56 protein-coding genes, 1 tRNA gene and 2 pseudogenes (2 of these 59 only partly in view) are annotated in these 57083 nt (G+C 64.7%); 42 read left to right on the top strand and 17 right to left on the bottom strand.

All coding sequences use genetic code 11. The features are described from left to right. Window positions 1-784 carry the 5' portion of a hypothetical protein gene (locus B4383_RS15935; RefSeq protein ID WP_078291823.1) on the bottom strand. The gene continues 227 nt to the left of window position 1, outside the view, so only the first 784 of its 1011 coding nucleotides appear in the window; its start codon is at window positions 782-784; its stop codon lies off the left edge, out of view. A 298-nt stretch (window positions 785-1082) separates the two neighbouring features. Here B4383_RS15935 and B4383_RS15930 point away from each other — a divergent pair, with 298 nt between their 5' ends. The 9 genes and pseudogenes from B4383_RS15930 (at window position 1083) to B4383_RS15890 (ending at window position 9736) form a co-directional block, all read left to right on the top strand. Then, window positions 1083-1952, top strand: coding sequence for a TauD/TfdA family dioxygenase (locus tag B4383_RS15930; protein WP_078291822.1), 870 nt, complete (start codon window positions 1083-1085; stop codon window positions 1950-1952). After that, the gene (locus B4383_RS15925) at window positions 1949-2503 is read left to right on the top strand and encodes an FcoT family thioesterase (RefSeq protein WP_078291820.1); all 555 of its coding nucleotides are present in this window, start codon (window positions 1949-1951) and stop codon (window positions 2501-2503) included. The genes B4383_RS15930 and B4383_RS15925 overlap by 4 nt, the downstream gene beginning before the upstream one ends. Window positions 2504-2532: 29 nt before the next feature. Further along, a complete protein-coding gene (locus B4383_RS15920; protein WP_078291818.1) occupies window positions 2533-4047 on the top strand; it encodes an AMP-binding protein in 1515 nt (504 codons plus the stop codon). Next, entirely contained in the window at window positions 4040-4291 is a 252-nt protein-coding gene (locus B4383_RS15915) for an acyl carrier protein (RefSeq protein WP_078291816.1), read from the top strand. Before B4383_RS15920 ends, B4383_RS15915 begins: the two co-directional genes overlap by 8 nt. Then, window positions 4288-8457: an AMP-binding protein gene (locus B4383_RS15910; protein ID WP_078291814.1), complete on the top strand. Its 4170-nt coding sequence runs from the start codon at window positions 4288-4290 to the stop codon at window positions 8455-8457. The genes B4383_RS15915 and B4383_RS15910 overlap by 4 nt, the downstream gene beginning before the upstream one ends. A gap of 31 nt (window positions 8458-8488) precedes the next feature. Then, on the top strand, window positions 8489-8797 hold the full coding sequence (locus B4383_RS15905) for a PE family protein (protein ID WP_078291812.1): 309 nt from the start codon (window positions 8489-8491) through the stop codon (window positions 8795-8797). 39 nt (window positions 8798-8836) lie between these two features. Beyond that, window positions 8837-9131, top strand: a pseudogene (locus B4383_RS15900) (type VII secretion protein EsxS). Window positions 9132-9152: 21 nt separating this feature from the next. Next, window positions 9153-9443, top strand: a complete 291-nt coding sequence (locus B4383_RS15895; protein WP_078291808.1) for a WXG100 family type VII secretion target — start codon at window positions 9153-9155, stop codon at window positions 9441-9443. 68 nt (window positions 9444-9511) lie between these two features. After that, window positions 9512-9736, top strand: coding sequence for a heavy-metal-associated domain-containing protein (locus B4383_RS15890; RefSeq protein ID WP_078291806.1), 225 nt, complete (start codon window positions 9512-9514; stop codon window positions 9734-9736). A gap of 27 nt (window positions 9737-9763) precedes the next feature. Here B4383_RS15890 and B4383_RS15885 read toward each other — a convergent pair whose 3' ends face one another. Further along, a complete protein-coding gene (locus tag B4383_RS15885; protein ID WP_078291805.1) occupies window positions 9764-10570 on the bottom strand; it encodes a class I SAM-dependent methyltransferase in 807 nt (268 codons plus the stop codon). 167 nt (window positions 10571-10737) lie between these two features. On the opposite strand from B4383_RS15885, the gene B4383_RS15880 reads away from it, so the two are divergent. The 5 genes from B4383_RS15880 to B4383_RS15860 all read left to right on the top strand — a co-directional run bounded on the left by B4383_RS15880 (window position 10738) and on the right by B4383_RS15860 (window position 14277). Then, window positions 10738-12147 carry a PPE domain-containing protein gene (locus tag B4383_RS15880; RefSeq protein ID WP_078291803.1) on the top strand — a complete coding sequence of 470 codons (1410 nt, stop codon included), beginning with the start codon at window positions 10738-10740 and terminating at the stop codon, window positions 12145-12147. A 152-nt stretch (window positions 12148-12299) separates the two neighbouring features. After that, entirely contained in the window at window positions 12300-13337 is a 1038-nt protein-coding gene (locus B4383_RS15875) for a pyridine nucleotide-disulfide oxidoreductase (protein ID WP_078291923.1), read from the top strand. Continuing rightward, a complete protein-coding gene (locus B4383_RS15870; protein WP_078291802.1) occupies window positions 13316-13681 on the top strand; it encodes a DUF202 domain-containing protein in 366 nt (121 codons plus the stop codon). Before B4383_RS15875 ends, B4383_RS15870 begins: the two co-directional genes overlap by 22 nt. A 74-nt stretch (window positions 13682-13755) precedes the next feature. After that, a tRNA-Thr gene (locus tag B4383_RS15865) sits at window positions 13756-13827 on the top strand. Window positions 13828-13878: 51 nt separating this feature from the next. Next, window positions 13879-14277, top strand: coding sequence for an HNH endonuclease (locus tag B4383_RS15860; RefSeq protein ID WP_176126675.1), 399 nt, complete (start codon window positions 13879-13881; stop codon window positions 14275-14277). Between the two features lie 8 nt (window positions 14278-14285). Here B4383_RS15860 and B4383_RS15855 read toward each other — a convergent pair whose 3' ends face one another. Then, window positions 14286-15035 (bottom strand): hypothetical protein, encoded by a 750-nt coding sequence (locus B4383_RS15855; RefSeq protein WP_078291799.1) that lies wholly within the window; start codon window positions 15033-15035, stop codon window positions 14286-14288. Between the two features lie 116 nt (window positions 15036-15151). On the opposite strand from B4383_RS15855, the gene B4383_RS15850 reads away from it, so the two are divergent. Both B4383_RS15850 and B4383_RS15845 read left to right on the top strand, forming a co-directional pair. After that, window positions 15152-15892, top strand: a complete 741-nt coding sequence (locus B4383_RS15850) for a response regulator transcription factor (protein ID WP_099051502.1) — start codon at window positions 15152-15154, stop codon at window positions 15890-15892. Continuing rightward, window positions 15858-17435 (top strand): HAMP domain-containing sensor histidine kinase, encoded by a 1578-nt coding sequence (locus B4383_RS15845; RefSeq protein WP_078291797.1) that lies wholly within the window; start codon window positions 15858-15860, stop codon window positions 17433-17435. Before B4383_RS15850 ends, B4383_RS15845 begins: the two co-directional genes overlap by 35 nt. Here B4383_RS15845 and B4383_RS15840 read toward each other — a convergent pair. Both B4383_RS15840 and B4383_RS15835 read right to left on the bottom strand, forming a co-directional pair. Then, a complete protein-coding gene (locus B4383_RS15840) occupies window positions 17407-17811 on the bottom strand; it encodes an HIT family protein (RefSeq protein WP_078291795.1) in 405 nt (134 codons plus the stop codon). The genes B4383_RS15845 and B4383_RS15840 overlap by 29 nt on opposite strands. 9 nt (window positions 17812-17820) lie before the next feature. Further along, entirely contained in the window at window positions 17821-18780 is a 960-nt protein-coding gene (locus tag B4383_RS15835) for an EamA family transporter (protein ID WP_078291793.1), read from the bottom strand. A 72-nt stretch (window positions 18781-18852) separates the two neighbouring features. On the opposite strand from B4383_RS15835, the gene B4383_RS15830 reads away from it, so the two are divergent. Further along, entirely contained in the window at window positions 18853-19746 is an 894-nt protein-coding gene (locus B4383_RS15830) for a LysR family transcriptional regulator (RefSeq protein ID WP_078291791.1), read from the top strand. Between the two features lie 3 nt (window positions 19747-19749). Here the strand turns inward: B4383_RS15830 and B4383_RS15825 are convergent, their stop codons facing one another. Then, entirely contained in the window at window positions 19750-20604 is an 855-nt protein-coding gene (locus tag B4383_RS15825; protein ID WP_078291789.1) for an alpha/beta fold hydrolase, read from the bottom strand. Then, window positions 20601-22412, bottom strand: coding sequence for a hypothetical protein (locus B4383_RS15820; protein WP_078291787.1), 1812 nt, complete (start codon window positions 22410-22412; stop codon window positions 20601-20603). Before B4383_RS15820 ends, B4383_RS15825 begins: the two co-directional genes overlap by 4 nt. A 108-nt stretch (window positions 22413-22520) precedes the next feature. Between B4383_RS15820 and B4383_RS15815 the strand changes: the two genes are divergently transcribed. From B4383_RS15815 to B4383_RS15805, 3 genes are read left to right on the top strand one after another with little or no spacing between them, the layout of a single operon-like run. Next, window positions 22521-23117, top strand: a complete 597-nt coding sequence (locus B4383_RS15815) for a TetR/AcrR family transcriptional regulator (protein WP_078291785.1) — start codon at window positions 22521-22523, stop codon at window positions 23115-23117. A gap of 32 nt (window positions 23118-23149) precedes the next feature. Further along, on the top strand, window positions 23150-24409 hold the full coding sequence (purD, locus tag B4383_RS15810) for a phosphoribosylamine--glycine ligase (protein WP_078291783.1): 1260 nt from the start codon (window positions 23150-23152) through the stop codon (window positions 24407-24409). 10 nt (window positions 24410-24419) lie between these two features. Beyond that, window positions 24420-25040 carry a hypothetical protein gene (locus B4383_RS15805; protein ID WP_078291781.1) on the top strand — a complete coding sequence of 207 codons (621 nt, stop codon included), beginning with the start codon at window positions 24420-24422 and terminating at the stop codon, window positions 25038-25040. On the opposite strand, the gene B4383_RS15800 is transcribed toward B4383_RS15805, so the two are convergent. Together B4383_RS15800 and B4383_RS15795 are read right to left on the bottom strand one after the other, a co-directional pair. Further along, the gene (locus tag B4383_RS15800; protein ID WP_078291779.1) at window positions 25037-25846 is read right to left on the bottom strand and encodes an alpha/beta hydrolase; all 810 of its coding nucleotides are present in this window, start codon (window positions 25844-25846) and stop codon (window positions 25037-25039) included. The genes B4383_RS15805 and B4383_RS15800 overlap by 4 nt on opposite strands. 120 nt (window positions 25847-25966) lie before the next feature. Further along, complete coding sequence (locus tag B4383_RS15795) at window positions 25967-26782, bottom strand: twin-arginine translocation signal domain-containing protein (RefSeq protein WP_139360816.1); 816 nt, start codon at window positions 26780-26782, stop codon at window positions 25967-25969. Between B4383_RS15795 and B4383_RS15790 the strand changes: the two genes are divergently transcribed. From B4383_RS15790 to purB, 3 genes are all read left to right on the top strand, one after another. Further along, window positions 26781-27998: a pyridoxal phosphate-dependent aminotransferase gene (locus B4383_RS15790; protein WP_078291777.1), complete on the top strand. Its 1218-nt coding sequence runs from the start codon at window positions 26781-26783 to the stop codon at window positions 27996-27998. The two genes, B4383_RS15795 and B4383_RS15790, sit on opposite strands and share 2 nt — an antisense overlap. 70 nt (window positions 27999-28068) lie before the next feature. Beyond that, complete coding sequence (locus B4383_RS15785) at window positions 28069-28752, top strand: TetR family transcriptional regulator (protein ID WP_109556288.1); 684 nt, start codon at window positions 28069-28071, stop codon at window positions 28750-28752. Window positions 28753-28761: 9 nt separating this feature from the next. Beyond that, window positions 28762-30180, top strand: coding sequence for an adenylosuccinate lyase (gene purB / locus B4383_RS15780; protein WP_078291775.1), 1419 nt, complete (start codon window positions 28762-28764; stop codon window positions 30178-30180). Window positions 30181-30332: 152 nt separating this feature from the next. Here purB and B4383_RS15775 read toward each other — a convergent pair whose 3' ends face one another. Further along, a complete protein-coding gene (locus B4383_RS15775; protein WP_078291773.1) occupies window positions 30333-30959 on the bottom strand; it encodes a hypothetical protein in 627 nt (208 codons plus the stop codon). Window positions 30960-30977: 18 nt separating this feature from the next. Here B4383_RS15775 and B4383_RS15770 point away from each other — a divergent pair, with 18 nt between their 5' ends. From B4383_RS15770 to B4383_RS15760, 3 genes are read left to right on the top strand one after another with little or no spacing between them, the layout of a single operon-like run. Then, on the top strand, window positions 30978-31871 hold the full coding sequence (locus B4383_RS15770) for a phosphoribosylaminoimidazolesuccinocarboxamide synthase (protein WP_078291772.1): 894 nt from the start codon (window positions 30978-30980) through the stop codon (window positions 31869-31871). Beyond that, window positions 31868-34009, top strand: coding sequence for a S9 family peptidase (locus tag B4383_RS15765; RefSeq protein ID WP_078291771.1), 2142 nt, complete (start codon window positions 31868-31870; stop codon window positions 34007-34009). Before B4383_RS15770 ends, B4383_RS15765 begins: the two co-directional genes overlap by 4 nt. After that, window positions 34002-34823 (top strand): SDR family oxidoreductase, encoded by an 822-nt coding sequence (locus tag B4383_RS15760; protein ID WP_078291769.1) that lies wholly within the window; start codon window positions 34002-34004, stop codon window positions 34821-34823. The genes B4383_RS15765 and B4383_RS15760 overlap by 8 nt, the downstream gene beginning before the upstream one ends. Here the strand turns inward: B4383_RS15760 and B4383_RS15755 are convergent. Continuing rightward, on the bottom strand, window positions 34816-36219 hold the full coding sequence (locus B4383_RS15755) for a sugar porter family MFS transporter (protein WP_078291768.1): 1404 nt from the start codon (window positions 36217-36219) through the stop codon (window positions 34816-34818). The genes B4383_RS15760 and B4383_RS15755 overlap by 8 nt on opposite strands. A 67-nt stretch (window positions 36220-36286) precedes the next feature. Between B4383_RS15755 and B4383_RS15750 the strand changes: the two genes are divergently transcribed. The 5 genes from B4383_RS15750 (at window position 36287) to B4383_RS15730 (ending at window position 40428) form a co-directional block, all read left to right on the top strand. After that, window positions 36287-36787 (top strand): glutathione peroxidase, encoded by a 501-nt coding sequence (locus tag B4383_RS15750; RefSeq protein ID WP_078291917.1) that lies wholly within the window; start codon window positions 36287-36289, stop codon window positions 36785-36787. Between the two features lie 98 nt (window positions 36788-36885). Beyond that, window positions 36886-37590, top strand: coding sequence for a DUF2334 domain-containing protein (locus B4383_RS15745; RefSeq protein ID WP_078291767.1), 705 nt, complete (start codon window positions 36886-36888; stop codon window positions 37588-37590). A 65-nt stretch (window positions 37591-37655) separates the two neighbouring features. Further along, complete coding sequence (locus B4383_RS15740; RefSeq protein ID WP_078291765.1) at window positions 37656-38141, top strand: hypothetical protein; 486 nt, start codon at window positions 37656-37658, stop codon at window positions 38139-38141. Between the two features lie 188 nt (window positions 38142-38329). Further along, window positions 38330-38740: a hypothetical protein gene (locus B4383_RS15735; RefSeq protein ID WP_078291764.1), complete on the top strand. Its 411-nt coding sequence runs from the start codon at window positions 38330-38332 to the stop codon at window positions 38738-38740. Between the two features lie 29 nt (window positions 38741-38769). Further along, window positions 38770-40428: an FAD-binding dehydrogenase gene (locus tag B4383_RS15730; protein ID WP_078291762.1), complete on the top strand. Its 1659-nt coding sequence runs from the start codon at window positions 38770-38772 to the stop codon at window positions 40426-40428. A gap of 72 nt (window positions 40429-40500) precedes the next feature. Here B4383_RS15730 and B4383_RS15725 read toward each other — a convergent pair whose 3' ends face one another. Beyond that, entirely contained in the window at window positions 40501-41139 is a 639-nt protein-coding gene (locus tag B4383_RS15725; RefSeq protein ID WP_078291761.1) for an MBL fold metallo-hydrolase, read from the bottom strand. A 50-nt stretch (window positions 41140-41189) separates the two neighbouring features. Here B4383_RS15725 and purS point away from each other — a divergent pair, with 50 nt between their 5' ends. From purS to B4383_RS15710, 3 genes are all read left to right on the top strand, one after another. After that, on the top strand, window positions 41190-41429 hold the full coding sequence (gene purS / locus B4383_RS15720; protein ID WP_078291759.1) for a phosphoribosylformylglycinamidine synthase subunit PurS: 240 nt from the start codon (window positions 41190-41192) through the stop codon (window positions 41427-41429). Continuing rightward, entirely contained in the window at window positions 41426-42100 is a 675-nt protein-coding gene (gene purQ / locus B4383_RS15715; RefSeq protein ID WP_078291758.1) for a phosphoribosylformylglycinamidine synthase subunit PurQ, read from the top strand. Before purS ends, purQ begins: the two co-directional genes overlap by 4 nt. Before the next feature lie 220 nt (window positions 42101-42320). Next, window positions 42321-42956 (top strand): hypothetical protein, encoded by a 636-nt coding sequence (locus B4383_RS15710; RefSeq protein ID WP_139360814.1) that lies wholly within the window; start codon window positions 42321-42323, stop codon window positions 42954-42956. A gap of 95 nt (window positions 42957-43051) precedes the next feature. Here B4383_RS15710 and B4383_RS15705 read toward each other — a convergent pair whose 3' ends face one another. Together B4383_RS15705 and B4383_RS15700 are read right to left on the bottom strand one after the other, a co-directional pair. Next, window positions 43052-43849 (bottom strand): family 1 encapsulin nanocompartment shell protein, encoded by a 798-nt coding sequence (locus B4383_RS15705; RefSeq protein ID WP_078291755.1) that lies wholly within the window; start codon window positions 43847-43849, stop codon window positions 43052-43054. Beyond that, window positions 43846-44853: a Dyp-type peroxidase gene (locus B4383_RS15700; protein WP_078291753.1), complete on the bottom strand. Its 1008-nt coding sequence runs from the start codon at window positions 44851-44853 to the stop codon at window positions 43846-43848. Before B4383_RS15700 ends, B4383_RS15705 begins: the two co-directional genes overlap by 4 nt. Window positions 44854-44895: 42 nt before the next feature. On the opposite strand from B4383_RS15700, the gene B4383_RS15695 reads away from it, so the two are divergent. After that, window positions 44896-46164: a M18 family aminopeptidase gene (locus B4383_RS15695; RefSeq protein WP_078291915.1), complete on the top strand. Its 1269-nt coding sequence runs from the start codon at window positions 44896-44898 to the stop codon at window positions 46162-46164. On the opposite strand, the gene B4383_RS15690 is transcribed toward B4383_RS15695, so the two are convergent. Both B4383_RS15690 and B4383_RS15685 read right to left on the bottom strand, forming a co-directional pair. Further along, a complete protein-coding gene (locus tag B4383_RS15690) occupies window positions 46154-46972 on the bottom strand; it encodes a maleylpyruvate isomerase family mycothiol-dependent enzyme (RefSeq protein ID WP_078291751.1) in 819 nt (272 codons plus the stop codon). The genes B4383_RS15695 and B4383_RS15690 overlap by 11 nt on opposite strands. Before the next feature lie 18 nt (window positions 46973-46990). Further along, window positions 46991-48004 (bottom strand): hypothetical protein, encoded by a 1014-nt coding sequence (locus B4383_RS15685; protein ID WP_078291912.1) that lies wholly within the window; start codon window positions 48002-48004, stop codon window positions 46991-46993. Window positions 48005-48090: 86 nt separating this feature from the next. On the opposite strand from B4383_RS15685, the gene B4383_RS15680 reads away from it, so the two are divergent. Beyond that, a complete protein-coding gene (locus B4383_RS15680) occupies window positions 48091-48519 on the top strand; it encodes a DoxX family protein (RefSeq protein ID WP_064407784.1) in 429 nt (142 codons plus the stop codon). On the opposite strand, the pseudogene B4383_RS15675 reads toward B4383_RS15680, so the two are convergent. Further along, window positions 48516-49565 (bottom strand): annotated as a pseudogene (locus B4383_RS15675) (hypothetical protein); the annotation flags it as partial. The gene B4383_RS15680 and the pseudogene B4383_RS15675 sit on opposite strands and share 4 nt — an antisense overlap. Window positions 49566-49681: 116 nt before the next feature. Between B4383_RS15675 and purL the strand changes: the two are divergent. From purL to purF, 6 genes are all read left to right on the top strand, one after another. Continuing rightward, window positions 49682-51979 (top strand): phosphoribosylformylglycinamidine synthase subunit PurL, encoded by a 2298-nt coding sequence (gene purL / locus B4383_RS15670; protein ID WP_078291749.1) that lies wholly within the window; start codon window positions 49682-49684, stop codon window positions 51977-51979. Beyond that, window positions 51976-53778 carry an alpha/beta-hydrolase family protein gene (locus B4383_RS15665; RefSeq protein WP_078291747.1) on the top strand — a complete coding sequence of 601 codons (1803 nt, stop codon included), beginning with the start codon at window positions 51976-51978 and terminating at the stop codon, window positions 53776-53778. The genes purL and B4383_RS15665 overlap by 4 nt, the downstream gene beginning before the upstream one ends. After that, window positions 53778-54401, top strand: a complete 624-nt coding sequence (locus tag B4383_RS15660; RefSeq protein WP_078291907.1) for a CPBP family intramembrane glutamic endopeptidase — start codon at window positions 53778-53780, stop codon at window positions 54399-54401. The genes B4383_RS15665 and B4383_RS15660 overlap by 1 nt, the downstream gene beginning before the upstream one ends. A 67-nt stretch (window positions 54402-54468) precedes the next feature. Beyond that, the gene (locus B4383_RS15655) at window positions 54469-55071 is read left to right on the top strand and encodes a hypothetical protein (protein ID WP_078291745.1); all 603 of its coding nucleotides are present in this window, start codon (window positions 54469-54471) and stop codon (window positions 55069-55071) included. A 44-nt stretch (window positions 55072-55115) separates the two neighbouring features. Then, entirely contained in the window at window positions 55116-55502 is a 387-nt protein-coding gene (locus B4383_RS15650) for a sterol carrier family protein (protein ID WP_078291743.1), read from the top strand. A 168-nt stretch (window positions 55503-55670) separates the two neighbouring features. Beyond that, a protein-coding gene (gene purF, locus B4383_RS15645; RefSeq protein ID WP_078291741.1) for an amidophosphoribosyltransferase crosses the window boundary here: on the top strand, window positions 55671-57083 show its 5' portion. It continues 102 nt past the right edge of the window; 1413 of the gene's 1515 nt are visible here — the first part of the coding sequence; the start codon lies at window positions 55671-55673; its stop codon lies off the right edge, out of view.

Genomic DNA, 57083 nt, shown 5'->3' with positions numbered 1-57083 from the left:
CCACGGGGCTCAGACCGCGATCGACGGTGAAGAACACCGCGTACTGCGCGAAGAAGGCAAAGACAAGGCCCGGAATAATGAGCAGGACGAACCCGATCACTGTGCCGAGCGCGACCAGCAGTGCGGTACCGATAAAGGCACCGAAACTCCGGGCACGGAAAAACGAGCCAAAAGTCACGGGCCTACCGTCGGCAACGTCGAGATTCGCCGTCGTGATGGATGCGGCCATGTAAAGCCCTACCGCGGCAAGTGCGATTCCGATGATGACCAACAACACGGTTGTTCCCGCGCCGAGGCTCGAGGAGCTCTCATACGAGTACGACATGGAGTCTTCGTCGTAGGTGCCGGAACCGGTGGTCGCCACCATGGCGGCTATGAAGACGAAGTACACGATGGCGAATGGCACCGCGATGGCCAGGAACCAGACGATGTACGGGGGGACAAAGGTTCCGAAGCGCTTGGTGACGTGGGCCCACGCCCAGTTCCACGACTCACCGGCATTGAACGGTCCCTGTGGCGGCCATGGCGCCTGCTGCGGATAGCCGTATCCGGCCGGCGGGTATCCCGGGGGCGGCGGCGGGAACTGCCCGCCCGGGTACTGGGGGGCTCCCGGGGGAGGGCCGGATTGGTATCCAGGCTGATATCCGGGTGCCGGGGGCGGCTGGTAACCCGCGGGTGGCTGAGTCGGGTAGCCGGGAGGTGGCTGGTAGCCCGGAGGTGGCTGATGCGGGTCGTGCGCTGACGGATCGCCCGATGCGGGCGGCTCCTGAGGTGGGTAAGTCACCGACTCAGGCTAGCAACGAACGTATTTGCTGAGCGCGATATGGGCAGGATGGCCGAAGGCGTGTTCTGGTACTGGGTTTAAACCGAGTCGGTCTGGTTCTGCCGGCTGGCATCGTGTGGTAACCGGCCATCGGAGACGCGACAAGCGTGATGTCGGCCACTAATTCCGTTGTTTTCCAACGATTTACCCATCGGTTGGCAATGACTCCGCAAGGCTCGGGAACTTTTCGTGTGCCCGGTTCGACTGCTCCATTAGTCGCGCATCAGGTGGCCAGATCAGCGAGAAGAGTAGGGAGTCGATGACGCTCAACGTGAAGGGCGAGGGCCTGGGGACACAGGTCACGGGGATTGACCCCGGAAACCTGGACGGAATCACCACGCAGGAGATCCGCGAACTCGTCTACCGGAACAAGCTCGTCATCCTCAAGGATGTGCACCCCTCACCGGAGGAGTTCATCCGGCTTGGGAGGTTGATCGGGGAGATAGTTCCCTACTACGAGCCCGTGTATCACCACGAGAACCACCCGGAGATCTTCGTCTCGTCTACCGAAGAGGGACAAGGGGTTCCACGGACCGGCGCGTTCTGGCACGTCGACTACATGTTCATGCCGAAACCTTTTGCGTTCTCCATGGTGGTGCCGCTGGCAGTTCCCGGGCGTGATCGCGGGACCTATTTCATCGATCTCAACAAGGTGTGGGAGTCGCTGTCTAGCACGATAAAGGATTCTGTGCGTGGGACATTCAGCACGCATACGCCGCGGCGTTACATCAAGATCCGGCCGACTGATGTCTACCGGCCCATTGGGGAGATCCTGGCCGAGATCGAGAGGGTCACGCCCCCACAGAAATGGCCCACGGTGATCAAACACCCAAAGACCGGCGAAGAGATCCTGTACATCTGTGAGGCGGGTACCGAAACGATCGAGGACGAGGATGGAACGCTCCTCGACGCTGCGCTGCTTCAGCAGCTGCTCGACGAGTCGGGGCAGCTCGACCCCGACTACGCCTCGCCATTTATCCACGCCCAGCACTACGAGGTGGGGGATATCGTGCTGTGGGACAATCGTTCTCTGGTCCATCGTGCGAAGCATGGAACGGCGTCGGGCACACTGACAACACACCGCCTGACCATGTTGGACGGTCTCGAGACGCCCGGATTCGCGGCGTGAGCGCGGTCGCCGCAACTCTGTCGGTACAGACCGGGCTGCCTTCCACCGGAATGGCCCCGATCGCCGAGGGTCTGCTCGGCAGAGTGCTGGAACCATATTCGTACAAGGGCTGCCGCTACCTGGCCGATGCCGAGTATGGAATCACCTCCGACGCGGTGCACGCGCAGGGCAACTTCGCGATCAACGAGTCCGCCTATATCCGGAGCACAGGACACTTCAACGCAGTGGAATTGGTGCTGTGCTTTAACCAGCTCGCGTACTGCGCCTTCGCTCAAGGTGTTGTCAACGAAGACATCTGGGCATTTCGAGGCTGGTCGATCGATGACTACTGCCAGAACCAACTTGCCGGGATGCTGATCAAGAGCACCTCGTCGCGGTTCCGGCGGCTGGTCAACGCGCAGCAGTTCTCCGCCCGCCTGCAGGCCCGTGATTTCCATATCGTCGACCGGTCATGGCGCTACCTCCAGTTCCACAGCACCATCGAATTCTGGGATCAGGATGGAGGATCCGCGGTCGGTGAGTTCGAGATCGCGGTCCTGAACATCCCGTAGCCCACGACAGGAAGCGCATCCTCACCGCCATGTCTCAGTCACCGCCCACTGTGTTGGAACGGATCCTCGAACAGGCCCGCCTGCGGCCCGGGCTCATCGCATTGCGCCGCAGTGACGGTACTGGTGCCATGACGTACGGCGAACTCGCCGCCGAAGTCGGCAAGCTGGCCGCGACCCTCCGTGCCGCGTCGGTCACCCGAGGGTCCCGTGTTGTAGTTCTTTCGGACAACAGTCCTCAGACGTACCTTTCGGTGCTCGCGTGTGCGCGGCTCGGGGCTATTGCCGTCATGGTGGACAACGCCCTGCCCCCGGCAGCCATCGCGCGGTTCTGCGAGATAACGGACCCTGCCGCGATCCTTCCGAATATAGCCGACGAGGACGACGTGGATCATCCATCGAGCCTCGAAACAGATTGGCTGGCAGCACAAACTGAAGGCCATGCGGACGACCCGTTCGCCATGATCTTCACCAGTGGCACCACGGGAGAACCGAAGGCCGTACTGCTGGCCAACCGCACGTTTTTCGCAGTCCCTGACATCCTGCTCGCCGAGGAACTGAGCTGGATCGACTGGGTGGCAGGGGAGACGACCTACTCGCCGCTGCCCGCAACTCATATCGGTGGGCTCTGGTGGATTCTCAACGGGCTAATGCACGGCGCGTCGTGTGTCACCGGCGGCGAGAGTGGGGCATCGCTGAGGGAGTTGCTCGCCGGGAACGAGGTGGCCACCGCCTGCCTGGTACCCACCCTCATGACCAGATTGGTGTCCGAGCTCCAGCTCACCGGAGCCGCCGTTCCCTCGTTGCGATTCATCGCGTACGGCGGTTCGCGAGCGATCCCGGCCGATGTGCAGTTCATCGAAGCGTCCGGGGTGCGAACGGCGCAGGTGTACGGACTGAGTGAAACAGGTTGTACCGCACTGTGTCTTCCGACCGATGACGAGTCGATCGCCAAGATCGAGGAGGGTGCGGTCGGGCGCCCATACCCAGGGGTGCAGACCTTCTTATCGGATGGTGAGACCGGCGGGCCGACGCACGGGGGCGTGTCCGCGTCGTACGGCACGCTGTGGATCAAGTCGCCGGCTAACATGCTGGGGTATTGGGGAAATCTGGATCGCACCCGCGAGGTACTGGCCGACGGATGGGTGAACACCGGAGACCTGGTGGAGCGTCGTGACGATGGCTTCTTCTACATCAGGGGCCGTTCCTCGGAGATGATCATCTCTGGAGGGGTCAATGTGGTGCCCGACGAGGTCGACCGGATTGCCGAAAACGTTGCGGGCGTTGGCGAAGCGGCGTGCTACGAGATACCGGACGAGGAGTTCGGCGCGCTTGTCGGGTTGGCGGTGGTACCCACCACACAGCTAGACGGGCAAGGCGCGGCGGAGCTCAAGCAGCGGATTGCGGCGACGTATCGGCGCCAGTCGGAATCGATGGCCAGGCCGTCGGTCATCGCTGTTGTCGACGACATCCCCCGGACGAAGTCCGGCAAGGTCATGCGATCGTCCTTGGCCGCCGAGCTGACCGGGGCGCCGCCGCGTGCCTGAAGCCACGAGGGACCGGATTCTGACGGCAGTCTGTGAGGTGCTGTACATCTCGGAGGTGGAGCTCTTCGACGGCGACGCCACCGATCTGCGAGAGCTGGGACTCGACTCGGTGCGTTTCGTGCTGCTGATGAAGCAGCTGGGTGTGACTCGCGGTTCGGAGCTGCAGAAGCGTTTGGTGGCAGATCTTTCCATCGCCGGCTGGGCGCAGGCACTGGAACAGGCACAGCCGGAGGGCGCCACATGACGGTGGCGGTCGAACCGCGCGTGGACCGCGTGCCGTTGAGCAGGTCGCAGCAGAACATGTACAACGGCGCGTTGCACGCCGGTGATCCCGGGTTGTATCTCATTGGGAAGAGTTATCGGTTTCATCCGATCGACGCGCCGATATTCCTGTCCGCGCTGGAGGGAGCCGTATCGGCCAACCCACTGCAGCTGTGCGTCCTCGAACCGGTGCGAGAAGGTGCGCACTATCCAGAGCTGATGCGAGGGTTGCAGTTCAGTGACATCGTGACGGTGGTCTCGGACGGGGCGGAGCCGGCAACGAGGGCCGCTGGCGAGCTTGTGCATATGTGGTCGACAGACCTCGCCGCCTCGCCGCTCGTCCGGTATACCGTCCGCACGGGTGCGGACGGACGGGTGGTGGGGCTCGAGATTCATGCGCACCACCTGCTGCTCGATGGCGGCGCTATCGGCGTGATAGAGACCGATCTGGGCCGTCGTCTGGCCGGTCCTGACGAACCCGAAAATGTCTGTGCAAGTGCAGCACTGGCGAAAATTGCGGCGGCGCACGATCTCGAGGCCGTCAAAGCCGAGGAATCGCTGCAACGTTTCGGTGTGGCAATCCAGCGCGAACTCGCTGAGGCGTCCCGACATGGAGGGCACGGGCTCAGCCTCGGCGAGGGGACGGCGGGCGCGGCCAGAGGGGTACTGCAGGAATCGGTAACGCTATCGGGCAAGGCATTCGACGCGATCGAGGCGCTGTCCGAGGCCAAGCAGGTGCCGTTGAACATTCTGGTGGCGGCAGCTTCGATTGCGGTGGACGCGAGTCTGCGGCAGAGTACCTCGACGCTGCTGCTCCACGCCGTGGATAACAGGTTTGGGGAGCCCGACCTGAACGTCGCAACCTGTCTGGTCAACTCGATCGCACATCCGGTCCGTTTCCCCGCATTTGCCTCTGTGTGTGATGTCGTGCAGGCACTGGATCGCGACTATGTCAGAGCCTCACGGCGCCGGTGGCTTCGTGAGGAGCAGTACCGCCGAATGTATCTGGCAATCAACAAGACATCGCATGTCGAGGCGCTGACCTTCAACTTCATTCGCGAAACTTGCGCACCTGCCCTCCGCTCTTTTCTCTCGGCCACACCCCATGCGACCGATATCGGTCCCGTGGAGGGAATGACCGTGTCGTGCGTCATGGACGAGGATCGGCGCACCCTCATGCTGTCCATCTGGGGTCGCGTGGACCAGGGCGACGCGAGCACGCATCCGTGGATCGCGGAGCGGATCGTGGCGGCGCTCGAGTCGATGGAAACCATGTGGGACTTTCCGATTGCCATGACCGTGAACGAGTGGTTCGGGATCGGTGCCGACGGTGCCCGCCGCCGGGGCGATGATTGTGCGCGGACCGAGCCTGCTGCGGTGGCCGCCTGGTTCATGGACACCGCCGGCGGTGTGCAGCGGTTCCTGCAGCGGCGACGATTCGTTGAGTCCTGGATCGCCTGGCTGGTCATCGCTGGCGTCGCACCGGGCGACATCGTGGTGTGCGTCGACGATGACACGGACAAGACTGTAGATCTTCTGATCGCCTGCCATCTCGCCGGCTGTGGATACACCGTGTGTGACAGTGCGAAAGATACGTCCCTGCGGTCTGATTCGATTGCCGAGCACAGCGACGCTGCGGTACATGTGGTCGATACCAAGGCTCCGATCCCGCGAGACGTGGCCGGCCCATTGCGTGCTCTCGTCGACCAGCGCATCGAGGAGGTATCGCGGGACGTTGCCTTAGCCTTGAGGACGGCGTACATCATGGCGACCTCGGGGTCGACCGGTGAGCCCAAACTCGTCCCCGTGACGCACGGCGCCCTGGCGTCGTTCGCCCGCGCTGCCGGACATGCCTATGGCTGGGGTGCGCAGGACAGCATTCTCCAATGTGCGCCGTTGACCTCGGATATCAGCGTTGAAGAGATCTTCGGCGGGGCGGTCCGCGGCTCACGACTGCTCCGTTCCCCGGCGATGAAATCCGGAGATCTCGTCACCCTGGTGCGGGACATCCGGGAACTGAGGCCCACCCTGATCGACCTGCCGACCGCCGTGTGGCATCTGCTGTGCGAGGACGCCGAGGCTCTGACGGTGATCGGTGCTTCCGATCTGCGCCAGGTGGTCGTCGGTGGTGAAGGCATTCGGTCCGGGGCAGTCGACACGTGGATAGAGTCCGTTGGGACACAGTCTGTCTCACTCATCTCGAGCTATGGGCCGACCGAAGCCACGGTTGTCGTGACGTACTTGCCCATCGACAGGGAGCCGCACGGTGGTGGTTCCGAGCGGCTTCGGGTGGGTCTGCCGGTCATACCCAACACGGTCTATGTCGCGTTCGGTGAGATCGTCGTCGCCGGAAACACCGTTTCGGCGGGCTACCTCGGGACACCGGGGGAAAGCTTCGGTGTGGTCAATACCATCGGTGGCGCGCCCAGGCGAGCATTCGCCACCGCCGACCGCGTGGTGTTCGACGAGGACGGATTTCCCACCTTCGCCGGACGCCGCGATGCGATCGTGAAGATCGCCGGCAAGCGGATCGACACCGCTTCGGTGATCCGTCGCGTATCCGAGGACCCCGCGATCGCCGATGCCGGTGTGGGGTTGCACCGTGGCGCGTTGGTGGTCTGGTATCAGGCCCGTAAAGATCTGGACGACAACAAGATAGCGGCGAGGATCAGACGCCTTCTGGTGGACTTCGGGGTCTCCTCGTTCTTGGTATTGGGTGTGCCGAGCATCCCCCGTAAGCCGAACGGCAAGATTGACCTCGAGGGTCTGCTGACCATGCCGCAGTTTGTGAACGCGGTGCCGGACGAGACACACACCGTGGAAACTGCCGCTGGTCTTGCCCGCGTCTGGAGTCGGTGTCTCGGGCGGGAGATCGGCGCGGAATCCTCGCTCCTTGCCGAGGGGGTTGGCTCGCTCGATCTGATTAGAATGCTGCCGGACACTCGGCGGTATCTCGGCCGCCAACTCTCCGTGCTGGACCTGATCAGCGCCGATAGCGCCGCGTGCCTTGCCGCTGCCGGCCCGGCGGCCGCCGACCTCGGTGCCGCAGATACCGCAGTCGACATTGGCACGGACCTCGAGCGGTTGACGACTCCCCGCCGCGTCACGACGTTGCACGGCAACAACTCACAGGCCAGTGCCGACGGGCCGATCATCGTGTTGGGTGCGTCGGGGATCGTCGGTACCGGATTCGGCCGTGCCACGCTCGATCTGAAACGCCACGGTGCGCTGCGCCCTGATGTCGTGTTGGTGACGAGATCGGAGCTCCCCGATTCTGGCCCGTGGTCCGCTCTCCGGGCCGTTGACGGCGTCAGGATCCGACATGCCGGGCCAGGATTCGGCCCCGAAGCGCTGGATACACTGCTGCACGAGACCGGGGCCAGCACCCTGATCAACTGCATCGGGAACACCAACATGCTGGCTCCCTACCGAGATATCCGGCATGCCAACGTGGACTGGGTATCCGCGGCCGTGGACGGGTGTGCCGCACGCGGCATCCGGTTGATCCACATGTCGACGTTCGTCGTCAACGCCGAGCCGGCCGCCGCGCACGTCACCGATCCGCGTGAAGCCCTCTACCCGTACGCGGCATCCAAGGCACTGGCCGAACTGGTGGTCGCGGCATCACCGCTCGGGCTTGACTTCACGCTCGCGCGGCTGCCCCGGGTACTCGGAGAGGCCGATCAATTGGTCGGCGGCACCGACGTGCTGGTGTCGATCGTTGACGCATGTCTTGCACTGCAAGCGTTTCCCTCTGTCAGGCTGACCGAAGAGGTCACCACGGGGGCCGTCGCGGCCTCGTCCATTCTTGGTATGGCGGCAGAAGCGCCGACGCTCGGCCGGGGAGTCAGCGTGGTGCGCGGCAGAGCTGTTTCCTATGCCGAGTTCCTTGGTGGGTATGGCTTGGACGAACTCGAGCTGCGCGCATGGAAACGCCTGCTGGACGGCAGCGATTGGGCCAAGCGAAACCCGCGGAGATGGTCGGTGATCGACGCCTGGGCGGGACTCGGGATGCGCTTGGGCGCACAGACCTACGCGGATCATCTCGCCGGATATCCCACTATCTCCCTTGAGTCCGCATCAGTGGCCGAGCTTCCGGCGGTACCGGAGTCGATCCGAGATCTACTCGCGCAGGGCCGTTCTCAATGACCGGAATACATCCAGAGGAGGAGTACTCGCCATGATCCTGAACGTCGTTCCCGAGGGACTGGCCGCAGCCAGCGCCGCGGTGGAGGCCTTGACCGCGCGGCTTGCCGCCGTGCATACCGCTGCCGCACCGGTGATCGGCGCGGTGGTACCGCCGGCGGCCGACCCGGTGTCCATCCAGATTGCGGCGGCATTCAGCGCCCACGGAATCGAGCGCAACGCTGCGGCGGCTGGCGCCGCCTATGAGCTGGGCCGGGCCGGTATGGGAGTCACCGAGGCCGCTACGAGTTACACCGTCGGCGATATGCAGGCCGCCGCAACGTATATGCCGGGAATCGCGTAGTTCCCGGAACAATCCACACGATCACAGAGAGGTAGTTTCATGAGTTTGCTTGATGCACATATTCCGGCTTTGGTGGCCGCTGAGGGCACTTTCGGTGCCAAGACCGCGTTGATGCGTTCGACGATTTCGCAGGCCGAGCAGGCCGCGATGTCGGCGCAGGCCTTCCATGTCGGTGAGTCCTCGGTGGCCTTCCAGGCCGCACACGCCCGGATTCGTGGAGGTCGCCGCCAAGGTCAACGCGCTGCTCGATATCGCCCAGATCAACCTCGGTGATGCCGCCGCCACCTACGTGGCCGAGGACGCCGCCGCCGCCAGCCGCTACACCGGCGTCTAAGACCAAGGGAGAAATAAACAAATGTCGCAGATCACCTTCAACTACCCCGCGATGCTGGCCCATGCCGGCGAGATGAACACCTACTCCGGTGTGCTGACCGCCCTGGGCGCCGACCTGGCCGCCCAGCAGGCCTCCCTGCAGGCCGTCTGGCACGGTGATACCTCCATGAGCCAAGCCGCCTGGCAGGCCCAATGGAACACCGCCATGGAAGAACTCATCCGCGCCTACCGCGCCATGGGCACCACCCACGAAACCAACACCCTCTCGATGAACGCCCGCGACATGGCCGAAGGAGCCAAATGGGGCGCATAAACGCCCTGCCTCGGAGGCCTCGCGCCTTCACATCTGTTGTGAATAAACATTTCAGGAGGAAACACGATATGTCCGAGCAAATCTTTGCCATCAGCGGGATGCACTGCAACTCGTGTGTCATGGGAGTGACGGAGGCGCTGACCGCACTCGATCCGGTGCGCGAGGTGTCCGTAGATCTGGATCCCAAGGGTGCTTCGACAGTACGGGTTCTGTCCGACAGCGTGCTGTCAGTGGAGGAAGTTCACGACACGCTTGTGCGTGCTGGCGGTGATTTCGCCGTCGCCGCCGGATAGCGTCTACCGGACGAAAGCGGCAGTATTTCAGCCGAACTCGATCACCGTGTGAGGTGCGCGCAGCCGGTCGAGACCGGGCAGTGCGTACAGCATCGGGCCAGCCCAGCGCAGTACCTTGCCACGCCCGGCGGGCATCGGCAGCGCGCGCACGCTGCGGATGCCGGGGATGGCGCGGAGTTCTCCGTACTGATTTGCGGTGAACGAGAAGGGCATTGGTGGAACGGTGTACTGCTCACTGAGTCTCATGCCGCGCTGGGAGTGCGTGCTCAGGAACTTAGGCACAGAATCGAAAACCAGCCTTCCACCAGGAAAATGCTTGGCGCACTCGGTGATCAGATCGAACACCGGCTCACGCTCTAGGTACTGGAAGAGGCCCTCGGCAGTGATCAGCACACCACCGGAGCCGTCGACCCGGTCCATCCATGAATAGTCGAGCGCGGATTGGGCGCAGTAGTGCAACCGGTCCGATCGCGGGAGCAGCTGCTGACGTAACCGCACGATGGGCTCCAGATCCACCGACATCCAGGTGAGCTCGCCGTTGTCGACGCGCCAGAAGCTCGTCTGCAATCCCTCGGCCAAGGCCACCACACTCGCGCGCGGATGCCCCGTCAGATATTCCCGCGTGGCCTTGTCGAATATCAAGGCGCGCAAGGCCGTAGCTTGGTGTGTGCGCCCGAAATACTGGAAATCGTAATCAAGGCTGGCGTGTAGCGCGATGGCCATGGGGTCGTCAATAATGCCGTCCGGCCGGGCCGCTTCGGTCGCCCGTTGATGCAGCGTGAGCAGTGCGGTCTCAGACACGCCGTCGAGGTGTCGAGCATCGATGACTGGCATGAGCCCGACTGTACGGGACGGTTACGGTACGTGGGAATTCCTGGCGCGCAACGATACATGTGATTTCGGACGCTGATTCTGATTGTGCGGGAACTTTCTGACGCAGGGTCCGACTACTCACATTGAGACGCGAAACCGTTCGCGTCCATTCAGCAGGGAGGCGGCGTGTGACGGCACCGATATGGATGGCGGAGCCGCCGGAGGTGCATTCGGCGCTGTTGAGTGCGGGACCCGGTCCGGGCGCGGTGCTCGCCGCCGCCCTGCAGTGGCAAGAGATCTCGGACAACTATGCGCGCACGGCGGTCGAGTTGACCCAGGTCTTGACCGGAGTTCAGGCAAGCAGTTGGCAGGGGCCCAGCGCGTCGGAGTACGTGGCGGCTCACGGGCCGTACCTGGCCTGGCTCGAACAGTCCGCTGTCGAGAGCGCTGTCATTGCCGCCCAACATGAAACAACCGCGGCGGCCTACGGTGGCGCGCTGTCGGCCATGCCCACCCTGGCCGAACTCGCCGTCAACCACCTCACGCACGGAGTGCTGGTTGGCACGAACTTCTTTGGAATCAATACCATCCCGATCGCGCTCAACGAAGCCGACTATGTCCGCATGTGGGTGCAAGCGGCGGCCACCATGAGCGTCTATCAGGCGACAGCCGAGGCCATGACGTCGGCGATACCGCCGACCCAGCCGGCCCCCCCGATTCTCGGGCCCGGCGGTGAGGCCCGCAGTGACCAATCGGATGTCCCGGGTTCTCCGGACCAGATCATGAAGATGTTGCAGGGCTTTCAGCAGTGGTTCGAGAAGATGGGCTTCAACCCGGCGACCTCGGCCGTGCTCGCCGTGATCATGCTTTTCCTCTACGACTTGCTCTGGTACCCGTATTACGCCTCGTACCTGCTGCCGTTTCTCATTCCCGCTCTCAGTGGGCTCAGCGGTTTGGCGGCACTGGTACACCTTCGGCCCACTCCGGCAGCGGTTCCGGCTCCGGCGACAGCGCCCTCTGCGGACAGGCCAGCATTCCAGGCCGTGCACCGTCCAGAGGCGGGGATGACGGCTGTGCCCCTGCCGACGATGTCCGCGTCCCCTTCAGGAGGCTCGGCTCCGGCCACTCCCACGCAGGGCGCTACCGCCCCGGCTTCCTCCGCCGCTCCGGCATCAATGAGCGGGATCACTTATGCCATACCCGGTTTGGTGCCGCCCGGGGTGAGCTTTGGCCCCAAGGGTACGGCGAAATCGTCGGAATCTGCCGTCGAGACCATCGATGCTGCCGCGGCGGCAAGTGTTACGGCGATGGCTCCGGCCCGGCGCAGACAGCGCGGCAAGAGCAAGGCCCGCATCGGCGGCCAACGCTACGAATACCTGGAAGAGACAGCCGGTATGGGCCCAACGGCCGGGTATTCGACCGAGGCTGGCGAGCACGCTGCGATCAACAGAGGTGCCGGCAAGCTGGGATTCGCAGGCACGGCGCCCGCCGCGACCAGTGCACACACCGCCAGGACGGTCCGATTCGGATCTGATGACACCCGGCAGGTGGTTCCCATGCTCCCGAGTACCTGGGAAACGGACAACACGGAACAGTGATAGCCGTTCTAGCTGTGTTTATAAGTAAATCTTTGGGGCTGTTCACGGATTAGTCACTACTCACGGGCTTCTTCGCGCAGAACAATCGAAGACAGTCACCGGAAGCATCGGCGGTGGCGTTCCTGGATTTTCACGCAGAGAAGGGCAGAAGAGTGAGTGAGTACGGTTGGACAGTGGTCGGCGCGGGCCCCGCGGGCATTGCGGCGGTGGGGAAGCTCCTCGATCACGGAGTGCCGCCCGGCTCGATCGCCTGGATCGACCCGGAGTTCGCCGCAGGCGACTTTGGTACGAAATGGCGTGCCGTGCCGAGTAATACGGCGGTCAAGCTGTTCATCAACTACCTGACGGGCGCGCAATCCTTCCGGTTCGCCCATGCACCGCATTTCGCGCTGAACGACCTGGCGCCCACGGATACCTGTCTGCTTGGCGATGTGGCGGATCCGCTGGTGTGGATTACCGGGCAGCTCTGTGAGCAAGTGAGTGCCCTGCGCACGACGGCGACGGGTCTGGCACTGCAGGACGGCCGGTGGACCGTGCGGACCGAAACGGGCGATATCACGTCGAAGAACGTGATCCTCGCGGTTGGTTCGGTTCCCAAGACGCTCGACTACCCGTGGTTGAACGAGATCCCGATCGAGGCGGCGCTCAATCCCGAGAAGCTCGCTGCGCTGCCGCTCGAGGGGGCCACCGTTGCCGTCTTCGGCGCGTCGCACTCGAGCATGATCGCCTTGCCCAACCTGCTGGCCGGACCGGCGGCCAAGGTCATCAACTTCTATCGCGGACCGCTGCGTTATGCGGTCGACATGGGGGACTGGACGCTGTTCGACGACACTGGTTTGAAGGGGGAGGCCGCACGCTGGGCGCGGGAGAACATCGACGGAGTGCTGCCCGACCGGCTGCAGCGCTGCCTGGTCGACAGCCCTGAATTCTCCGAGCTGCTCCAGAGCTGCGATTACGCCGTCTACACCGTCGGATTCAGCCCGAGGCCAATACCCGCTGCGCCGCAGTGGGGGCACCTGGAGTGCAATGCCGCCAATGGGATCATCGCTCCCGGTCTGTTTGGGGCCGGCATTGCGTTCCCCGAGTATCGGATTGACCCGATGGGCTTCGGTGAACACCGCGTGGGACTGCAGAAGTTCATGGATCGCCTCAACAAGGTGCTTCCGTTATGGCTGAAGTACGGTTCGTGAGCGTCGGCGAATCCGTTGGCGCCGAACCCGATTACCGCTTCACGCTCGCCAACGAGCGGACATATCTGGCCTGGGTGCGTACCTCGCTGGCGCTCATCGCCAGCGGGGTAGCCCTCATGCAATTCGTTCCGGAGTTCTGGATTCCGGGTGCCCGGCATGTGGCAAGCATCCTGCTGGTCATCACCGGCGGCGTGCTGGCGATGGCGGCCGCGCGCCGGCGGCGCCGGGTGCAGGACGCCATGCGCCGCGATGCCGACCTGCCGCCGAGCCGTATGCCGACGTTCCTCAGCGTCCTGCTGCTGGGGATGGTCGTGCTGCTGGTGGCGCTGCTGCTCAACGGCTAGCGATGTACTCGGCTGCGTCGATGGGCTCCAAACATGTCATCGACGAAGCCCGCTAAACTGTACGACGTTCCATTGCCTCCTTAGCTCAGTGGTAGAGCACCGCTCTTGTAAAGCGAAGGTCGTCAGTTCAATCCTGACAGGGGGCTCAACGCGCTATCGGGTGTGTCAGTGCCGTCACGTAATTTCAGCCCATGAGACTGTGCCTTGCTTGCGGCGCACCACTTTCCACGCGAAGCCAGAAGATCTATTGCGGCAATGCTTGTCAGGCGGCAGCCCGACGCGACGCCAGTACCAGGCTGTGGCTCGAGTCCGGTGAGGCCCGGGTGCGCAGCGAGCAGAGCCACTTCATTCGGCTCTTTCTCGCCGAGGCTCAATCGGGCCGTTGTGCGATCTGCAGCGGAGCGAGCATCTGGCAAGACTCCCCGCTTGTACTGGCTCTGTACCGTATCGACGGAAAACCGGCCAACAATTGTCGAGAGAATCTCCGGCTCGTCTGCCCGAACTGCGACTCGCAACTGCCGGCCTACAAGAGCCGCAATCGCGGCAATGGCCGCAGTTTTCGCCGGCAGCGCTATGCCGACGGCAAGTCGTACTAGCCCGCTCGCTACATCTCACCTTCGATAACCCGCTCGGACCGTATCGGCCGCGGTGAGCTGGATGGTCGCGACGGCCGACGGCGCGGCAGGAAACCGCCCAGCGGGCCGACCACGGAGCTGAGTGCCGAGACGGTATCGGTCAGCAGCTCGATGGTGGGGGTCAGCGCGTCGATATTGGGCGCCACCTTGGCGGCCGTCTCCGAGAGGTTGGCCAGCTGCTGCAGCGGACCGTCCTTCGCGGTGAATTTGTCCAGGACGCCCTCTTCGCGCATCAGCCGTTCGAGAATCCCATCCTCGGCGAGCAGCTGGTCGACCAGCCCACCCGGTGCCAGCGCCCGGTCCAGGGCGCCGTCCTGTGAGGTGAGTCGATCGACGGGCCCGTCTTTGGCGAAGAGCCGGTCCAGGACGCCACCGGGCTCGGTGAGCCGATCAGCAAGCCCGCCGGGTGCCATGACGCGCTCTACCGGTCCACCTGGTCGCAGCGCCCTGCCAAGGGGTTTGTCCTCTTCCATGAGCTCGGCGACCTTCATCGCCGAGCTGAGCGGACTCTTGCGTCCGGCCAGCCCCAGCAGGGATTCGACGGTGCCGACCAGGCCCGTCCCGGGGGCGTCAGGTTGGCCGTCGTGGGGCTGTCCGTCGGGAAGTTCAGCGAGAATTTCGCGCCCGGCATCGATCGCCTTGGCGGCCACCGCCAAGCCGGTATCGGCAACGGCCAGCGAAATCTTGAGCGGCGCGGTGATCAGCGACACCAGCTTCATGGCACAACTCTAGGGCGACTTTGCGCGGTTGGCTGACAATCTCCTGTGAAGAACTCACAGGAACCTCACAGCGAAGATCCAGCGCACCGTAAATTTTGAGGGGAAGATTGTCGGAGGTGAGCATCACGACTGAGACACACCAAGGAACGTTTCCCGCCAACGGCACCACCCCCGCCAAGGTGCTGGTGGTCGACGATGAGTCGAACATTGTCGAACTGCTCTCGGTCAGTCTGAAATTCCAGGGGTTTGACGTCTATACCGCAGACAGCGGCGCCGCCGCCCTGGATCTGGCCCGCACGGTTCGCCCCGATGCGGTGATTCTCGACGTGATGATGCCCGGAATGGACGGATTCGGGGTGCTGCGCCGCCTGCGCGCCGACGGGATCGATGCGCCGACGCTGTTCCTGACCGCCCGTGATGGTCTGCAGGACAAGATCGCCGGGCTGACGCTGGGTGCCGATGACTACGTGACCAAGCCGTTCAGCCTGGAAGAAGTGGTCGCCCGGTTGCGGGTGATCCTGCGTCGCTCCGGGATGGGCTCGGAGCCGGCTCGCAAGTCGCGACTTAGCTTCGCCGATATCGAGCTCGACGAGGACACCCACGAGGTGTGGAAGACCGGCGAGCCGGTTGCGCTCTCGCCCACCGAATTCACGCTGCTGCGGTATTTCATGATCAACGCGGGCACCGTGCTCAGTAAGCCCAAGATCCTCGACCATGTGTGGCGTTATGACTTCGGAGGCGATGTGAACGTCGTCGAGTCCTACGTCTCGTATTTGCGGCGCAAGATCGACAACGGCGAGAAGCGGTTGTTGCATACGCTTCGTGGCGTGGGATACGTATTGCGCGAGCCGCGCTGATGAGCGCTGGCGCGAAGAAGATCAGGCGGTGAGCACCCGCCCCGGCGTTCGTCGGGGTGTACCGCTGCGGGTGAGCCTCGTAGTCGGAACCTTGGTTCTGGTTGCGCTGGGGTTGGTGGCATCTGGCATTGCGGTGACTACCACCATGCAGCGCACCATGATGAACCGCGCCGATCGCGAGCTGATCGACGCCGCGAATGGGTGGGCGAACCGGCCACCGCCACCCCCGCCTGCCTTCGACACCAACCGGCATCGGCCCCCGTCCTTGTTCTTCATCCGCACCACCGATGACCGTGGGCGGGTGGTCATCATGCTCAACGATCGCGCCCGCGCCGATCCGGACCTGCCGTTCGACAACGATGTGGGCGGCCGTCCCGTGACGGTGCGCTCGGCCGACGGCACCACGGAGTGGCGTGCGGTGTCCCGCCACGACGCGATGGGCGGGTACACCACCGTTGCTCGCGACATCACCGATGTGCGCACCACCGCCCGCGACCTGCTGTGGTTGCAGGTGGCGATAGGGATCGCGGTGCTGACTGTGCTTGGTATTGCCGGATATTGGTTGGTGCACCGCAGCCTGCGACCGCTGGCCGAAGTAGAGGCGACAGCAGCCGATATCGCTGCGGGTCATCTCGATCGACGGGTACCGGAACGCGACCCGCGCACCGAGGTGGGCCGATTATCACTGGCGCTCAATGGAATGCTTGCGCAGATTCAGCGTGCGATGGCCGATTCGGAAAAATCGGCCGCAACCGCTCGAACTTCGGAGGAGCGCATGCGCCGGTTCATCACCGATGCCAGTCATGAATTGCGCACACCCCTGACCACCATCCGTGGCTACGCCGAGCTCTATCGCCAGGGTGCGGCCACCGACATCGAGCTGGTGCTGGGCCGTATCGAAGGGGAGTCGACCCGCATGGGTCAGCTCGTGGAGGACCTGCTGCTGTTGGCGCGACTGGACGCGCATCGGCCCATGGAGCAGCGGCTCGTCGACCTGCTGGTGCTGGCCACTGATGCCGTCCATGATGCGAAAGCCACTGCGCCCGAACGCGATGTGGAACTGGAAGTCTTTGATGGCCCCGGCACCCCGGAGGTCATCGGCGACGAGCTGAGGTTGCGCCAGGTGCTGGGCAACCTGGTGAGCAATGCGCTCGGGCACACCACCGCGGCCGTCCGGGTCCGGGTGGGCACCGAGGGAGATGACGCCGTCCTGGAGGTCATCGACGCGGGACCGGGAATGACGAAGACTGATGCAGAACGTGTCTTTGAGCGGTTCTATCGCGCGGACACGTCGCGCACCCGCAGTAGCGGTGGTACGGGGCTGGGTCTGTCGATCGTGGACGCCCTCACCGCCGCACATGACGGCACCGTCACCGTGCACACGGCGCCCGGTGCGGGCTGCCGATTCGAGGTGCGGCTGCCGCGCGCCGATATGACCGACGAGGAAGCGGAGTTCGAGGACGTAGATACTGAGGTGTCGGAGGCTGAGGGTCCTGCGCCAAAGATCGTGCGGACTAGCCGATCTCAGCCAGCGCAGCCTTGATCTTCGCCTGCGCCTCGTCGAGGGACTCCGTCGAAGCGTTGGGATCGGCGTTCTCAAAGCTGAAATCGGTCAACGTGAACCCGGGGAACACGTGGATGTGCAGGTGCGGCACCTCCATCCCCGCGATGATGTAACCGGCACGCGGTGCGTCGAAGGCCTTGCGGATGGCGCGGCCGACGCGCTGTGCGACGAGATTGACCTTCGCGAAGACGTCCGCGTCGATGTCCTGCCACTGGTCGATTTCCGCGCGCGGCACCACCAGGGTGTGGCCCTGGGTGATCGGCGCGATGGTCAGAAACGCGACGACGTCGTCGTCCTCGTAGACGAACCGACCGGGCAGTTCCCCGTTGATGATCTTCGTGAAGACGCTGGACATGTCCCTAGGTTAGTGGCCCGTCGTCGGGGCGCAGGCCGCGGACAGCTGGCGGGGCACCAGCGGGTCCGCGTCGCCGCGGGGTGCGCGCGCGGTCATACCGATCAGGCAGCCGGTGATCACCACCGCGGCTCCGGCGAGTTCCAGCACGGTCGGCTGTTCGCCGAGAATCAGCCAGGACGCGGTGATACCCACGACCGGAACGAGGAGAGAGAACGGTGCCACCCGGCTTGCCGGGTACAGGCCCATCAGGTAGGTCCACAGGCCCAGGCCCGCGACGGTGGCCAGTAGCACGATGTACACCAGGCCGCCGAGGGCGATCAGTCCGCTGCGCTCACCGATCGAGGCCACCGCGTGCCACCCTGCCGACGGTCCCTCGGTGACTGCCGACAGCGCGAACAGCGGGATAGGCGGCACCACCGACATCCACAGGGTGAGGCGCAGCGGTGTGCGCGGATCGGTGTTGCCGGCCATGGCCTTTCGGCTCCCGATGTTGCCGAAGGCCCAACCCAGTGCGCCGAGCAGCGTGAGGATTACCGGGACCAGCGCGGCGGACGCGCCGTGTGCCGCGCGATCAGCCGCGATGAGTGCCATACCGCCAACGGCGAGAGCGATACCCGCGATCTGACGGCCCGACATCCGCTCGTCGAGCAGCAGCACGCCCAGGATCGCGGTGAAGGGGGCCGAGGCCTGTAGCACCAGGGAGGCAAGGCCTGTCGGCATCCCGTTCGCCATGGCAAGAAACAGGAACGCGAACTGTACGGTGCCGAACCCGACTCCGTACAACAGGAACCACCGCATCGGAATCCGTGGCCACGGCACGAACAGGATGACCGGAATCGCCAGCACCGCGAACCGTAGCCCGGCGAAGAAGACCGGCGGGAAATGGTCCAGCCCAGTGTGGATGGCCAGGAAATTGATTCCCCACAGCACTGCGACGGTCAGTCCGAGGAGACGGTGCCGGGTTGTCATGCCGTCGATCCTGCGTACCGAATTGATTCAGCACAATCTAATTAATGTGCACTATTAATGTAGATTTCCTTCATGGACGTGCGTCGCCTGCGGATTCTGCGTGAGTTTGCCGATCGCGGCTCCGTCGGCGAAGTCGCCGATGCGATGAGGCTCACCCCTTCGGCGGTATCGCAGCAGCTGAAGGTCTTGGCCCGCGAGGCGGGCGTGCCGTTGTTGCGGCAGGACGGGCGGGGCATTGCGCTGACGGAGGCTGGCCGCGCGCTGGTGCTGCGCGCCGACGAGGTGATTGCCGCCGTCGACCGGGCGGCGGAGGAGATGGTGGCCTACCGGGAGGGGACACAACCGGTCGTGCGGATCGCATCGTTCCCCTCCGGTGGGAGTCTGCTGCTGCCCAGGCTCGTCGCCGCCGTCGAGGGTGTGGTGGATGTGCGGCCGGGCGACGAGGACGTGACGTACAGCGAGGCCCCCGGGCTGCTGACCGAGTACGACATCGTTGTCACGCACCGGGACGAGCGGGCTGCCGCCCTGCGGTCCGCGCGGGTGTGGTCGATGACGCTCATGCGAGAGCCGATCGATCTCCTGGTGCACAACGATCACCCGTTGGCGGGGCGTGGCTCGGTGACGCCGGGTGAGCTGGCGGACGAGACCTGGATCAGTGTCCCCGAGGGGTTCCCGGTGGACGATGTTCTGGTTTCACTCGGGGTATCGGCGGGCATTCGGCCCCGAGTCCGGTTCCGGTTCAAGGATTTCCAGATTGTCGAAGACATGGTGGCCCACGGACATGGCATCGCATTGATGCCGCGATACGTGAGCCGGAGCCCGCGGGTGGCGCGACTGGTTATCCGTGAGGTCCGAGCGGGGCGGCTGTACGAGGTGCTGGCCCGTCCCGGTGCCCAGCACCGACCGGCGATTGCCGCGGCCATCCGGGGGTTGCAGGATGCTGCAGCGGTACTGGAATCCCAGTAGCCGCTAGGACGAGTGCTCGGCGATGTGTTCGAGGACCAGGGCCGCCGTTTCGTTGGGCCGCTCCTCGGCGATCCAATGGGACACGCCTTCGAAGACCTCGAAACGGTAGGGCGCCTTAACGTATTTCTGGTTGAGGTTGGCGGCCGCACGAGTCACCGCGGAGTCCTCGTCGCTCCAGATGAACAGGGTGGGCACCCGTACGGACCGCGCCGGTGACCGCAGCGAATACCGCATCGCCCGATACCAATTCACCGTTGCGGTGGTGGCTCCGGGTTCGCTGAACAGCTCCCTGATGCGCTCGGCGAGCCGGTCGGAGACCTTCATCCACTTCTGGCCGAACTTTTGGAACGCTTCCTTGTCGTTGAAGCTGAACAGCCATTCGGGAAGTCGTGGAATCTGGAACAGCAGCATGTACCAGGAATGCAGGATCTGGCCGCGAGGCATGGCATCCCGGAAAGCGCGCGGGTGTGGGACGGACAGCACGGACGCGGTGTGCACTCGCTCGCCGTGATTTCCTGCCAGCTGCCAGGCCACCGCGGCACCCCAGTCATGGGCCAGCACATGGAATGTGGAAACTCCGGCCTGGTCGGCGAGCGCCAGGATGTCGCCCGAGAGCTTGTCCAGGGCGTAGTTGTGGACGCCGATCGGGCGGGCGCCGGGGGAGTAGCCCCGCTGATCGGGTGCCAGCACCCGAAATCCGGCGTCCGTCAGCTTCGGAATGATCTCCGACCACATGGTCGCCCGCTCGGGAAAACCATGCAACGCAACGATCACCGGTCCGGCGATGGGACCTTCGTCGATGACGTCGAAGGTCAGGCCGTCATGGGTGAACGTGGACAGACGTGTCGCGGCGCTCATCGGACCGCGAGTTTCTCACCGGCCTTCAGGTACCGACCGGTCTGCAGGTCGTGCCCGTAGCCCTCGATGAACTCACCGAGACGGAACACCACCTTGCCGCCGACCGCGGTGGCCACGACGGTCTCGTCATTGCGGTTCACCATGCGCGACAGGTTGTCGAAGAACGGCGCCTGCGCCTCGTTGTAGGCGTCGACGGTGCCGTCCAGCTTCTCCGGATCGATGATGACGAAATCGGCGCGGTCGCCCTCACGCAGGTACCCGGCGTCGAGCCCGAACCAGGTGGCCAGCTCACCGGTCAGCCGGTGCACCGCCTGGCCCAGGGGCATCACCGGTTTCCCGGCCTTCTGGGCATCGTTCATGCGCTTGAGGAAGCGCAACGAGAAGTTGTAGAACGCCATATTGCGCAGGTGCGCACCGGCATCAGAGAAGCCCATTTGGAAGTTGGGGTCCTTGGCCATCTCGTCGAGCACCTTGGGGCGATGATTCCCGACCGTGGTCGTCCAGCGGACGTTCTTCTCACCGTTCTCCACCAGCACGTCCAGGAAGGCGTCCAGCGACGCAATGCCGCGCTCGTCGCCGATCTGGCCGAAGGTCTTGCCGATCAGCGAGGCATCGGGGCATTCGACGATGACGGCATCATGGAAGTCCTTGTGCCACAGGCCCGGCATGTGCTTCTTCATGGCGAACTCGCGCCGGAACTTGCGGCGGTAGTCCTTGTCGGCCATCAGCTTATTGCGATCCAGTTGCTCGCGAATGTGCAGCGCTGCGGTGCCTGCGCCGAACTCTTCGAACACCGGAAGGTCGATGCCATCGGAGTACAGCGTGAACGGCAGCGGCATGTGCTGGAACTTGACGTTGGACTTGAAGACCTTGTTACCGATCCGGGCAGCGGCGCTGAAGAACACGTTTGCGCCCTTGATGCTCTTGGAGTCGGCTGCCACCAGCAGGCTGACGGGAACAGCCTTGCGGCGCTTGAAGAAACGGGTTCCCGAGGATAGGAAGAACAACACCGCGGTGAGCGGGTTATTGATATTCGGGGCGCTCTGTAAAATGCGGTCGCGCTTGCGCAGCACGTTGATGAGGCGCCAGCGCTCGTGCCACCAGGCATACGTCGACGGCAGCGCCCGCGAGCGGTAGCGGTCACCGTCGAGCTTGTCGATGGGGGCGTCCATGCCGGACATGCCGAGCATGCCCGCATCCAGTGCCTTGTCGAGCATGTCGGCCATCCGGTCGAGTTCCTTGCGGGTGGGGAACGACCAGTTGTTGGTGGCCCGACCCAGGCCCATGACGGCGGCGCGTAGATCCGAATGCCCAAGGAAGGATGTCACATTGGGGCCGAGAGGCAAGGCGTCGATCTTCTTGACGTAGCTCTCCGGATCGGTCCAGTCCTGGAATTCGTTCAGCGCGCCGATCACGTGCTTGCGCGGTACTGCCTCCACGCGACTGAACAGGTCGGCGGCGTCCTCGGGCTTGGCGTAGACGGTCGACATGGAACAGCAGCCCAGCACGATGGTGGTGACGCCGTGGCGCACCGATTCATCGAGCCCGGGGTTGAGCAGTATCTCGGCGTCGTAGTGGGTGTGGATATCGACGAATCCGGGCAGCACCCACTTGCCGCCGGCATTGATCACCTCGGGGCAGCCGGTCTCGTCCAGCGCGGTGGTGGAGACGGTGGCAACCCGCCCCTCTTTGATTCCGAGGTTGGCCTTACGGGGTTCGGAATTGGTGCCGCTGAACCAGAGGCCATCGCGAATGATGAGGTCGTAGTCGCTCGAGGATGAGCCGCTTGCGCGAAGACTGTCGTCCATGGGGCTGCCCTTCGTTGGGTGTTACGGCGAGTCTAAAAAAAGATGGCAACCAATCACAATGTTAGTGATGGGCGCCACATTGGTGTCGCGTTCCTCTAGTGTGCACCCGTGAGTCCCACCCAGGCCGAGCGCCGTGAATCGACGATCGCCCGGTTGCTCGATTCCGGTATTGACACCATCGCTGAGCTGGGCTATTCGCGCGCCTCCGTGCAGCGGATCGCGAAGCGGGCGGGGCTCTCCTACGGGGCGCTGTTCCGCCATTTCCCGGCCGTCGGCGATTTCATGGCTGCGGTGGCGCGTGAGACCCTGCGCCGCCAGCTGGCCACCGTGCGCGCACAGTTCGATGAGGCGGGCGATCGACTCACCGAATTCGAGGATGTGATGGCGGTGATGCGCTCCCTCAAGGAGGAGCCCATCAACGCCGTGCTCTACGAACTCATGGTGGCCGCGCGCACCGATTCCCAGTTGCGGGAGACCTTGCAGGTCGCAGTGGCCGAATACGGCGCTCAGATGGTCGCGCTGGCGCGATCGGTGCCGGGAACCGACCGGTTATCCGATGCGGACCTCGTCACGTTGGTCTTCATGATCACCGACATGTTCGATGGGGAGGCACTGGTGAAGACGCTGCGTCCGTACCCGGAGCTCGTCGCGGGCAGAGACGAGCTACTTGCCAAGCTGCTGCGGGGATACCGCCCGGATGCATAGCCGGACGCACCCAGACCGATAGGGTCTGGGGCATGCGCGTCCTTGTCATTGGGTCCGGTGGCCGTGAACACGCTCTGTTGATCGCCCTCAAGCGTGACCCGAACGTCGACTATCTGGCGGTAGCCCCGGGCAATGCGGGCACCGCAACTGTGGCCGAACAGCATGCCGTTGACATCAGCTCCGGAGCAGAGGTAGTGGCGTTGGCCGCCAAGCTGGACATAGACCTCGTCGTCATCGGCCCCGAAGTGCCGTTGGTGCTGGGTGTGGGTGACGCTGTCCGGGCGGCAGGTATCGCGTGCTTCGGCCCGTCGGCGGACGCCGCGCGCATCGAGGGTTCCAAGGCGTTCGCCAAGGACGTCATGACGGCCGCGGGCGTGCGCACCGCGCGCAGTGAGATCGTCGACAACCCAGCGCATCTGGATGCCGCGCTAGACCGCTTCGCGAGCGAGCCGGCCTGGGTGGTCAAGGATGACGGGCTGGCCGCGGGCAAGGGCGTGGTGGTCACCGATGATCGCGCCGCGGCTCGTGCCCACGCCGCGAGCCTGCTCGACGACGGGCATCCGGTGCTGCTGGAGTCTTTCCTGGACGGGCCCGAGGTCTCGTTGCTGTGCATTGTCGACGGTGAGACGGTGGTGCCGCTGCTGCCTGCCCAGGACCACAAGCGGGTCGGTGACGGCGACACCGGCCCGAACACCGGTGGCATGGGCGCCTACAGCCCGCTGCCTTGGCTGCCCGATGAGACCGTCACCGAGATCGTTGACACCATCGTCAAACCCGTTGCCGCTGAGCTTGTTAAGCGCGGCAACACGTTTACGGGAGTCCTATATGCGGGGCTGGCGATCACCTCGACCGGCCCCTCCGTCGTCGAATTCAATTGCCGCTTCGGCGATCCCGAGACGCAGGCGGTGCTGGCGCTGCTGGAATCACCACTGGGGCAGTTGTTGAATGCCGCCGCGACCGGCACCCTCGAAGACTTCGGTCCGCTGCGCTGGCAGAACGGCAGTGCCGTCACTGTGGTGCTGGCCGCCGAGAACTATCCGTTGCGTCCGCGCACCGGCGACGTGATCACCGGCTCCGAGGCGGAGGGTGTGCTGCACGCCGGGACGGCCCGTCGGGAGGATGGTGCCGTCGTGTCCTCGGGTGGCCGCGTGCTGTCCGTCGTGGGTACCGGCACCGACCTGCAGGCCGCACGGGCCGACGCCTACGCGAAGATCGAGGCAGTTCGCCTGCCGGGCAGCCACTTCCGTAGCGACATCGGCCTGGCTGCGGCCGAGGGGCGCATCAGCGTCTAGGGGTCGGCAGATGCGCTACCGGTGGGTGATCACGGGAGTGACCGTGGTGGTTGTCGCAGTGGTGCTGTTGGCGGTGAGCTGGAAGTCGAACAAGTCACAAGCCGTGCCGGCGCCTGATGTCCATGAACTGTCTTTGTGTACCGCCTTTCTCGCCGTCAGTGAGCGTGCCGCACCCGAATACGACGACTTCTCGATACTGACAAGGGGTCGCACATCGTCGTGGCAGGACGAGCGGATCGGATCCACCGCCTCGGCACTCAACCAAGCCTTGCGGCGTGAGGCGGAATCATTGTGGGTGTTGATGCCAGATGGCCATGCCGACCATGGAGTGACGTTGGAGGCGGACATCCGTGGAATGGCGCAGGACGATGTTGTGCTCGCCAACAAGCTGGCTCGGCGTGACGGCCTGCTCGTGATCGACGCACTGGTCCTCCGTTACGAGTTCGCTCATCAAGCGGCGGCGCGTTCCTGTGAAACGGCCCGTGAGTTTGATGGCGTCGGGCAGGAACAAGTGCGTCAGTGCGAGGACCGACGGTCGGGTTCGATTGCCAACTGGTGGACGGTCCGTTGTGTGCAGGCGCCCAAGGAACCCTCGATGACCTTCGAGATCCCCCCGAACCCGGGACTCTAGGCGGCCAGGATCGGCGCGATCCAGCCCAGTGCCTGCGGGACCTGCGATAACCAGTACCCGCCCTCGTGTGCGCCCGGACCGAACTCGCCGGCAGGCGGTGCCGCCAGCTGCTCGGCGAAAACCCTACTAGCGGTGTAGAACCTGTCGTCATAGCCGGACGACACCCACACCGGCATCCCGTTGAGCTGGGGTCGCCCGAAAACCGAGTTCTCTTCCCAGTTTTCCTCGTTGTCGAAGGCGTCTGCGGTGGCCTCGGGATAGGACAGCCAGATCGACGGGCTCACCGCGGCCACGGCGGCCGTCCGGGGCCCGCCCAAGCGGGCACCGTTGAGCAGCGCGCCGTAGCCACCCGCGGACCATCCCATGAAGGCGACGCGGGAGACGTCGAGCCCCTCCTGGTCGGCGAGCATCGGCAGGAACTCGTCGATGATCATCGCGCCGGGGTCGTCGCCGTTCTGGTGTGGATGCCAGTAGCTGTTGCCACCGTCGATCGCGGCGACCGCGAAGGGCGGGGCCCCCGCGGCGACCAAATCCCCGAGCATCCGCTCATAACCCCAGTAAATTGTCCGCTCGGCGTTCTCGTCGCGGCCGTGCAACATGATTACCGGGCGCACCGGCCAGTCGACTCCGGGCGGTCTGGCTACCTTCCACCCGGTGGGAATGCCTCCGCGGGCTTCCGAGACAAAGGACCCGCTGGTGACATCGGCGGCGGCCCGTGCGGGTGCCGCCAGCGCCGGAAGAAGCGCAGCACCAGCCCCGAGTGTGGCACCCATCTGCAACAGGCGACGTCGGCTGATTTCGGTCACGGCGCCATAATGCCAGCGGATGGCAAACCCGTCGAGGTCCAGCCAGCCGTCGAGTCTGCGCTTGGCTACGGTTTTCGCCCTGAAACCGTCGTGAAACTCAGACTCGGCCGCAGTGCGGCATCACGCGGTGAGCAGGGGCGACATCCATGCCAGCTCCGCGCCGATTTGCGAGCTCCAAAAGGAGCCATCGTGGCCGCCGGGACTGAACCCGCCCGCGGGCGGCGTCGGAAGCTGGGCGATGAACTGCTTGGTGGCGCTGTAGAACGGATCGCTGTCACCGCAGTCGATGCGCAGCGGGATGGAGTTCAGCGCGGCCGGCCCCCATACCGAGTTGGCGGCGTAGTCCTCGGCGCCGTCGAAGGCACCCGGCGCCGCAGCACCCGAGGATGTCCACAGCGCCGGACTGACCGCGGTGATGGCGGCGGTGCGTCCCGCGCCCAGGCGTGAACCCAGGAGCATTGCGCCGTAGCCGCCCATGGACCAGCCCAGAAATGCCACGCGCGAGGTGTCCAGCCCCTGCTCGGCCAGTAGCGGGATGAATTCGCTGAGCACCATGGCGCCGGAATCCTCGCCCGAGGCCCGCTTGTGCCAGTAGCCGCCGCCACCATCAACGCTCACCAGGGCAAACGGCTTGGCGCCCGCGGCCACGGCCTGCGCCAGCATGTTCTCTACGCCGCCTTCCATGACTCCGGCGGCTGTCTGGCCCTTGCCGTGCAGCGCGATGATGGGCCGGATAGGACCGGTGACACCGGGTGGCCGTGCGATACGCCATTCGGTGCGGACCCCTCCGCGCGCCGCGGAGACAAACGAGCCCGCGGTGATGGCGCCGTCGGCATGGGCCGGGAAGGCCCCCATACCGGGGAGAGTGGCGAGCGCAGCGCCGGCACCGGTTGCCGCGCCGAGCTTGAGTAGGGAGCGTCGGGACAGATCGCGCATGTCGACCATCATGCCGGTTCCGTCCAGATCCGAGAGATTCGATAGCGTCGCAGCCGTGGTAGCTCTCTCGCGGCGCTCTGATGTTCCGCCGTTCTACGTCATGGACGTGCTGACGGCGGCCGCTGCGCGCCAGCGTACGCACGGGGACGTGATCTCCCTGGCCGCCGGGCAGCCGTCGACGGGTGCTCCCGCGGTGGTTCTCGACGCGGTGCGCCAGGCGCTCGGCACGCACGTCCTCGGATACACCGAGACACTCGGACTGCCGGAGCTGCGTGACGCGATCGCTGAGTACCACCGTGAGCGTTCGGGCGTCGAGGTCCAGGCGGACGATGTCGTCGTCACCACGGGATCCTCGGGCGGATTCACGCTGCTGTTCCTCGCGGCCTTCGACGTCGGCGATACCGTCGTGATGACGCGGCCCGGATACCCCGCGTACCGTAATTGCCTTGCCGCACTGGGCTGCCGGGTTGTCGAGATCGACTGCGGTCCGCAGACGCGATACCAGCCCACGGTCGCGATGTTGGAGGCCGTCTTACAGGAGGAAGGACGGCCACCGGCAGGTCTCGTCGTCGCCAGCCCTGCCAACCCCACCGGCACCATCATCGACGCAACCGAGCTGGAGGCGCTCGCGCTGTGGTGTGAGGCCAATGGCACCCTGCTGATATCCGATGAGATCTATCACGGACTGTCTTACTGCGACCAAAAGACCTCCAGTGCATGGGAGTTCAGCCGGGAAGCGGTGGTGATGGGCTCGGTGTCGAAGTACTTCTCAATGACGGGCTGGCGGCTGGGCTGGATGCTGGTGCCGCGCCGGTTCCTGCGGGCCGTCGATCGGCTGTCCTCCAACTTCACCATCTGTCCGCCGGCCGTATCTCAGTACGGAGCGTTGGCGGCGTTCAGCCCCGAGGCGCGTGTCGAGCTCGACGGGCATGTGCGCCGGTACGCGGCCAACCGGACCCTGCTCATCGACGGTCTTGCCGCAGCGGGAATCTCCAAGATCGCGCCCCCCGACGGCGCGTTCTATGCATATGCCGATATCGAGCACTTGACCGGTAACGCCGAACAATGGTGTGCGGACCTGTTGGCGCGCACGGGGGTAGCCGTCGCGCCCGGCATCGACTTCGACACCGTGCACGGTCACCACACCGTCCGCCTGAGCTTCGCGGGAAGCCCAGATGCGATCGAGGAGGCGTTGGCGCGGCTTGGTCGGGGCTGATGCCGACTGCTTGCATGAGATAGCGCAAAACGCCCGTGAGGATGCGTCGCTGCTGGCAGCATGACATGACGTGACACTCAGGCAGCAGGTGGAGGTGTTCCCCGACGGGAATGCCGTGCACCGTCCGCAAGCCACCCCCAAGGGGGAGCGGAGGCGGCGTGCCCTGATCACTGCTGCAGCTGATCTATTGCGAGACAATGGTATCGATGCGGTGCGGCACCGTGCCGTGGCACAGCGCGCGGGCCTGCCACTGGCGTCGACCACGTACTACTTCTCCTCACTGGAGGACCTCATCGCGCGGGCCGTCGAGCATGCGGGAGCCCACGAGCTGGAACAGATCCAGGAAAGGCTGTCGTTGGTTCAGTACCGGCGCCGTGGAGCGTCCGCCACCGCCGAGGCGGTGGTGGAACTGTTGTTCGGCACGCCGGGCTATGGCAGCGGGGAACAGCTCGTGTCCCGGTACGAGCGTGAGCTGGCATGCAGTCGCCATCCTGAACTGCGCGAGGTGCAGCAGAGGTTGCGTGGGCAACGCGACGACGCGGTGGCCCAGGTTGTCCGCCGGTCCGGTCGTTCCATCGACAACGACCGTGTCGCGGTGCTGATTTCAACAGTCGACGGGGCGATGGTGGGTGCGCTCACCGAGGCCGCCAGCAGTCCGCAGGCGACGGCGACGGCGATGCTGGTGGACGTCATCGACGTGCTTGCTCCCCTGGAAGCCGAACAGCTGGCCGAGTCGATTTCCTTCCCCCCATAGACTCTAGTTGTGCAAATCCCTAACGTTCTGGCATCCCGGTACGCGAGCGACGCCATGGTTGCGCTCTGGTCGCCGCAGTCAAAGGTGGTGCTGGAGCGCCAGTTGTGGATCGCTGTGCTGCGCGCACAACGCGATCTCGGCATCGATGTTCCCGACGGCGTCATCGAGGATTACGAGCGGGTGGTCGAGAACGTCGAACTGGATTCGATCGCCGCGCGCGAACGTGTCACCCGCCACGATGTGAAGGCGCGTATCGAGGAGTTCAACGCGCTCGCCGGGCATGAGCACATCCACAAGGGCATGACGAGCCGCGACCTCACCGAAAATGTGGAGCAGCTGCAGATCCGCCGGTCGCTGGAGTACGTCCACGCGCATGGCGTCGCTGTGGTGGCGCGGCTCGCGCGTCACGCCGTGGAGTACCGGGACGTGGTGATGGCCGGGCGCAGTCACAATGTGGCTGCACAGGCAACCACCTTGGGTAAGCGGTTCGCGTCGGCGGCCGACGAGACGCTGATCGCGTTGACTCGGTTGCGGGAGCTTTTGGACCGGTACCCGCTGCGCGGGATCAAGGGTCCGATGGGCACCGGGCAGGACATGCTCGACCTGTTCGACGGAGATGTGGTCAAGCTGGCCGAGCTGGAGGACCGTGTCGCAGGATTCCTGGGCTTCTCCAGCACCCTGACCAGTGTTGGTCAGGTGTATCCGCGCTCGCTGGACCACGATGTGGTGTCCGCGCTCGTTCAGCTCGGCGCCGGCCCATCCTCGCTGGCGCACACGATTCGCCTGATGGCGGGGCACGAGCTGGTCACCGAAGGTTTCGCACCTGGGCAGGTGGGCAGTTCGGCGATGCCCCACAAGATGAATACCCGCAGCTGCGAGCGCGTCAACGGCCTGCAGGTGATTTTGCGCGGATATGGCTCCATGGTCGCGGAACTGGCTGGGGCGCAATGGAATGAAGGTGACGTGTTCTGTTCGGTGGTGCGACGTGTCGCGCTGCCCGATGCGTTCTTCGCCATCGACGGGATGATCGAGACCTTCCTGACGGTGCTCGACGAGTTTGGTGCCTATCCGGCGGTGATCGACCGGGAGCTGCGTCGCTACCTGCCGTTCCTGGCGACAACCAAGGTGTTGATGGCTGCGGTGCGTGCTGGGGTCGGCCGCGAGGAAGCCCACGAGGTCATTAAGGAGCATGCCGTCGCGACGGCACTCGCCATGCGCGAAAAGGGCGCTGAGCCAGACCTTTTGGGCTTGCTCGCCGCAGATCCCCGGCTACCGCTGGACGCGTCGGTGCTCGAGGCCGCGCTGGCGGACCGGGCGTCGTTCACCGGTGCCGCCGCCGATCAGGTCGATCGAGTGGCGGCCACGGTCGCGGCACTTGTCGACACCTACCCCGAGGCCGCTGCCTACAACCCGGGCGCCATCCTGTAGCTCATGGGCGGCGTGAGGCGCCGGTGGGTTCCCGCACGCGGAAACCTTTGAGGTGCTGAGTGATCCGGTGATGTACTCGTCCCTACCCGCCGACACGCCGCCTCGTGGCGGGTTCGTATCGCACATCTTGACCACGAGCGGGCGTGTCGAAATTAGGGGGCGCGCCATTCCTTGGGGGTGCTGATGCCCGCGGCCTTCAATTCGATGGCGGCCAGGCCGCGTATCGACGCGGTGTCCTGGGCGCGCCACGCGGCCACGGGATCAGCGGTGACCACCGCCAGCTTCTTCAGCGGCCGGTTGGCCAGGGCCCGCAGGGCCAGCAGTTGTTCACCGGCCGGGGTGCCCGCGAGTTGTACGGCCACCAGCTTGCGGCGAAAGAACCTGATCCGCAAAAAGATCCACGGCCCCGCGAAGGCAAGGATGGGCGGCGCGGCGACGGCGATCGCCAAAACGACCGCCAACCAGGTCGCCGTGGTGTCCAGGTTGTGGCCCGCCCCCGCCAGATCGGCGGCCGCCTCGCTGGCCGCGCGCAGCGGTCCACCTACCTTGTCGCCCACCAGCGGAATTCTGTGTGCGCTGTCGCCAGCGGAGTTCAGGTTGTCGGAAATGCCGTCGGCGCCGTCCTTCACCTGCCGGCCTATTTCGGCGATCGTCGCCACCGCGGCGTGCACAGCAAGCCCGACGAACACCCAGATCGTGGTCCAGATCGCGACCGCTACATCGCTGAATAGCTGGCCGAGCAACCGTCCCGGTCGGGTCGAGTAGGGCAGGAATCGCATGAATCGTAGGATGGCACGATGCGTCCTCCGCTGTCCGATTACCAGCATGTGGCCAGCGGAAAGGTCCGTGAGCTGTACCGAGTCGACGACGAGCACCTGCTGTTCGTCGCCACCGACCGTATTTCCGCATTCGATTTCATCCTGGATACGCCGATACCCGACAAGGGGCGCATCCTCACGGCGATGAGCGTGTTCTTCTTCGGGCTGCTGACCGTGCCGAATCATTTGGCCGGCCCGCCCGACGATCCGCGCATCCCCGAGGAGGTGCTGGGCCGGGCACTGCTGGTGCGACGGCTCGACATGCTTCCCGTGGAGTGTGTGGCGCGCGGATACCTGACCGGATCCGGGCTGCTGGATTATCAGCGCACCGGCGCGGTGTGCGGCCATGTGTTGCCGCAGGGTCTGGGTGAAGCCAGTCGGCTGGATCCGCCGTTGTTCACTCCGGCGACGAAGGCCGACATCGGCGAGCACGATATGAATGTCGACTTCGCCGCGGTGGTGGACCTTGTCGGCGGGGTGCGCGCCAACCAACTGCGCGATGAGACCATCAAGATCTACACCCGGGCGGCGGCGCACGCCCTGCACAAGGGAATCATTCTTGCCGACACCAAGTTCGAATTCGGCGTTGATGTCGAAGGCACCCTGGTGCTGGCCGACGAGGTGTTCACTCCGGACTCGTCCCGGTACTGGGATGCCGCCAATTATCAGGCCGGTGCGGTGCAGGACAGCTTCGACAAGCAATTCGTGCGCAACTGGCTCACCGGGCCCGAATCGGGATGGGATCGCGCGTCGGATACCCCGCCGCCGCCCCTGCCGGAGGCGGTGGCCGTGGCCACCCGTGAGCGGTATATCGAGGCGTATGAACGCATTTCGGGTCTGAGCTTCGCTGATTGGATCGGCAAGTCGGCGTGAGCGGGCCCGTACGCCCGCCCACCGTGAATCGCATCGACACTCTCCGTGAGTACCACGGGGATACCTTCGTCGACCCCTACGAATGGCTGCGTGAGAAGGAAAGTCCCGCCGTCATCGCGCACCTGGAGGCCGAGAACGCCTACGTCGATGACCAGCTCGGACACTTGGAAGCGCTGCGCAACAGCATCTTCGGTGAGATCAAGTCCCGGACCAAGGAGACCGACCTCTCGATTCCCACACGGATGGGGCAGTGGTGGTACTACGCCCGCAGCTTCGAAGGCAAGCAGTACGGCACGCATTGCCGTTGTCCGATAGGCGAATCCTCCGGGATTGAAAGCTGGGCGCCACCGGTACTGGATCACGATGTTCCGGGGGAACAGATCCTGCTCGACGGGAACGTGGAAGCGGAGGGCCACGGCTTCTTCTCCCTCGGCGCCGCGACCGTCAGTCCAGACGGGAACACTCTGGCCTACTCGGTCGACGTTGTCGGCCACGAGATGTACACCCTGCGGTTCAAAGATTTGCGGACCGGTGAGATGTACCCGGACGAAATCACCGACATCGGTGCGGGCGCCACCTGGGCGATGGACAGCCGCACCTTGTACTACCCCGTGATCGATGAAGCGTTCCGGCCCTATGCCATTCGCCGGTACACGCTGGGCAGTGGTGCAGAACCTGTCGAAGTCTTCTCCGAGCCGGACGAGCGTTTCTGGATCGGGGTGGGTCGCACCCGCAGCGATCGCTTCGTCGCCATCAGTGTGCACTCGTCGGTAACCTCCGAGATTTTGATCGGTGACGCCCGCGATCCCGCCACGACCTTCTCGCCAATCTGGCTGCGTCGCACTGGTGTCGAATACACCGTCGATCACATTGTGGTCGACGGCGAGGATCGGCTCTTGATCCTGCACAACGACGGCGCCGTGAACTTCGCTCTCGCGGACCTGCCGTTCGCCGCCGTTGCCGACGGCCCGGTTGATCCGGCGCTGGCACGCACCCTGATCGCCCATCGCGAGGATGTGCGGCTGGACGGTGTGGAAGCCTTCGCCGAGCGGTTTGTGGTCGGCTATCGACGAGAGGCGTTGCCGCGCATCCAGGTATGGCCTATCAGTGCCGCCGGATACGGCGCACCGCAGGAGGTGGAGTTCGACTCGGAGCTCATGCTGTCCGGGTTGGGCGACAATCCCGAATGGAACTCGCCGCTGCTGCGTGTCGGTTGTACGTCCTTCATCACGCCGACTCGGGTCTACGACCTCGACGTTCACACCGGGGAACGCACCCTGCTCAAGGAACAACCCGTCCTCGGCGGCTACCGCCGGGACGACTACGTGGAACGCCGCGAATGGGCGCTCGCCGAAGACGGCACCCGGATACCTCTGTCGGTGGTCCACCGCAAGGACACCTCCGAACCGGCGCCGACCCTCCTGTACGGGTATGGCGCATATGAGATGTGCGAAGACCCGCAGTTCAGCATCGGACGACTCTCGCTACTGGACAGGGGAGTGGTGTTCGTCATCGCCCATGTGCGCGGCGGCGGCGAGATGGGCCGCCTCTGGTACGAGGACGGCAAGATGTTGCACAAGAAGCACAGCTTCACCGACTTCGTTGCGGCAGCAAGGCATCTCGTTGACGCCGGGATTGCGTTGCCCGATCGGCTCGCGGCCTGGGGAGGTAGCGCGGGTGGCCTGTTGGTGGGTGCCGCGGTGAACCTGGCGCCGGACTTGTTCGCCGGGGTGCTGGCACAGGTGCCCTTTGTGGACCCCGTCACCACCATCTGCGATCCGTCGCTGCCGCTTACCGTCACGGAGTGGGATGAATGGGGAAATCCCTTGGAAGACAAGGACGTCTACGACTACATCAAGTCGTACTCGCCCTACGAGAACATCCGTGCCACCGCGTACCCAACCATTCTCGCGATGACCTCTCTGCATGATTCTCGAGTGCTGTATGTGGAACCCGCCAAATGGGTTGCCGAGCTGCGACATACGACTACCGGTGATCGCCCCATCCTGATGCGTACCGAGATGACGGCCGGGCACGGCGGCATCAGCGGGCGTTATGAGCGCTGGAAGGAAACCGCATTCCAGCTGGCCTGGCTGCTCGATGTTCTTGGGGTCAAGGAGGAGAAGTCGGATGTCTGACGAGGTTGTCGTCGTCACCGGTGCCGGTGGGATGGGCAAGGTCATTGCCCGCCGTCAGGGCATCGGAAAGACCCTGCTGATCGCCGACTACAACGAGGACGCGCTGCAGGCTGTCGTCGACGAACTGAAGGCCGATGGGCACAACGTCATTGGCCACCGCGTCGATGTCTCCTCGCGCGAGTCGGTCTCTGGGCTCGCTGCGGCCGCCGCGGAGTTGGGGCGAGTCACCCAGCTGGCGCACACCGCGGGTCTCTCGCCGGCGCAGGCTCCGGCACCGGCCATCCTCGCCGTCGATCTGGTCGGAGTGGCCCTGATTCTGGAGGAATTCGGCAAGATCGTTTCCTCCGGTGGTGCGGGCGTGGTGATCGCCAGCATGGCCGGTCACATGCCCATGGAGCTCTCCGCCGAACAGGAGCGGGAGCTCGCGACCACCGGCGCCGAGGATCTCCTGGCGTTACCGTACGTCGAGAGCATTGAGTACCCCGCAGTGGCGTACCAGTTATCCAAGCGCACCAACCACATTCGCGTTCGATCCGTGGCCCGGCAGTGGGGTGCGCGCGGGGCTCGCATCAACTCAATCAGCCCTGGGGTGGTGTCCACCAAGATGGGACATCAGGAGCTCGCCTCGGAGACCGGCGCGATCACGAAGGCCATGATCGACGGGTCGGCGAGTGGCCGGATCGGCGCGTCCGACGATATCGCCGCGGCAACGGCATTCCTGCTCGGACCCGAGTCGTCGTACATCACCGGGACCGATCTGTTGGTCGACGGGGGAGTCATCGCCGCGGTGCGTTCGGGTCAGCTGTTCAGCTGATCACCGAATCCATATCCTCCAACGTTCGGCCCTTGGTCTCCTTCACCCAGCGCGCCACGAACAGGAAGGACAGCACCGCGCAGATCGCGTAGAACCCGTAGGCGATTCCCAGCGCGTCACGTAGCGCGGGGAAGGTGACGGTGACCAGCCAGTTGGCGGCCCAGTTCCCCGCCGTCGCCACTCCCATGGCCGCGGCCCGGATTCTGTTGGGGAAGATCTCCCCGAGCAGCACCCAGACCACCGGGCCCCAGGACATTCCGAATGCCACGACAAACAGATTCGCGGCCACCAGGGCAACGGGTCCTGCGACGGGGCCCAGGTGTGGTTTCCCGTCCACGATGGAGGCCGTACTGAAGACGATCGACATGGTGCTGAGCGTCAGGGCCATTCCGGCCGAACCAATGAGCAGCAGGGGTTTGCGGCCCACCCGGTCGATCAGGGCGATGGCCACCAGCGTGGTGGCGATATTCGTGATCGAGGTGATGACGGTGATCGTGAAGGACGAAGTCTCGCCGAACCCGACGGCCTGCCACAGCACATTCGAGTAGTAGAAGATCACGTTGATGCCGACCAACTGCTGAAACACCGCCAGCGCCACGCCCACCCACACGATGGCGTACAAACCGCCGGTGGGCCTGCGCAGGTCGCGCCACGAGGGCACGATGCTCTGATCGAGTGTCTCTTGTATCCGGGTGATCGTGATGTCCAGGTTCTTCTCTCCTAGCAACCTCGTCAACACCGTGCGTGCCTCGGGAATTCGATGAGTGGCAACGAGATAACGTGGCGACTCGGGGATGGTGAACGCCAGAGCGCCGTAGATGAGCGCCGGTAGTGCCATCGCGAGGAACATCCAGCGCCACGCCGGCAGTCCCAGCCACAGTTCACTGCGCGCGCCGCCGGCCAGATGTGCCAACAGCCAATCGATGGTGAGGGACAAGAAGATTCCGGTGACGATCGCCAACTGCTGCAGAGAGCCCAACCGGCCTCGGATATTCGACGGAGACGTTTCGGCGATGTACGCCGGTGCTATCAGCGAAGCGACGCCCACCCCGACCCCGCCGATTACGCGAAAGATGACAAGCAGCTCGATGTTCGTCGACAGTCCGGCTCCGACCGCGCTCAGCAGGAAGAGGGCAGCCGCGATCTTCATGACCGCTACCCGACCGATCCTGTCGGCAACGCGTCCGGCCGTCATGGCACCGAGCGCGGCCCCGAGAAGCGCGGAGGCGACCGCGAATCCCAGCTCGGCGTCCCGGATGGCGAACTCGTCCTGGATGGCCTGTACGGCACCGTTGATGACCGCGCTGTCGTACCCGAAGAGCAGTCCTCCCAACGCCGCCACCGACGCGATCCGCAGCGCACTGCGACCTGAGGAGAATTCGTTCTCCTCGCTCATATGACCTCCCGCAACGTTGCGTAATGTGCGAACAGTCAACCATCGCAACACCGGTAACGTGGTCAGCATGACCGATCTCGCCTCCATCCCGTTGACCGCACTCGACGGCTCCGAGCTGTCACTCGCCGATTTCGGCGACAACGCCGTGCTGGTGGTCAACGTCGCCTCCAAATGTGGTCTGACCCCGCAATACTCGGCTCTGGAGAAGTTGGCCACCGACTACGCCGACCGCGGCCTGACGGTGCTCGGAGTGCCCTGTAACCAGTTCATGGGCCAGGAACCCGGGACGGCGGAGGAGATCCAGACGTTCTGTTCCACCATGTACGGGGTGACCTTCCCCCTGTTGGAGAAGGTCGATGTCAACGGTGAGAACCGGCATCCGCTGTACGCCGAGCTCACCAAGACCGTGGATTCCGAAGGCGCCGCCGGAGACGTGCAGTGGAACTTCGAGAAGTTCTTGATCGCACGGGATGGTTCGGGATCCCTCCGGCCGGTCAACCGGTTTCGGCCGACGACGGTGCCGGATGCTCCCGAGGTGATCGCGGCCATCGAGAAGGAGCTGGGGTAGTCGCTCCGAGGCGGCCGCTAAGGCTTGCTGCTTGAGCGTTCTTTTCGATGCGGGGTGTCTGACACCTTGCGTACATCTGACGTTGCCACACTGGCGGCATGGCAGGACAGCTGCTGGTATCGGTATCGGGAATCTGCGATCGCACTCTCGACGAGATCGCTGTATTCACTGAGGAAATGGATAAGCGGTCGATTCCGCTGTCGTTCCTCGTGTCTCCTCGTTTGAAGGGCAAGTACCGCCTGGTAGAGGATCAGCCGACGGTTGATTGGCTGGCAGCCCGTCGGTCGCGGGGTGACGCCATCGTGCTGCATGGGTACGACCAGGCCGCGACGAAGAAGCGCCGTGACGAGTTCGCCGCATTGCCTGCGCATGAGGCCAATCTGCGTCTGATGGCCGCTGACCGCGTGATGGAGCAGACCGGCTTGCGCACACGCCTCTTTGCGGCACCGGGTTGGATGGCTTCTGCTGGAGCAATAGAGATGTTGCCGCGCAATGGTTTCCGTCTGAACATCGGACTCTCTGAGATCACCGACTTGGTCCACGGCACCTCGGTACGTGCTCGGGTATTGGGTATCGGTGAAGGATTCCTTTCCGAGCCCTGGTGGTGCCGGATGTTGGTGTTATCGGCGGCGCGCTCTGCCCGCCGTGACGGGGTGGTGCGGGTCGCGATCTCGGCCAAACATCTCCGGAAGCCCGGTCCGCGGCAGGCCATGATCGACGCCATCGATCTGTCGCTGCTACACGGATCGGTGCCGAGTGTCTACGAGTGGTTGCCCAAGCAGGTATTGCACAGCGTGGCCTAGTTGATACAGTTTGCTCCAGGCTTCGAGCATGGGTCTGTTCGGTAGTCGTCGCATGGGGTCTTATCGTGGCGCCGGCAGCGTGGGCGAAACCCGAGTTCCCCGATATCGAGAGTCTTCAGGAAATCGGCGGAGGGAGTTATACCGAGCTGCAAAAGGATGCGTACCGAGTGGGTGGCATCCTCACGTTCGCGGCTGACGGCAGGGCGACGTGTCAGTTGAAGACGGGATCCGGCGGAGAACGTCCGGAAGCACGGTGCTGGGGAGACCTGCTGTCTGCGCCTGCGAACGCGAATTCGGTATCCGCGACCGATACGGATGCCGGGAGTTTCTCCTCGACCGCAGTACCCGCTGAACTTGAGGCCAAACGTTCTGGGCTCATTTGGGCTGGCAGCAGATTCACTGAATCCGCGCCGGATGGTACCGAAGTCAGTTGCGGCCTCACCCCGCAGCGTGAGAACAGGAACTGGACCGAGACGATCGCCTGCCGTGTCCGTGGTAGCGGTGGCGAACACGGATTCGTGATGTCCGACAAGGGAAGCTGGACCTTCTGATGGCTCGTCGAGCTATCACCGTCGCGCTGGCACTGATCCTTGTGGGGTGCGGGCAACCCTCGCCGTCAGATGATGTAAGGCCGTCCGCGGCGACAACGACATCATCAACATCCCCGACGCCGTCAACATCTACGACGTCGGGGGTACCAGCGGCATTTCCCGATCTCACCGGCTTCCGCGAGTTGGGGATGACTGGATACGAGTACGGCGAACTGGAGTCCTTCTCCAACGGTGGCTACACGCGATTCGCCACACCTGATGGCCTGCACTGCCAGATGCAAGGTTGGAACGCCGGGCGCGGAGGTCCACCTGGGATTATTGAATGCTGGGGTGAGTTGCCCGGAGCGCCGCACTGGGCGCGTGCGGTGGCCGCGTCCAACGGTGTGCCAGGGCGCTTCTTCGCCCCGAAGAAGGGTCCCGAGCTGTCGGGAACATTCCGACCGTTGCCGCGGAAGTCGATTCTCACGGTCAACCTGTTCGAGGGCGACTATGTTTTCTGCGCGGTCGGTGACGCAGGGCTGACCGCCTGCCGGATGGGCTACCTCGACGCGTGGGGAAATGGCTTTGTGCTTTCACCGCAAGGAAGTTGGACCTTTTAATCGTCAATCGTCCCCGCTACGGTGAATCCGTGAGTGACGCGAGTACCGATGTCATCGTCGTGGGCGCAGGTCTTGCAGGCTTGGTGGCGACCTGTGAATTGGTGGACCGCGGCAAGAATGTCGTCGTCGTCGAGCAGGAGAATGCCGCCAACCTCGGCGGGCAGGCCTATTGGTCCTTCGGTGGCCTGCTCTTCGTCAACAGTCCCGAACAGCGCCGGCTGGGGATCAAGGACTCCCACGAGCTGGCCCTGCAGGACTGGCTCGGTACCGCCGGTTTCGACCGCCCGGAAGATCATTGGCCCCGTCAATGGGCGCACGCCTACGTCGACTTCGCGGCGGGTGAGAAGCGAAGCTGGTTGCGTGCCAGGGGGTTGCAGATATTCCCCGTGGTGGCATGGGCCGAGCGTGGCGGCAAGGATGCGCTCGGGCCCGGTAACTCGGTACCGCGATTTCACATCACCTGGGGCACTGGCCCCGGCTTGGTGGAGATCTTCGCCCGGCGGGTGCTCGCCGCTGTAGACCGCGGCCAGGTGCGCATCGCCTACCGGCACCAGGTCGACGAACTGATCGTCGAACAGGGCGCCGCGGTCGGTGTTCGTGGCACCGTGCTGGAGCCCTCGACCGCAGCGCGAGGTGTCACGTCTTCACGAACAGCATGGGGAGAGTTCGAACTCCGTGCGCAGGCCGTCATCGTGACCAGCGGTGGTATCGGAGGTAATCACGATCTGGTTCGGGCGAACTGGCCCGAACGCATGGGACGCGTTCCGGCGCAGCTGTTGACCGGGGTGCCCGCTCACGTCGACGGCCGCATGCTCGGGATCTCGGTGGACGCGGGCGCCCACCTGATCAACCGCGACCGCATGTGGCATTACACCGAGGGCATCACCAACTACAACCCGGTCTGGCCGGGCCACGGGATCCGCATCCTTCCGGGGCCATCGTCACTCTGGCTGGACGCCAATGGATCTCGAATACCAGCGCCACTGTTCCCGGGATTCGACACCCTAGGCACATTGGAACACATCTGCCGCAGCGGGCATGATTACTCGTGGTTCATCCTGAATGCGCGGATCATCGCCAAGGAGTTCGCACTGTCGGGGCAGGAGCAGAACCCCGATCTGACGGGTAAGGATGTGCGCGGGGTACTGCGGCGCGGCAAGGCGGGCGCGCCGGCGCCGGTGCAGGCGTTCATCGACAAGGGTGTCGACTTTGTCAGTGCGTCGAACCTGCCCGATCTGGTCGCCAAGATGAATGCGTTGCCGGACGTCACACCGCTGGACTATGCGACCATCGCCCAGCAGGTGACGGCACGCGATCGTGAGGTGGCCAACCCGTTCGGCAAGGATCCGCAGATCGCCGCCATCCGTGCCGCACGTGCTTACCTCGCGGATCGATTCACCCGGGTGGTGGCCCCGCACCGGCTCACCGATCCGAAGGCGGGTCCGCTGATCGCGGTGAAGTTGCACGTCTTGACGCGAAAGACACTGGGCGGTTTGGAGACCGACCTCGACTCGCGGGTTCTGCGCGCCGATGGAAGTTGTTTCGAAGGCCTCTACGCGGCCGGTGAAGTTGCCGGGTTCGGGGGCGGTGGTGTGCACGGATACCGCGCATTGGAGGGCACGTTCCTGGGCGGCTGCATCTTCAGCGGACGGGCCGCGGGCCGGGGCGCTGCCGAGGCCATCGGCTAGCCCTCGCACATCGAAACCGAGGTTTTGGCGAACACGTGCGAGACGATCCCGCCACAACCTCGGTCTCGGCGGTTAGAACAACACCGCGTCCTCGTGGGGCAGCACCTGGAAGTCGGCGTCGGACATCTCGCGAAATCGCGTGTAGAAGAACGGGTATGCGGCCTCTTGCAGGATGCCCTGGTGAATGGGCACCGCCCGCGCCGGGTTCACCGCGCGCAGATACTCGATCGCCTCGGACACCTTCATCCACGGAGCCGCGGCCGGTAGCGCCAGCACGTCGACCTCCTCGCCGGGTGCGAAGAGCGCGTCGCCGGGGTGCATGAGCCGCGCGGGATGGTCACCGTCGCCGATCAGATACGAGGTGTTGTCGATGAGCGGGATCTCCGGATGGATGACCGCGTGCTGGCCACCCACTCCGCGCACACTCAGTTCCGCGACGGCGAAGCGATCGCCGGCGTGCACCGCCTGCCACGGCTCGCCCAGCTGCGCCGCGGTCATCGGATCGGCGTAGAGCGCCGCCCCTGGGTTGGCGTCGACCAGCGCGGGCAGCCGCTCCAGATCCACGTGGTCGGGATGCTGGTGGGTGATCAGGATGGCCGACAGGTCGGTGATCCCTTCGAATCCGTGCGAGAAGTTGCCGGGATCGAACAGCAGAGTGGTGCCGCCAAAATCGGCCAGCAGGCACGAATGCCCGAAGTGGGTCAGCTGCATGAGGGGAGTCTAGGCGGGATGTATACCGGCCCACACGGTAAAGTCAGCCCGTGGCCCGAGTCGTCGTAAACGTCATGCCGAAACCCGTGATCCTGGACCCGCAGGGACAAGCCATTGCGGGCGCGCTCGCCCGCCTTGGCTATGCCGGCGTGGCAGACGTGCGCCAGGGCAAGCGCTTTGAGTTGGAGTTCGAGGGAGAGATCGGCGACTCCGATCTCGAGTCGATCGCCGAGGCGTTGCTCGCCAACACCGTCATCGAGGACTGGGAAATCGTGCGGGAGTCCGAATGACCCCACGCATCGGTGTCATCACTTTCCCCGGCACCCTCGATGATGTCGACGCCGCCCGGGCAGCCCGGCTCTCCGGGGCCGAGGCGGTCTCGCTGTGGCACGACGATGCCGACCTGAAGTCCGTCGACGCGGTGATCGTGCCCGGCGGTTTCTCCTACGGTGACTACCTGCGCGCCGGGGCCATCGCGCGCTTTGCGCCCGTGATGCGCTCGGTGGTCGACGCCGCCGCACAAGGCCTGCCAATCCTGGGCATTTGCAATGGCTTCCAGGTGCTGTGCGAGGCCGGACTGCTGCCCGGAGCGTTGACCCGCAACGCCGGTCTGCACTTTGTATGCCGCGATGTCTGGCTGGGTGTTGACGCCAACAACACCGCATGGTCCTCCCGGTATGAGCAGGGGGCCGACATCCTGGTGCCGCTCAAGTCCGGCGAAGGCCGCTATGTGGCCTCCGACGAGGTACTCGAGGAGTTGGAAAGCGAGGGCCGGGTGGTCTTCCGCTACCGCGAAAACCCCAACGGGTCAATGCGCGATATCGCCGGGATTTCCTCGGCCAACGGCCGTGTGGTCGGGCTCATGCCGCATCCGGAGCACGCGACCGAGCCGCTGACTGGACCCAGCGATGATGGGCTCGGCATTTTCTACTCGGCGCTCGACGCCGTGCTTACCGCTTGAGCTGCGCCTCCAGTAGGTATTTGCTGGCAATTCGGCATTTCTGCCGCATGCGCTAGCCCTATTAGGCGGTGGGGTCTCGCCGCCGACAGCCGTGTTGACTGGCTCCTCGTCAGTGGAAAGCAAAGCCAAATTCAGCTGGTATGTGCGTCGAGGCCTCAGCTGTTATGCAGTTTGCGGATCTGCCAGCTATGCTCCCGCCAACTTAGGGAGGAGCATGTTCATGGGGTGGTCGGTCAGGGGTAAAAGGCGCGGTATGGCGGTGGCCTTGTCGATGGTGGTTGCGGTTATCGGGTTCGCGAGCCCGGCGAGGGCGGACGGCAGTCTGGCGGACAAGCCGAGCTCACAATTGATGTTGCTGCTTCCCGACGACGCCATCCCCGCAGACTGGAAGGTGGAGAAGGACGATCTCGCCAGCGCAACCAGTAGTGGTGACCAGTTGTGTCATCAGGCTGGCGACGCGAATGGCGCCAAGGTCAACTTTCTGGTTCGTTTGCAAGCGTTGTCGCGCTGTACGGAATTTGTCGATGTTCTCTACGGCAAAGAGAACCCCGGGGCCGACATGATCGCCTGGGCCAAGTCCATCGCGCCCGCGCAGGGGTTCAACACCCTGGAGACGGGCACCGCGTCGGTGCAGGTTTCGTCCGCGCCCGGCCCGAACACCGCGCCGTATCCGTCGGTCACAGTGCTGATGCGGCCGGTCGACATGGACCAGGAGATTCCGGGGCAGCTGGTGACGTGGGTCCGGGTTCGTGGGCTGCTCGTTGTCGTGCGATCGTTCGCGTGGGATGCGGGTGAGGGGCGGGCGAGGCTCGACCAGGTGGTGCACTCGGCGATCGGGAAACTCCAGGCCGTTTGATCTTCCCGTTGCCCACCTTTGAGTGACAAGCGAGAACGAATTTCTTTGTCGCTCAAAGGTGGGCACACATGAGTGTGTTGAGAGCCCGGGCTCGCCTAGGGCAGCAGCGCGACCGACGCCTCGGCGGTGTAGCTCAGGAACGTCAGGGTCTCCTGCAGGTACAGCTGCACGCTCTCGGCATCGTGGGACAGGTACCCGATGGTGACATCGGTGCCCAGCTGCAGGTCGAAGTCGCCGCCGCGGCAGCTCAGCACGAGTGCGCCGTCGATCGCCGGCGCCCAGAGGATCTCCCCGGTGACCAACCGGCGAAGGTGCTCACGGATCGGATACCCGCGGTCGGAGGCCTCGCTGACCTTGGTGTACTCCTCAGCCGACAACAGCACCGAGTATGGGCCGTCAACACCCGCCAGTCGCAGTTCCGAGAGTGCCTGCGCGACGACGTCGGGGTACTGGCGGACATCGTCGGGCAACTTGAGTTCGGGATTGGAGCTGGATTCGCGGATACCGACGATCGAGGCGGCGGGATAGCCCTCGAAGATCGCCCGATCCTCGGCGAACGCCAGCTTTTTGGCAGCCTCCTTGACCGGGTCCCAGTCGGAGTCCTGAGAGCCGCGCTCCACATCGTCGATGGCGGACCGACTGATGGTGAAGGGGACTCGCAGCCGCACAAGCGGTTTGCTTTCCCGCAGGTGCGCTTGCACGCCATCGGCGGGTGCTGCCACGTCGAGTAGGTGTCCGGTGCTCACGGCCGCGCTAGAGGGACCGCCCGGCTCGCTGACGTCAACCACCCGGCGTCCGGCGATATGGCGTTTAAAGGTACGGCTGGCCTCGGTTTCGATCTCCGCCCACGCCTCGGCCGTGATGGGTGCGAGTTCGCGATACAGGTTGTTCATGCCGACGTTCCTTTCAGGCTGCCGATGGATAGGGACCCTTGGTATTCAGTAGATTTCGCGGCTACCTGAGTGGGCAGCGGCGGGGGAGCGTCGAGGAAGTCGGCGGACGGCGCGAAGAACAGCCCACCGGTGACCGCGGTCGAGAAGTCCAGGATGCGGTCGGTGTTCCCCGGCGGATCCCCGACAAACATGTTGCGCAGCATGCGTTCCGTGACATCCGGGGTGCGTGAGTAGGCGATGTAGTACGTCCCGAACTCTGCCTTCCCAAGTTCACCGAAGGGCATGTTGCGCCGCAGGATCTGCAGCTCGTTGCCCTCGTCGTCCTCGATGACATTCAGGGCCACATGCGAATTCGACGGTTTCACGGCATCGTCGAATTCGATGTCATCGAGTTTGGTACGTCCGATCACCTTCTCCTGCTCATCGACGGGCAGCGCGCTCCATGCGGCCATATCGTGCAGGTACTTCTGGATGTGCACGTAGCTGCCGGCGGCAAAATCGGCGTCCTCGGTGCCCACGAGGGCGGCCGAGGCGGCTTCTTCATCATCGGGATTCTCGGTGCCGTCCACAAACCCCAGCAGGTCCCGGTTGTCGAAGTACTGAAAGCCGTGTACCTCGTCCACCACAGTGATGGCACCCGACAGCGTGCTCGTAATGCGCGTGGCCAGCTCGAAGCAGCGGTCCATAGTGCTCGCACGGATGTGGAACAGCAGGTCACCAGGTGTCGATGGGGCGGTGTGTCGCTCGCCGCGCACCTCCTGGAACGGCCACAGCCGAGCGGGGCGCGGCCCGGAAAAGAGCCGGTCCCAGGCATCCGACCCGATTGCCGTAACCAGCGACAATCGCCGTGCCGGGTCGCGGAATCCGATGGCCTTGGCCAGGCCGGACACGTCGGGCAATGCAGCGTGAACTGCTTGTTCGGCGCCCTCGTCGACAGTCACCACCAGGAAAATGGCCGACGAGGACAGCGGTTCCAGAACAGGCTGTGGCACGGGATCGGTCACGCTTCGACCCTAGACCCAATCCAGTCAGCCATCATGGGAAGCGTGACCGCGACCGCAACAGGACTGTGCCAATTCATCGACGCCTCACCGTCTCCGTTTCACGCGGTGGACACCGTGGCACAGCGACTTCGTCAGGAAGGCTTCACCGAGCTGTTCGAGGCGCAGCGCTGGCCGGGGCACTCGGGTGACTACTTCACGGTGCGCTCGGGATCGATCGTGGCCTGGCGCGGTGTGGACATGGCAGAAGACAACGCGGTCTTCCGGGTGATCGGGGCGCATACCGACAGCCCGAACCTCCGGGTGAAGGCCAATGCCGATCGGGTGCAGGCGGGTTGGCCCATGATCGCCCTGGAGCCCTACGGCGGAGCATGGGTGCAGACCTGGCTGGACCGCGATCTGGGGCTGTCCGGAAGGGTGCTGGTGCGTGACGGAGACGCGGTGCGGTCCACCCTGATTCGCATCGACCAGCCGATCCTGCGGGTGCCGAATCTGGCGATTCACATGGTCAGCGCCGAGGAGCGTAAGAAATGGGTGATCGACCCGCAGTGGCATGTGAATTCGGTATGGAGCGGCGGGAAGAGCTTCGACGAGTTCATTGCCGGACAGCTGGGGGTCGCCGCGGCCGATGTTCTCGGACGCGATCTCATGGCGCACGACCTGACCGCCGCGGCGCTCATAGGTCCCGACGAGAGCCTGGTCAGTGCCCCGCGTCTGGACAATCAGGCCAGCTGCTACGCCGGGCTGGAGGCGTTCCTTGCCGCCGAGTCCAGCTCGACGATCGTGCTTGCGCTCTTCGACCATGAGGAGATCGGTTCGGTGTCCGGTCACGGCGCCCACTCGGACCTACTGTCGACGGTTCTGGAACGGATCGTGCTGTCCAGCAACGGCACCCGAGAGGACTTCCTGCGGCGTGCGGCCGCCTCGCTGATGGTCTCGGCCGATATGGCGCACGCCACTCACCCCAACTACCCGGATCGGCACGAACCGGGTCACCAGATTGGCGTCAATGCCGGGCCGGTGATCAAGATTCATCCCAACGTTCGGTATGCCACCGATGGCCGGGGTGCGGCGGCATTCGCGCTGGCCTGCGAGCGGGCCGGCGTCCCATATCAGCGGTACGAACATCGGGCGGATATGCAGTGCGGCTCCACCATCGGCCCGTTCGCGGCCTCACACACCGGCATCGTCACCGTCGACGTCGGTGCCGCCACGCTGGCCATGCATTCGGTGCGTGAACTGATGGGTGCACACGACGTTCCGATGTACTCCGATGCGCTGCAAGCGTTTCTGGAGCTGCCCGCTACATCGTGAAGCGCAGGTTGGCGATGATGTGCCAACCCAGTTCCGGATCACCGTCCAGGGTGAATCCGTCGCGGCTCGCGCTGGCTCGCCCACCCAGATGACGGGCGAACTCGCAGGTGTCCGCGGTGAGCGTCACGTGCGGCGCGCCGGAGAGCGTCGAGACGATGCGGGCCCGGTCCGGGATTTCGATGTCGACCTTCTGCGCCCCGATTCCGGTGAGCACGAATCGGATCCGGCTGCCTTGGGACGCACCCGCTCGCTTTCCGACCAGGAACGGCAATGCGTTGATCAGCTCGGTGAGGGCCGGCGTCGCCGCCACCGGGTCTGCCGGTGAGGGCATCCCGAGGCTGTCACGTACATCCAATTCGTGCATCCAACAGTCGAAATCGCGGATCTGCATGAATCGGCCGTAGCTTTCCGGCCCCACCGGTGTCGATGTCTCAGCGTTGAACTGCTCCTGGGACAGGCCCTCCAGGATGGCAAGGCGCGCGCTGGTAACGGTGTGCAGGTCATTCATCACCGCGACCGGCGGGAGCTTGCGGTAGTAGGTGAGCCACCGTTCGTTGAGGACGCCGACGGGATTGTGCACGTGTGGCAGGCCGGCCACGGCCTCATCGGTGCTGGGCAGTGGGTCGCCCGAGAGTAGGCGTTCGGTACCGACCACATGCGCGACGACGTCCTTGACGGTCCACCCCGGCAAGACTGACGGCGCGGCCCATTGCTCATCGGTCAGGCTGTCGCCCAACTCGCCCAGCGCGGTCCACTCCGCGGCCAATGCGGCGACGACGGGCTCTTTCGCGACGATCGTGACGGTCATGGTGCGAGCCTACGAGAGTCAGCGCGGGCAGGTTTCGAATTGAGCGCGCAGCTCGCCTTGCAGGGCCACATCGGGGGCAGTACTGGGCTGCGGCTCCCGCACGCCCGTGGAGCAGCGTCCGGGACGGACCGTGATCTGGGCGTGGTCGATCGTGTACACGGTTGCCGTTCCTGACTTCTTGATCAGCTGAAGCTGTTCTTCCGCAACGTGATCCATGTTCCGGCCGGTCAGCTTGGTGAGCTGGATGCTGTTGCGGTCAGGCTGGTCACGGTTGCCCGGTAGCGGGCCCCGATTGAAGTCGCCGTCGACGGGCGCGATGGTGTCCAGGGCCTCCCACAAGTCCAGCTGCGCCGCGGTCGGCAGACCGTGGCCCGATCGGATGCTGGGTGGATCGTTGGTGTAGATCAAGGAGTTGGTGATTACCCAGTCGCTGGTGGAGCCGGGGAAGTCGGTGCCGAGCCTGCGCACTGCCGTGGCGAATTCGGTGGCGCCGATATGGTCCGGCCGTCGATCCTTGCCGTCGAACAACGTGACATTGAGGCTGGTGCCGGCGGGCCGGTCGTAGTCGGACGGCCACGCCCGCCCGGTGATCTGGTAGCCGTATTCGCCCCGGGAAAGCTTCAGCCAGTCCTGCCACGGCGGCTCCGGGGTGGCAGCCGAGGGCCGCAGTTCGACATACATCGTGGAAAACAGGTGATTGCCCTCCGGCCAGCGTCTTACGTTGAGGGTCGCCGCCCACGAGCGGAACGTGCGGGAATCGTGGATCTGGCCGGTGAAGACGCGCGTCAGTGCGGAGAGCTGATCGGCGGACGCTTCGCCGCGGACGTAGACGTCGAAGGTGGCACTGGCCGGTGCGGGGCCGCCGCTGTGGCTGATGGTGTGTGACACCGACATCACCGCCGCAAGCGGTCGCAACGTTTCATCGATTCGGTCGGCGGTCCGCGAGCCGGTGAAATCGCAGCCGGCGACCAAGGATGCGACGCTGAGCACCAGAACGCCAAGCGCGCCGCCGCACCGGCTGAACATTCCCATGGGGTGGAGTATGGCGTCTCGGTGCGCCTCGGTGCCCTTGTCGGTCGACATCAATACTGTTGGAGGGTCGATATGAGAAGGGACCCGTGATGGCCGAGGCCAAGAGTTTTGTGTCGAGTGTTAACGCCGCATTCGCGGCCCGGACGCCACCGGAGAAGATTGGTCTCGCGCTCACCGCGATCATCGTGCTGTTCCTGTTGGCCGACGCCGTACCAAAGATCTTTGGGGCGCAGTTCGCGCGTACCGCGACGGAGGCGCTGGGCTTCCCGCCATATCAGACGGCGCTGATCGGCTGGGTGCTGCTGGCGTGCACTGTCGTGTTCGCCATCCCGCGTACCGCGGTGCTCGGCGCCGTCGGGCTGACGGCCTACCTGGGTGGTGCGGTCACCATCGACATGCACGAGGAGGCGTGGTTCCCGGTCGTCTTCGCGATCGGCTTCGGATTGTTGATCTGGGCGGCCCTGGCGCTGCGCCGGCGCGAGCTGCTGAAGGTGTTGATCGGGGCAGATCACTAGGAGCAGGTCTCGAACCACTGGCGAAGCTCGTTCTGCAACGGGAACCCGGTATCGAACTCTGGCGAGCAGCCGCCGACAACGACCGATAGCGTGTCCTTGCCGTACGTCGCCTCGTACTTGACCCGATGCTGATACGCCTTGAGCAGCATCAGTTGGCTCAGTGCTGCGCTTCGCCAGGCGGTCTCACCGCTGCCCGGGAGCGTGACGGTAACCAATGACTTCTCGTCGCTGGTCTCCGAGTCCCTGACGAGGTTCATCTTCACCGGGGCAATGGCAGAGAGCGCTTCCCACAGACCGAACTCGGCGTCGGTGGGTAATCCGCGCGAGGTACCGAGTTCCAGATCGTTTCCGTGTGCCGGTGCCTGTCCGCCGGTTGCGGTAGCGGTCCATGCCGCCTCGCGCAGGCCCGGGAAGTCCGTGGCGACGCGACGGAAGAGGGACGAGAAGTCTTGTATGCGGGCTTGTCTCGGCTTCCCATCGGCCCATGGGTGTAACGCCACCGTGATCTGTTTGCGCGACTGCCCCTTCACATGGCTGGTGTTCACGCGGATGTCGTTTCCGTAGTGTCCCCGGATAAGCGCCTGCCACTCTTGCCAGTTGGGCACGGGTTCGGCACTTTCCATGTCGGTGGTCTCGGAAATCCCACCGCAGTAACGGTCCGGCCGAGCGACGGTGGACGGGCAGTCGTTGACGGTCAGCCGGACGTTGACATGTGCGTGGTCGGCTCCGGCTTTCTCTACGCGATGAGTGAAGACCTCCCAGATTGCCGTGAGCTGTTCTGGCGTGATCTCAGGCCGGACGTTGGCGTCCAGGTACACCGTGAATGTGTCATACCAGCCGATTGAGAAGCTGTGAGTGGTGCTCTCGACGCCGGGCAGGCCGTTGATCGCGTGAGCGATCGAGCGAGACGGGTCGGACTGACCTGCCGCACAGCCGCCGGCGGCCAGCAGAGATGAACCCGTCAGGATCCCAACTGTGGTCAGCAAAGCTGCACGGAGCACTTTCCAAGTATGACGGGCCTGGTCGGAAAGTGTGGACAACCGCGCGCTCTGTGCATGGTCGCGAATCCGACCAGGGTGATCCCACCGGCCGATATCGCCGCTCCGTACGGCCAGCATGGCGCGTAGCGAGGGCAAGTCGGGTTCGACGTTAGAATCTGTTCGTGACTTCACGGGTTGATACGGTCGACAACGCAACAGCCACCCCCGATCACCCGCAGCCCTTCGCTGAACTAGGGCTCAAGGACGACGAGTACGCCCGCATCCGCGAGATCCTCGGGCGCCGTCCCACGGACGCCGAGCTGGCTATGTATTCGGTGATGTGGAGCGAGCACTGCTCGTACAAGTCCTCCAAGGTGCACCTGCGCTACTTTGGGCAGACCACCACCGAGGAGATGCGCTCGGCGATGCTCGCCGGCATCGGTGAGAACGCCGGAGTGGTGGACATCGGCGATGGCTGGGCGGTCACTTTCAAGGTCGAGTCGCACAACCACCCGTCGTACGTCGAGCCGTACCAGGGCGCCGCCACGGGTGTGGGCGGCATTGTGCGCGACATCATGGCCATGGGCGCCCGGCCGATCGCAGTCATGGATCAGCTGCGCTTCGGTGCTGCCGATGCCCCCGACACCCGTCGTGTCTTTGATGGCGTGGTGCGCGGTATCGGCGGCTATGGGAACTCGCTGGGCTTGCCCAATATCGGCGGTGAGACGGTGTTCGATGCCTCGTATGCCGGTAATCCGTTGGTGAACGCGCTGTGTGCGGGGGTGCTGCGCAAGGAAGATCTACATCTGGCCTTCGCCTCCGGCGCCGGCAACAAGATCATCCTGTTCGGTGCACGCACCGGGCTCGACGGCATCGGCGGTGTGTCGGTGCTGGCTTCCGACACATTCGGCGGCGACGAGATGGACGGTCCTGGCGGGGCATCCTCACGCAAGAAGCTGCCCAGCGTGCAGGTGGGTGACCCGTTCACCGAGAAGGTTCTCATTGAGTGCTGCCTTGAGTTATACGCCGCGCATCTGGTGGTGGGCATCCAGGACCTCGGCGGTGCCGGTTTGTCCTGCGCCACATCGGAACTGGCCTCGGCCGGGGACGGCGGCATGCATATCGATCTGGACAAGGTGCCGCTGCGCGCGACCGGAATGACTCCGGCCGAGGTGCTCTCCAGTGAGTCCCAGGAGCGCATGTGCGCCGTGGTGACCCCGGAGAATGTGGACGCCTTCATGGCGGTATGCCGGAAATGGGATGTGCTGGCCACCGTCATCGGTGAGGTCACCGATGGCGACCGGCTGCGGATCACCTGGCATGGCGACACCGTCGTGGATGTGCCGCCGCGGACCGTCGCACACGAGGGCCCCGTCTATCAGCGCCCGGTGGCCCGGCCGGACACCCAGGATGCGTTGATCGCCGACAGCACAGCGGGTCTGGCACGTCCGGGCACCGGAGACGAACTGCGGCAAACGCTGCTGGACATGATCGGCAGCCCACACCTGTGCAGCCGTGCCTTCATCACCGAGCAGTACGACAGGTACGTCCGCGGCAACACCGTGCTCGCCGAACACGCCGACTCCGGTGTGATTCGGGTGGACGAGCAGACAGGGCGTGGAATCGCCTTGGCCACCGATGCTTCCGGTCGATACACGGTGCTCGATCCCTATAGCGGTGCCCGGTTGGCGCTTGCCGAGGCGTACCGCAATGTGGCGGCCTCCGGCGCCACCCCCGTCGCGGTCACCAACTGCCTGAACTTCGGCTCCCCGGAGGACCCGGGCGTCATGTGGCAGTTCTCCGAGGCGGTCCGCGGCCTCGCCGATGGCTGTGCGGAGTTGGGCATCCCGGTTACGGGAGGCAACGTCAGCTTCTACAACCAGACCGGCACCACCCCCATCCTGCCCACTCCGGTGGTTGGCGTGCTGGGTGTTATCGACGATGTGAACCGGCGTATCCCCACGGGATTCGGCACCGAGCCCGGCGAGACGCTGATCCTGCTGGGTGACACCGCCGATGAGTTCGACGGTTCCATTTGGGCACAGGTGGCACACGACCACCTGGGTGGCACCCCGCCGAAGGTCGATCTCGCCCGCGAGCAGCTGATTGCCCAGGTTCTCACCGCCGCATCGCGAGACGGGCTGGTATCTGCCGCTCACGACCTGTCCGAGGGTGGGCTGATCCAGGCCGTCATTGAGTCGTCGCTCGCCGGTGAAACTGGTTGCCGCATTTTGCTTCCCGAAGGAGCCGACCCCTTTGTGGCGTTGTTCTCCGAGTCCGCGGGGCGTGTGCTTGTCGCAATCCCGCGCACCGAGGAGAGCAGATTCGTGGCGATGTGCGAGGCGCGTCAGCTTCCCGCGGTTCGCATCGGCGTCGTCGACCAGGGCTCGGATTCCGTTGAAGTGCAGGGGCAATTCTCGATCACCTTGGCCGAGCTGCGCGAGATTCATGAAGGTGTGCTGCCCGGATTGTTCGGATGAGCGAGACTCCTGGAGTCCCTGTCACGACAAGCACCGTCGATCCCGATGACTGGATCGGCCGCAGTTGGCTGGCGTTCCAGGAGCTTGAGGAGCATCTCGAGAACCGGCACCCCTTGGTGGCCTGGGCGTGGAATCTGCTGCGGCTGGATTTCTGCGGAATAGCATTCGGCGCCTTGTTCTTCTGCTTGTCGCTGACGCCGTCACTGATGCCGCGTACCTGGCTGTTTCAGGGTCTGATCGGGGGTGCCACGGCGGCCATCGGCTACGGCATCGGGGTTGCCGTCTCCAAACTGGTACTGCGCTTTTGGCTCCGTCACCAGACGTGGTGGCCGTTGCGTGACCGAGTAATGGTGACCGCCAAGCTCGGGGTGGTGCTGCTGTCGGCGGTGTGCTCCCTGGCGATGATCGTGCCCGCAGCCCGCTGGCAACGCCAGATCGCGACCCTCATGGAGACACACGGGCCATCCACCCTCGAGTACTCCAAGTCCTTCGTTGTTTCGATTGCTTTTGGGGCACTGCTGATCTCGGTGGCCCGGGTGCTGCGAGATCTGGTTCGGCTGCTGGCCCGTTTCTTTATTCGCCGCTTGTATCTCAGTCGCGAAGTGTCGCTGCTCATCGGTACTGCCATCGTGGCAGTGCTGACCATCATGCTGTTCAACGGAGTGCTGGTGCGCGGCTTCTTCTCCGCCGCCAACGCCTCGTTCGGTCCGAATAACGACACCACCCGCTCGGGGGTGGAACAGCCCGCGCAGCCGGAGCGTTCCGGAAGCCCGGCATCGCTGGCCTCCTGGGAGAGTCTCGGTTTCGAGGGGCGCAACTTCGTCTCCGGTGGTTTGCACGCCGACGAGCTGACCAAGGTGAACGGTCGCCAGGCCAAGGAACCTATTCGGGTGTATGCCGGACTCGAGACCGCCGACACCGCGGAGGAGCGCGCCGACATCCTGGTGCGGGAACTGGAGCGCACCAAGGCCTTCGAGCGCAAGGCGTTGATCATCGTCCCGACTACCGGCACCGGGTGGGTGACGCCCGCTGCCGCGCGCGGTATCGAGCTCATGTACAACGGCGACACCGCGATCGTCGCCACCCAGTACTCGTTCCTGCCCAGCTGGATCTCCTTCCTGGCGGATAAGAAGAAGGCACTGGCCTCGGGCCGGCTATTGGTCGACACCGTTCAGAAGCGCTGGGCACAGCAGCCCGCGGGGCATCGCCCAAAGCTGCTCATTTATGGCGAGAGCCTGGGATCCTTTGCGGGACAAGGCGCATTCGATGGTCTTGGCGATATCCGTACGGCGGGCGTCGACGGTGTGTTGTGGACCGGTCCGCCGAACTTCAGTCAGATCTGGAATGAGCTGGTGTCCAAGCGGGACCGGGGCACCCTGGAAGCCCTCCCCGCGTATGACAGTGGATTCACGGCGCGTTTCGCGATAGGTCCCGATATCGACGCCGTCGCGCGCGCGCCGTGGCAGAACCCGCGGGTGCTCTTCGTGCAACATCCGTCCGATCCGGTGACGTGGTGGTCCACGGATCTGCTGTTCAGTGAGCCGGATTGGCTCAAGGAGCCGCCGGTGGGCGACCGCTCCGCCGCGATGCGCTGGTACCCCATCGTCACCTTCTGGCAGGTGGCGGCGGACCTGGCCAACGCCGTCGGAGTGCCCGACGGCCATGGCCACAACTACGGCATCTCGTCGGTCAACGGCTGGGCGGCCATTGCCCCGCCAGAGGGCTGGACCCCACAGGACACCGAACGCATCCGGAAGGCTCTCGTCGACACCGCGTCGCTCGACGGCCCCGACACGTGATCGCTCGCGCTCGAGCCTGGGTCCTGGCTGTTGCGCTGGTCGCCTGGCCGGTGCTGTTGGAACGGTTCCCGCGACGCTGGCGCCCACTGATCGGGGCGGGTATGAGCACCACCCTCGCCGCGGTCGCGGCGACACCGCTCGGGCTGCGGCAACCCCGACTGGGGGCCGGTTTGCGTCTGGGGGGAATTGTCGCGTCGGCCGTCGCCGTCGCGGTCGGTGCCTCACCAGCGCTGAAGTCGGTGCGCACCTCGATGCGGGAGCGCGATATCGGTCTTCATCCAGTGGCCTGGCTGGGGTTGCACATTCCGGTGGGCACGGTGTGGTCGGAGGAGCTCGCGTTCCGCGGGGTACTGCAGCCGCTGGCGGCCGAGACATGCGGCCAGAGGCTGGGTGGTGTGGTGCAGGCGGTGGCTTTCGGGCTTGCTCATATCCGGCCCGCCCACGCCGCGGGAGACTCCGTCCCGGCGACGGTACTGGTCACTGGCTTGTTTGGCTGGCTGTTGGGCTGGCTGCGCGAGCGATCGGGCAGCGTGGCCGCGCCGATATTGGCCCACCTGGCCCTCAACGGGGCCGGTGCGCTGGCCGCACTGGCCGTGCAACGGACGAAACGCGGGCCGCTGTAGCCATGGATGTAGTGCGGTTTTTCCCCGAAGTCCGGACTCCTGGGTGTTGGCTGTAGATAATCGGCGGATGGCCTCGAACTGGAGACGCAGGGTCGGTGCAGCGCTGGCAAGTATGACGATCACCGCCGGACTGGCACTGGCCGCACCGGCCGGCGCAGATCCCGGGCCGGGCGCCTCGCTGCCGGTGTTTGTTCCGTACCCCTCGGACTGGTCGCCGGACACCTCGGTGTTCCCGTACAACATGTGGCAGAACCGGGCGACCGACGAGCAGTTCACGGCACTACGCGAATCCTGCCAGTGGTTCAACGCCCAATACGACACCTTGATGGGGTCGGTGTACGGATTCCAGAATTACCTGCGCGATCACCGCGACGCCTGGGCCGCCTCGGGATCGGACACCGTCGGCAATGTGGTGATCGCGAACCTGGACCAGTCGGCCGCCTTCCTCGATCCGCGGGTGCATACCCTGTACATCACCAATTACCCGGATCAGAGCCAGTACTCACCGCTCTATAACGGTGACTCCTTCTATCACCTGTGGTTCCAGTTCACCCAGATCAGCGACAAGATGAAGCAGCAGCTGCCGTCCGGGGTGATCAACGCCAACATCGCCACCGCCACCGTCTACGGCAACACCATTCGAGACTCGGGAATCTGCAACGGGGCCTAGGTTCCTCGGCGTTGCCACGGCCTGCTCCGGATAGGCTGGCGGCCATGCCAGCGCGTGTACCGGATGCCGCCTCGACCAGGGCGGCCGTACTCGCGGTGGCCGACTGGCTGCGTGATCCGCAAGTGCCCGAACCGGCGCGCGCTGTCCTCGCTGACGCGGTCCGATTCACTGCCCGCACGCTGGCCGCCGATGCTCCGGGTGCCTCGGTAGAGGTGCGGGTGCCGCCGTTCGTTGCGGTGCAATGCATCTCGGGTCCCCGTCACACCCGGGGAACCCCACCCAACGTTGTGGAGACCACCCCGCGTACTTGGCTGCTGCTGGCGACGGGGCTGTTGACGCTGGATCAGGCCACCGCCGATCGCGCCGCTACCGCCTCCGGATCACGTGCTGCCGAGATCGCCGACTGGCTGCCGTTGGTGCCGCTCGGCTAGCCAAAGGCGGGCGTCACGATGAGGGCGCTGCAGTGGCCTCGGTCACTTTTGTGGCGGTACAGACGGGCCGTTTTGCGGGGATCGGCCAGCCGATTCTGCGTTCAGCAACCTTCCCCGTAAACTGGGGAAGTCACCACCCCGCGCAGGACTCACCCAGGGAGCCGCACCGTGACCGCACAGCCCATCGAGCTGGAAAACGACCCTCGCGAAGAATGTGGCGTATTCGGGGTCTGGGCCCCCGGCGAAGAGGTGGCAAAACTCACTTACTACGGTCTGTACGCGCTGCAGCACCGTGGCCAGGAGGCCGCCGGTATCGCCGTCGCGGACGGCTCGCAGGTGGTGGTGTTCAAGGACCTCGGCCTGGTCAGCCAGGTATTCGACGAGCAGACCCTCGCCGCCATGCGAGGACATGTGGCGGTCGGTCACTGCCGTTATTCCACCACCGGTTCGGTGACCTGGGAGAACGCCCAACCGGTGTTCCGGACCACCGCCGCGGGCACTGGAATCGCGTTGGGGCATAACGGGAACCTGGTCAACACCGCCGAGCTCACCACGCGGGCGCGTGATGCGGGCCTGATCAACTCGAAGACCCCGGGTCTGGCCACCACCGATTCGGACATCATGGGCGCGCTGCTGGCCCACGGGGCTGCGGACGCCACCATTGAGCAAGCGGCCATGTCGCTGTTGCCCACCGTTCGCGGCGCGTTCTGCCTGGTCTTCATGGACGAGAACACGCTGTACGCGGCACGCGATCCGCACGGGGTCAGGCCGCTGTGCCTGGGCCGCCTCGACACCGGCTGGGTGGTCGCCTCCGAAACCGCGGCCCTGGACATCGTGGGCGCCTCCTTCGTCCGGGATATCGAGCCGGGCGAGCTGCTCGCCATCGACGCCGACGGGGTGCGCTCCAGCCGGTTCGCCAACGCGACGCCCAAGACTTGTGTCTTCGAGTACGTGTACCTGGCCCGGCCCGACAGCATGCTCGACGGCCGCTCTGTGCACTCCACCCGCGTCGATATCGGGCGCCGGCTGGCCGCCGAACATTCGGTGGACGCCGACCTGGTGATCGGTGTGCCCGAGTCCGGCATCCCGGCGGCCGTCGGATACGCACAAGGCTCGGGCATCCCGTACGGACAGGGACTGATGAAGAACGCCTACGTGGGCCGCACCTTCATTCAGCCGTCGCAGACCATCCGTCAGCTTGGTATCCGCTTGAAGCTCAACCCGCTTCGTGAAGTCATCCGCGGCAAGCGGCTTGTGGTGGTGGACGATTCGATCGTCCGCGGCAATACTCAGCGGGCCTTGGTGCGGATGCTGCGCGAGGCCGGGGCGGCCGAGGTGCATGTGCGCATTGCCTCCCCGCCGGTGCGCTGGCCATGTTTCTACGGCATCGACTTCGCTTCTCCCGCAGAGCTTATCGCCAACGCGGTAGAATCGGACGACGAGATGCTCGATGGCGTCCGTACCGCGATCGGTGCCGACAGCCTGGGTTACATCTCGGCCGAAGGAATGGTCGCGGCCACCACGGAACCTCATTCGCGGTTGTGCTGCGCGTGCTTCGATGGCAAATACCCGATCGAGCTG

The sequence above is a fragment of the Mycobacterium sp. D16R24 genome (assembly GCF_002013385.1).
Lineage (GTDB): Bacteria > Actinomycetota > Actinomycetes > Mycobacteriales > Mycobacteriaceae > Mycobacterium.
Note: the sequence above shows the minus strand (reverse complement) of the source record. Positions and strands in the feature narration are given on the sequence as shown.

Coding starts and splice junctions, on each gene's coding strand:
- B4383_RS15775 (WP_078291773.1), bottom strand. CDS start 30,959: ATGCGATTCCTGCCCTACTCGACCCGACCGGGACGGTTGCTCGGCCAG.
- purQ (WP_078291758.1), top strand. CDS start 41,426: ATGACCCCACGCATCGGTGTCATCACTTTCCCCGGCACCCTCGATGAT.
- B4383_RS15755 (WP_078291768.1), bottom strand. CDS start 36,219: ATGAGCGAGGAGAACGAATTCTCCTCAGGTCGCAGTGCGCTGCGGATC.
- B4383_RS15890 (WP_078291806.1), top strand. CDS start 9,512: ATGTCCGAGCAAATCTTTGCCATCAGCGGGATGCACTGCAACTCGTGT.
- purD (WP_078291783.1), top strand. CDS start 23,150: ATGCGCGTCCTTGTCATTGGGTCCGGTGGCCGTGAACACGCTCTGTTG.
- B4383_RS15770 (WP_078291772.1), top strand. CDS start 30,978: ATGCGTCCTCCGCTGTCCGATTACCAGCATGTGGCCAGCGGAAAGGTC.
- B4383_RS15655 (WP_078291745.1), top strand. CDS start 54,469: ATGGCCTCGAACTGGAGACGCAGGGTCGGTGCAGCGCTGGCAAGTATG.
- B4383_RS15920 (WP_078291818.1), top strand. CDS start 2,533: ATGTCTCAGTCACCGCCCACTGTGTTGGAACGGATCCTCGAACAGGCC.
- B4383_RS15885 (WP_078291805.1), bottom strand. CDS start 10,570: ATGCCAGTCATCGATGCTCGACACCTCGACGGCGTGTCTGAGACCGCA.
- B4383_RS15805 (WP_078291781.1), top strand. CDS start 24,420: ATGCGCTACCGGTGGGTGATCACGGGAGTGACCGTGGTGGTTGTCGCA.
- B4383_RS15910 (WP_078291814.1), top strand. CDS start 4,288: ATGACGGTGGCGGTCGAACCGCGCGTGGACCGCGTGCCGTTGAGCAGG.
- B4383_RS15795 (WP_139360816.1), bottom strand. CDS start 26,782: ATGCGCGATCTGTCCCGACGCTCCCTACTCAAGCTCGGCGCGGCAACC.
- B4383_RS15735 (WP_078291764.1), top strand. CDS start 38,330: ATGACTGGATACGAGTACGGCGAACTGGAGTCCTTCTCCAACGGTGGC.
- B4383_RS15745 (WP_078291767.1), top strand. CDS start 36,886: ATGGCAGGACAGCTGCTGGTATCGGTATCGGGAATCTGCGATCGCACT.
- B4383_RS15830 (WP_078291791.1), top strand. CDS start 18,853: ATGGACGTGCGTCGCCTGCGGATTCTGCGTGAGTTTGCCGATCGCGGC.
- B4383_RS15870 (WP_078291802.1), top strand. CDS start 13,316: ATGGCTGAAGTACGGTTCGTGAGCGTCGGCGAATCCGTTGGCGCCGAA.
- B4383_RS15905 (WP_078291812.1), top strand. CDS start 8,489: ATGATCCTGAACGTCGTTCCCGAGGGACTGGCCGCAGCCAGCGCCGCG.
- B4383_RS15750 (WP_078291917.1), top strand. CDS start 36,287: ATGACCGATCTCGCCTCCATCCCGTTGACCGCACTCGACGGCTCCGAG.
- B4383_RS15760 (WP_078291769.1), top strand. CDS start 34,002: ATGTCTGACGAGGTTGTCGTCGTCACCGGTGCCGGTGGGATGGGCAAG.
- B4383_RS15930 (WP_078291822.1), top strand. CDS start 1,083: ATGACGCTCAACGTGAAGGGCGAGGGCCTGGGGACACAGGTCACGGGG.
- B4383_RS15825 (WP_078291789.1), bottom strand. CDS start 20,604: ATGAGCGCCGCGACACGTCTGTCCACGTTCACCCATGACGGCCTGACC.
- B4383_RS15835 (WP_078291793.1), bottom strand. CDS start 18,780: ATGACAACCCGGCACCGTCTCCTCGGACTGACCGTCGCAGTGCTGTGG.
- B4383_RS15820 (WP_078291787.1), bottom strand. CDS start 22,412: ATGGACGACAGTCTTCGCGCAAGCGGCTCATCCTCGAGCGACTACGAC.
- B4383_RS15840 (WP_078291795.1), bottom strand. CDS start 17,811: ATGTCCAGCGTCTTCACGAAGATCATCAACGGGGAACTGCCCGGTCGG.
- B4383_RS15790 (WP_078291777.1), top strand. CDS start 26,781: ATGTCGACCATCATGCCGGTTCCGTCCAGATCCGAGAGATTCGATAGC.
- B4383_RS15665 (WP_078291747.1), top strand. CDS start 51,976: ATGAGCGAGACTCCTGGAGTCCCTGTCACGACAAGCACCGTCGATCCC.
- B4383_RS15690 (WP_078291751.1), bottom strand. CDS start 46,972: ATGACCGTCACGATCGTCGCGAAAGAGCCCGTCGTCGCCGCATTGGCC.
- B4383_RS15895 (WP_078291808.1), top strand. CDS start 9,153: ATGTCGCAGATCACCTTCAACTACCCCGCGATGCTGGCCCATGCCGGC.
- B4383_RS15650 (WP_078291743.1), top strand. CDS start 55,116: ATGCCAGCGCGTGTACCGGATGCCGCCTCGACCAGGGCGGCCGTACTC.
- B4383_RS15710 (WP_139360814.1), top strand. CDS start 42,321: ATGGGGTGGTCGGTCAGGGGTAAAAGGCGCGGTATGGCGGTGGCCTTG.
- B4383_RS15705 (WP_078291755.1), bottom strand. CDS start 43,849: ATGAACAACCTGTATCGCGAACTCGCACCCATCACGGCCGAGGCGTGG.
- B4383_RS15725 (WP_078291761.1), bottom strand. CDS start 41,139: ATGCAGCTGACCCACTTCGGGCATTCGTGCCTGCTGGCCGATTTTGGC.
- B4383_RS15855 (WP_078291799.1), bottom strand. CDS start 15,035: ATGAAGCTGGTGTCGCTGATCACCGCGCCGCTCAAGATTTCGCTGGCC.
- B4383_RS15685 (WP_078291912.1), bottom strand. CDS start 48,004: ATGGGAATGTTCAGCCGGTGCGGCGGCGCGCTTGGCGTTCTGGTGCTC.